The organism is Caulobacter sp. FV2ye17ST (assembly GCF_058680955.1).
This window is the reverse complement of sequence record NZ_CM178727.1, coordinates 4,193,133-4,249,435: the sequence shown is the minus strand read 5'-3', so window position 1 is coordinate 4,249,435 and position 56,303 is coordinate 4,193,133. Positions and strand designations below refer to the sequence as shown.

Annotated in this window: 52 protein-coding genes and 1 pseudogene (2 of these 53 cut by a window edge); 30 read left to right on the top strand and 23 right to left on the bottom strand. The window is 68.2% G+C overall.

The window, feature by feature from the left end; all coding sequences use genetic code 11:
• Positions 1-3,502 carry the 3' portion of a glutamate synthase large subunit gene (gene gltB / locus ACW17V_RS20500; protein ID WP_492106861.1) on the top strand. 1,013 nt of this gene lie to the left of the window's left edge, so 3,502 of the gene's 4,515 nt are visible here — the last part of the coding sequence; its start codon lies off the left edge, out of view; its stop codon occupies positions 3,500-3,502.
• Between the two features lie 1,053 nt (positions 3,503-4,555).
• A complete protein-coding gene (locus ACW17V_RS20495; RefSeq protein WP_492106860.1) occupies positions 4,556-5,509 on the top strand; it encodes an IS110 family RNA-guided transposase in 954 nt (317 codons plus the stop codon).
• A gap of 124 nt (positions 5,510-5,633) precedes the next feature.
• Here ACW17V_RS20495 and ACW17V_RS20490 read toward each other — a convergent pair whose 3' ends face one another.
• Complete coding sequence (locus ACW17V_RS20490) at positions 5,634-6,806, bottom strand: SGNH/GDSL hydrolase family protein (protein WP_492106859.1); 1,173 nt, start codon at positions 6,804-6,806, stop codon at positions 5,634-5,636.
• A gap of 216 nt (positions 6,807-7,022) precedes the next feature.
• Entirely contained in the window at positions 7,023-8,189 is a 1,167-nt protein-coding gene (locus ACW17V_RS20485) for a citrate synthase family protein (protein ID WP_492106858.1), read from the bottom strand.
• A 76-nt stretch (positions 8,190-8,265) separates the two neighbouring features.
• Between ACW17V_RS20485 and ACW17V_RS20480 the strand changes: the two genes are divergently transcribed.
• From ACW17V_RS20480 to ACW17V_RS20455, 6 genes are all read left to right on the top strand, one after another.
• Entirely contained in the window at positions 8,266-9,363 is a 1,098-nt protein-coding gene (locus tag ACW17V_RS20480) for a citrate synthase/methylcitrate synthase (RefSeq protein WP_492106857.1), read from the top strand.
• Positions 9,364-9,436: 73 nt separating this feature from the next.
• The gene (locus ACW17V_RS20475; protein ID WP_492106856.1) at positions 9,437-10,366 is read left to right on the top strand and encodes a cation diffusion facilitator family transporter; all 930 of its coding nucleotides are present in this window, start codon (positions 9,437-9,439) and stop codon (positions 10,364-10,366) included.
• A 37-nt stretch (positions 10,367-10,403) separates the two neighbouring features.
• Positions 10,404-11,861, top strand: a complete 1,458-nt coding sequence (gene rfaE1, locus ACW17V_RS20470) for a D-glycero-beta-D-manno-heptose-7-phosphate kinase (protein ID WP_492106855.1) — start codon at positions 10,404-10,406, stop codon at positions 11,859-11,861.
• Positions 11,862-11,981: 120 nt separating this feature from the next.
• Positions 11,982-12,668, top strand: coding sequence for an FtsZ-binding protein FzlA (fzlA, locus tag ACW17V_RS20465; protein WP_492055966.1), 687 nt, complete (start codon positions 11,982-11,984; stop codon positions 12,666-12,668).
• Entirely contained in the window at positions 12,649-13,785 is a 1,137-nt protein-coding gene (queG, locus tag ACW17V_RS20460; RefSeq protein ID WP_492106854.1) for a tRNA epoxyqueuosine(34) reductase QueG, read from the top strand. The genes fzlA and queG overlap by 20 nt, the downstream gene beginning before the upstream one ends.
• Before the next feature lie 53 nt (positions 13,786-13,838).
• A complete protein-coding gene (locus ACW17V_RS20455; protein ID WP_492106853.1) occupies positions 13,839-14,870 on the top strand; it encodes an alpha/beta fold hydrolase in 1,032 nt (343 codons plus the stop codon).
• Positions 14,871-14,880: 10 nt separating this feature from the next.
• Here the strand turns inward: ACW17V_RS20455 and ACW17V_RS20450 are convergent, their stop codons facing one another.
• The gene (locus ACW17V_RS20450) at positions 14,881-15,753 is read right to left on the bottom strand and encodes a UTP--glucose-1-phosphate uridylyltransferase (RefSeq protein ID WP_492106852.1); all 873 of its coding nucleotides are present in this window, start codon (positions 15,751-15,753) and stop codon (positions 14,881-14,883) included.
• Positions 15,754-15,916: 163 nt separating this feature from the next.
• Between ACW17V_RS20450 and bamJ the strand changes: the two genes are divergently transcribed.
• Entirely contained in the window at positions 15,917-16,414 is a 498-nt protein-coding gene (gene bamJ, locus ACW17V_RS20445; protein ID WP_492106851.1) for a BamJ family beta-barrel-assembly machinery protein, read from the top strand.
• Here bamJ and ACW17V_RS20440 read toward each other — a convergent pair.
• From ACW17V_RS20440 to rfbC, 3 genes are all read right to left on the bottom strand, one after another.
• Complete coding sequence (locus ACW17V_RS20440; protein ID WP_492106850.1) at positions 16,411-17,613, bottom strand: threonine ammonia-lyase; 1,203 nt, start codon at positions 17,611-17,613, stop codon at positions 16,411-16,413. The genes bamJ and ACW17V_RS20440 overlap by 4 nt on opposite strands.
• A gap of 85 nt (positions 17,614-17,698) precedes the next feature.
• Positions 17,699-18,595: an alpha/beta fold hydrolase gene (locus ACW17V_RS20435; RefSeq protein ID WP_492106849.1), complete on the bottom strand. Its 897-nt coding sequence runs from the start codon at positions 18,593-18,595 to the stop codon at positions 17,699-17,701.
• A 147-nt stretch (positions 18,596-18,742) separates the two neighbouring features.
• Entirely contained in the window at positions 18,743-19,306 is a 564-nt protein-coding gene (rfbC, locus tag ACW17V_RS20430) for a dTDP-4-dehydrorhamnose 3,5-epimerase (RefSeq protein ID WP_492106848.1), read from the bottom strand.
• 33 nt (positions 19,307-19,339) lie between these two features.
• Here rfbC and ACW17V_RS20425 point away from each other — a divergent pair, with 33 nt between their 5' ends.
• Positions 19,340-20,359: a glycosyltransferase family 2 protein gene (locus ACW17V_RS20425; RefSeq protein ID WP_492106847.1), complete on the top strand. Its 1,020-nt coding sequence runs from the start codon at positions 19,340-19,342 to the stop codon at positions 20,357-20,359.
• 153 nt (positions 20,360-20,512) lie between these two features.
• Here the strand turns inward: ACW17V_RS20425 and argE are convergent, their stop codons facing one another.
• The gene (argE, locus tag ACW17V_RS20420; RefSeq protein WP_492106846.1) at positions 20,513-21,688 is read right to left on the bottom strand and encodes an acetylornithine deacetylase; all 1,176 of its coding nucleotides are present in this window, start codon (positions 21,686-21,688) and stop codon (positions 20,513-20,515) included.
• Between the two features lie 189 nt (positions 21,689-21,877).
• Here argE and purU point away from each other — a divergent pair, with 189 nt between their 5' ends.
• From purU to ACW17V_RS20385, 7 genes are all read left to right on the top strand, one after another.
• The gene (gene purU / locus ACW17V_RS20415; protein ID WP_492106845.1) at positions 21,878-22,720 is read left to right on the top strand and encodes a formyltetrahydrofolate deformylase; all 843 of its coding nucleotides are present in this window, start codon (positions 21,878-21,880) and stop codon (positions 22,718-22,720) included.
• An 81-nt stretch (positions 22,721-22,801) separates the two neighbouring features.
• Positions 22,802-23,866 carry a dTDP-glucose 4,6-dehydratase gene (gene rfbB, locus ACW17V_RS20410; protein ID WP_492106844.1) on the top strand — a complete coding sequence of 355 codons (1,065 nt, stop codon included), beginning with the start codon at positions 22,802-22,804 and terminating at the stop codon, positions 23,864-23,866.
• Positions 23,866-24,765 (top strand): dTDP-4-dehydrorhamnose reductase, encoded by a 900-nt coding sequence (gene rfbD, locus ACW17V_RS20405; protein WP_492106843.1) that lies wholly within the window; start codon positions 23,866-23,868, stop codon positions 24,763-24,765. The genes rfbB and rfbD (ACW17V_RS20405) overlap by 1 nt, the downstream gene beginning before the upstream one ends.
• A gap of 32 nt (positions 24,766-24,797) precedes the next feature.
• On the top strand, positions 24,798-25,667 hold the full coding sequence (gene rfbA / locus ACW17V_RS20400) for a glucose-1-phosphate thymidylyltransferase RfbA (RefSeq protein ID WP_492106842.1): 870 nt from the start codon (positions 24,798-24,800) through the stop codon (positions 25,665-25,667).
• 251 nt (positions 25,668-25,918) lie between these two features.
• Positions 25,919-26,716, top strand: a complete 798-nt coding sequence (locus tag ACW17V_RS20395) for an ABC transporter permease (protein WP_492106841.1) — start codon at positions 25,919-25,921, stop codon at positions 26,714-26,716.
• Between the two features lie 5 nt (positions 26,717-26,721).
• Entirely contained in the window at positions 26,722-27,468 is a 747-nt protein-coding gene (locus ACW17V_RS20390; protein WP_492106840.1) for an ABC transporter ATP-binding protein, read from the top strand.
• Entirely contained in the window at positions 27,465-29,912 is a 2,448-nt protein-coding gene (locus tag ACW17V_RS20385; RefSeq protein WP_492106839.1) for a glycoside hydrolase family 99-like domain-containing protein, read from the top strand. Before ACW17V_RS20390 ends, ACW17V_RS20385 begins: the two co-directional genes overlap by 4 nt.
• A 45-nt stretch (positions 29,913-29,957) precedes the next feature.
• Here ACW17V_RS20385 and tkt read toward each other — a convergent pair whose 3' ends face one another.
• A complete protein-coding gene (tkt, locus tag ACW17V_RS20380; protein ID WP_492106838.1) occupies positions 29,958-31,919 on the bottom strand; it encodes a transketolase in 1,962 nt (653 codons plus the stop codon).
• Positions 31,920-32,085: 166 nt separating this feature from the next.
• On the opposite strand from tkt, the gene ACW17V_RS20375 reads away from it, so the two are divergent.
• Positions 32,086-34,116 carry an NAD(+) synthase gene (locus ACW17V_RS20375; RefSeq protein ID WP_492106837.1) on the top strand — a complete coding sequence of 677 codons (2,031 nt, stop codon included), beginning with the start codon at positions 32,086-32,088 and terminating at the stop codon, positions 34,114-34,116.
• An 89-nt stretch (positions 34,117-34,205) separates the two neighbouring features.
• Positions 34,206-35,498 (top strand): mannose-1-phosphate guanylyltransferase/mannose-6-phosphate isomerase, encoded by a 1,293-nt coding sequence (locus ACW17V_RS20370; protein ID WP_492108845.1) that lies wholly within the window; start codon positions 34,206-34,208, stop codon positions 35,496-35,498.
• Here the strand turns inward: ACW17V_RS20370 and ACW17V_RS20365 are convergent.
• A complete protein-coding gene (locus tag ACW17V_RS20365; RefSeq protein ID WP_492106836.1) occupies positions 35,482-36,654 on the bottom strand; it encodes an AGE family epimerase/isomerase in 1,173 nt (390 codons plus the stop codon). The two genes, ACW17V_RS20370 and ACW17V_RS20365, sit on opposite strands and share 17 nt — an antisense overlap.
• Before the next feature lie 100 nt (positions 36,655-36,754).
• Between ACW17V_RS20365 and ACW17V_RS20360 the strand changes: the two genes are divergently transcribed.
• From ACW17V_RS20360 to ACW17V_RS20345, 4 genes are all read left to right on the top strand, one after another.
• Positions 36,755-37,291, top strand: a complete 537-nt coding sequence (locus ACW17V_RS20360; protein WP_492106835.1) for a D-glycero-alpha-D-manno-heptose-1,7-bisphosphate 7-phosphatase — start codon at positions 36,755-36,757, stop codon at positions 37,289-37,291.
• 2 nt (positions 37,292-37,293) lie between these two features.
• On the top strand, positions 37,294-38,169 hold the full coding sequence (rfbD, locus tag ACW17V_RS20355; protein ID WP_492108844.1) for a dTDP-4-dehydrorhamnose reductase: 876 nt from the start codon (positions 37,294-37,296) through the stop codon (positions 38,167-38,169).
• 77 nt (positions 38,170-38,246) lie between these two features.
• Entirely contained in the window at positions 38,247-38,900 is a 654-nt protein-coding gene (fsa, locus tag ACW17V_RS20350) for a fructose-6-phosphate aldolase (RefSeq protein WP_492106834.1), read from the top strand.
• 137 nt (positions 38,901-39,037) lie between these two features.
• Positions 39,038-39,271: a hypothetical protein gene (locus ACW17V_RS20345; protein WP_492106833.1), complete on the top strand. Its 234-nt coding sequence runs from the start codon at positions 39,038-39,040 to the stop codon at positions 39,269-39,271.
• Positions 39,272-39,369: 98 nt separating this feature from the next.
• On the opposite strand, the gene ACW17V_RS20340 is transcribed toward ACW17V_RS20345, so the two are convergent.
• The 3 genes from ACW17V_RS20340 to ACW17V_RS20330 form a co-directional block, all read right to left on the bottom strand.
• A complete protein-coding gene (locus ACW17V_RS20340; protein WP_492106832.1) occupies positions 39,370-39,600 on the bottom strand; it encodes a zinc ribbon domain-containing protein in 231 nt (76 codons plus the stop codon).
• A complete protein-coding gene (locus ACW17V_RS20335; protein ID WP_492106831.1) occupies positions 39,597-40,031 on the bottom strand; it encodes a MarR family winged helix-turn-helix transcriptional regulator in 435 nt (144 codons plus the stop codon). The genes ACW17V_RS20340 and ACW17V_RS20335 overlap by 4 nt, the downstream gene beginning before the upstream one ends.
• 72 nt (positions 40,032-40,103) lie before the next feature.
• Entirely contained in the window at positions 40,104-41,087 is a 984-nt protein-coding gene (locus ACW17V_RS20330; RefSeq protein ID WP_492106830.1) for a mechanosensitive ion channel family protein, read from the bottom strand.
• Positions 41,088-41,243: 156 nt separating this feature from the next.
• Here ACW17V_RS20330 and ACW17V_RS20325 point away from each other — a divergent pair, with 156 nt between their 5' ends.
• Together ACW17V_RS20325 and ACW17V_RS20320 are read left to right on the top strand one after the other, a co-directional pair.
• A complete protein-coding gene (locus ACW17V_RS20325; protein WP_492106829.1) occupies positions 41,244-42,404 on the top strand; it encodes a DegT/DnrJ/EryC1/StrS family aminotransferase in 1,161 nt (386 codons plus the stop codon).
• A 141-nt stretch (positions 42,405-42,545) separates the two neighbouring features.
• Positions 42,546-43,745: a multidrug effflux MFS transporter gene (locus ACW17V_RS20320; RefSeq protein WP_492108843.1), complete on the top strand. Its 1,200-nt coding sequence runs from the start codon at positions 42,546-42,548 to the stop codon at positions 43,743-43,745.
• 7 nt (positions 43,746-43,752) lie between these two features.
• Here ACW17V_RS20320 and ACW17V_RS20315 read toward each other — a convergent pair whose 3' ends face one another.
• The 3 genes from ACW17V_RS20315 to ACW17V_RS20305 all read right to left on the bottom strand — a co-directional run bounded on the left by ACW17V_RS20315 (position 43,753) and on the right by ACW17V_RS20305 (position 47,929).
• On the bottom strand, positions 43,753-45,495 hold the full coding sequence (locus ACW17V_RS20315; RefSeq protein ID WP_492106828.1) for an ATP-binding protein: 1,743 nt from the start codon (positions 45,493-45,495) through the stop codon (positions 43,753-43,755).
• A gap of 61 nt (positions 45,496-45,556) precedes the next feature.
• Positions 45,557-47,167, bottom strand: coding sequence for a cisplatin damage response ATP-dependent DNA ligase (locus tag ACW17V_RS20310; RefSeq protein WP_492106827.1), 1,611 nt, complete (start codon positions 47,165-47,167; stop codon positions 45,557-45,559).
• Between the two features lie 39 nt (positions 47,168-47,206).
• Positions 47,207-47,929, bottom strand: a complete 723-nt coding sequence (locus ACW17V_RS20305; protein WP_492106826.1) for a hypothetical protein — start codon at positions 47,927-47,929, stop codon at positions 47,207-47,209.
• A 91-nt stretch (positions 47,930-48,020) separates the two neighbouring features.
• Here ACW17V_RS20305 and ACW17V_RS20300 point away from each other — a divergent pair, with 91 nt between their 5' ends.
• Positions 48,021-48,446, top strand: a complete 426-nt coding sequence (locus ACW17V_RS20300) for a PaaI family thioesterase (RefSeq protein WP_492106825.1) — start codon at positions 48,021-48,023, stop codon at positions 48,444-48,446.
• A gap of 11 nt (positions 48,447-48,457) precedes the next feature.
• On the opposite strand, the gene ACW17V_RS20295 is transcribed toward ACW17V_RS20300, so the two are convergent.
• Together ACW17V_RS20295 and ACW17V_RS20290 are read right to left on the bottom strand one after the other, a co-directional pair.
• Positions 48,458-48,982: a hypothetical protein gene (locus tag ACW17V_RS20295; RefSeq protein WP_492106824.1), complete on the bottom strand. Its 525-nt coding sequence runs from the start codon at positions 48,980-48,982 to the stop codon at positions 48,458-48,460.
• A gap of 132 nt (positions 48,983-49,114) precedes the next feature.
• Positions 49,115-50,142: pseudogene (locus ACW17V_RS20290) on the bottom strand (ligase-associated DNA damage response exonuclease).
• A 25-nt stretch (positions 50,143-50,167) separates the two neighbouring features.
• Here ACW17V_RS20290 and ACW17V_RS20285 point away from each other — a divergent pair.
• The 3 genes from ACW17V_RS20285 to ACW17V_RS20275 are packed head-to-tail and all read left to right on the top strand — an operon-like array spanning position 50,168 to position 51,269.
• On the top strand, positions 50,168-50,656 hold the full coding sequence (locus tag ACW17V_RS20285) for a PaaI family thioesterase (protein WP_492106823.1): 489 nt from the start codon (positions 50,168-50,170) through the stop codon (positions 50,654-50,656).
• Positions 50,653-51,072, top strand: coding sequence for a PaaI family thioesterase (locus ACW17V_RS20280; RefSeq protein WP_492106822.1), 420 nt, complete (start codon positions 50,653-50,655; stop codon positions 51,070-51,072). Before ACW17V_RS20285 ends, ACW17V_RS20280 begins: the two co-directional genes overlap by 4 nt.
• Before the next feature lie 8 nt (positions 51,073-51,080).
• The gene (locus tag ACW17V_RS20275; RefSeq protein ID WP_492106821.1) at positions 51,081-51,269 is read left to right on the top strand and encodes a DUF2256 domain-containing protein; all 189 of its coding nucleotides are present in this window, start codon (positions 51,081-51,083) and stop codon (positions 51,267-51,269) included.
• A 267-nt stretch (positions 51,270-51,536) separates the two neighbouring features.
• Here the strand turns inward: ACW17V_RS20275 and ACW17V_RS20270 are convergent, their stop codons facing one another.
• Positions 51,537-52,445 carry a histone deacetylase family protein gene (locus ACW17V_RS20270; protein WP_492106820.1) on the bottom strand — a complete coding sequence of 303 codons (909 nt, stop codon included), beginning with the start codon at positions 52,443-52,445 and terminating at the stop codon, positions 51,537-51,539.
• A gap of 79 nt (positions 52,446-52,524) precedes the next feature.
• Between ACW17V_RS20270 and ACW17V_RS20265 the strand changes: the two genes are divergently transcribed.
• Positions 52,525-53,379 (top strand): acyl-CoA thioesterase, encoded by an 855-nt coding sequence (locus ACW17V_RS20265; RefSeq protein ID WP_492106819.1) that lies wholly within the window; start codon positions 52,525-52,527, stop codon positions 53,377-53,379.
• A 5-nt stretch (positions 53,380-53,384) separates the two neighbouring features.
• Here ACW17V_RS20265 and ACW17V_RS20260 read toward each other — a convergent pair whose 3' ends face one another.
• The 5 genes from ACW17V_RS20260 to ffh form a co-directional block, all read right to left on the bottom strand.
• Positions 53,385-54,149, bottom strand: a complete 765-nt coding sequence (locus tag ACW17V_RS20260; protein WP_492106818.1) for an ORF6N domain-containing protein — start codon at positions 54,147-54,149, stop codon at positions 53,385-53,387.
• A gap of 116 nt (positions 54,150-54,265) precedes the next feature.
• Entirely contained in the window at positions 54,266-54,847 is a 582-nt protein-coding gene (locus tag ACW17V_RS20255) for an NUDIX hydrolase (RefSeq protein WP_492106817.1), read from the bottom strand.
• A 28-nt stretch (positions 54,848-54,875) separates the two neighbouring features.
• Positions 54,876-55,457: a ribosome maturation factor RimM gene (gene rimM, locus ACW17V_RS20250; protein ID WP_492106816.1), complete on the bottom strand. Its 582-nt coding sequence runs from the start codon at positions 55,455-55,457 to the stop codon at positions 54,876-54,878.
• A 54-nt stretch (positions 55,458-55,511) separates the two neighbouring features.
• Positions 55,512-56,084 (bottom strand): 30S ribosomal protein S16, encoded by a 573-nt coding sequence (rpsP, locus tag ACW17V_RS20245; protein WP_492106815.1) that lies wholly within the window; start codon positions 56,082-56,084, stop codon positions 55,512-55,514.
• 24 nt (positions 56,085-56,108) lie between these two features.
• Positions 56,109-56,303, bottom strand: the end of a protein-coding gene (ffh, locus tag ACW17V_RS20240) for a signal recognition particle protein (RefSeq protein ID WP_492106814.1). The gene runs 1,329 nt beyond the window's last position; 195 of the gene's 1,524 nt are visible here — the last part of the coding sequence; its start codon lies beyond the right edge, outside the window — the gene reads right to left on this strand; its stop codon occupies positions 56,109-56,111.

Here is a 56,303-nt window from a genome sequence, read left to right as displayed (position 1 = left end):
CTCCCACCAGGCCCTCTACAGCTACTGCAACGCCGTGATGGAGCCCTGGGACGGTCCGGCCGCCCTGTGCGCCACCGACGGCCGCTGGGTCGTGGCCGGCAAGGACCGCTCGGGCCTGCGTCCGCTGCGCGTGGCCTATACCGACGACGGCCTGGTGATCATGGGCTCGGAAGCCGGCATGTGCGGCGTCGCCGAGAGCCGCATCACCCGCAAGCTGGCCATCGCGCCGGGCCGGATGATCGCCATCGACCTGCTCGAAGGCCGCCTCTATGGCGAGGACGAAATCATCGACGAACTGGCCGGCCGCCATCCCTATACCGAGTGGCTGGGCAACATGGTCGATCTCGAAAAGGAGATCGCGCCCGGTCCCGAGCCGCGCAGCTATGGCCGCGAGGAACTGACCCGTCGCCAGGCCGCCGCCGGCTTCAGCCTTGAAGACCTGGAAATGGTCCTGGCGCCCATGGTGGAAGACGGCAAGGAGGCCGTCGGCTCGATGGGCGACGACAGCCCGCTGGCTGTGCTCTCGGAAAAGTACCGTCCGCTCAGCCACTTCTTCCGCCAGAACTTCAGCCAGGTGACCAACCCGCCGATCGATCCTCTGCGGGAAACCAACGTCATGAGCCTGAAGACCCGGTTCAAGAACCTGGGCAACATTCTGGCTCAGGATGCCGCGCAAGCGGATGTGTATGTGCTGCAGAGCCCCGTTCTGACCACCGGCATGTATGTGCGCATCCATGAGCTGCTGGGCGAGAAGAACGTCGCGGTCATCGACTGCACCATGCCGCTTCCCGCTCCGGAAGCCCGGCCTGGCGACGCCCTGCGCGCTAACCTGGACCGTATCAGGGCCGAGGCCGAGGACGCCGTGCTGCGCGGCTGCGGGGCCATCGTGCTGACCGACGAGGCCAGCCAGCAGGACCGTGTCGCCCTGCCGATGATCCTGGCCACCGGCGGCGTCCACGCCCACCTGGTCGGCAAGGGCCTGCGCTCCTACGTCTCGATCATCGTCCGCTCGGCCGAGTGCCTCGACACCCACTATTTCGCGGTGCTGGTCGGCGTGGGCGCCACGGCGGTCAACGCCTATCTGGCCCAGGAAACCTTCCAGGATCGCCTTGAGCGCGGCCTCATCGGCGACAAGACGCTGCGCGACGTGTGCCTGAACTTCAAGGGCGCCATCGAGGCGGGCCTGCTGAAGATCATCTCCAAGATGGGCATCAGCGTCATCTCGTCCTATCGCGGCGGCTACAACTTCGAAGCCGTTGGCCTGTCGCGCGCCCTGGCCGCCGAGTTCTTCCCCGGCATGCCCTCGCGCATCTCGGGCATCGGCCTGGCCGGCATCGAGAGCAAGGCGGTCGAGCTGCACCGCAAGGCCTGGGACAGCGCCGCCGTCACCCTGCCGGTCGGCGGCCTCTACAAGCTGCGCAAGTCGGGCGAGGCCCACGCCTTCGAGGCGCGGCTGATCCACACCCTGCAGAGCGCCTGCGACACCGGCGATTACGAGCTCTATCGCCGCTGGTCCAACGGCCTGCGCACGCAAAAGCCGATCCAGCTGCGCGACCTGCTCGACTGGCGTTCGGACCGCAACCCGATCTCCACCGATGACGTCGAAAGCGTCAACGAGATCCGCAAGCGCTTCGTGACGCCCGGCATGAGCCTCGGCGCCCTGGGCCCTGAAGCCCACGGCATGCTGAACATCGCCATGAACCGCATCGGGGCCAAGTCGGTCTCCGGCGAGGGCGGCGAGGACAGCGCCCGCTACAAGCCGCTGCCCAACGGCGACAACCCCAACAGCGCCATCAAGCAGGTGGCCTCGGGGCGGTTCGGGGTCACCGCCGAATATCTGAACCAGTGCGTCGAGCTGGAGATCAAGGTCGCCCAGGGCGCCAAGCCCGGCGAGGGCGGCCAGCTGCCCGGCTTCAAGGTCACAGAAATGATCGCCCGGCTGCGCCACGCAACCCCCGGCGTCATGCTGATCAGCCCGCCTCCGCACCACGACATCTATTCGATCGAGGACCTGGCCCAGCTGATCTATGACCTCAAGCAGATCAACCCGGTCGCCCGGGTGACGGTCAAGCTGGTGGCCATGACCGGCATCGGGGCCATCGCGGCCGGCGTCGCGAAAGCGAAAGCGGACGTGATCCTGGTCGCCGGCGGCGTCGGCGGCACGGGCGCCTCGCCCCAGACCTCGGTGAAATATGCCGGCGGTCCGTGGGAGATGGGCCTGTCGGAAGCCAACCAGGTTCTGACCCTCAACAACCTGCGCCACTCCGTCGTGCTGCGGGCCGACGGCGGCATGCGCACCGGTCGCGACATCGTCATCGCCGCCATGCTGGGCGCCGAGGAGTTCGGCATCGGCACCGCCTCGCTGGTGGCCATGGGCTGCATCATGGTGCGCCAGTGCCATTCCAACACCTGCCCGGTCGGCGTCTGCACCCAGGACGAGGCCCTGCGCGCCAAGTTCACCGGCACGCCGGAAAAGGTCATCAACCTGTTCAGCTTCATCGCTGAAGAGGTCCGCGAGATCCTGGCCGGACTGGGCTTCAAGTCCCTGCAGGACATCGTCGGCCGCACCGACCTGCTGGCCCAGGTCAGCCGCGGCGGCGAGCACCTCGACGACCTTGATCTCAACCCCCTGCTTGTTCGCGCAGATCCGGGCAACAACAAGCCCTACAACACCGTGGTCGGCCGCAACGAAGTGCCCGACACCCTCGACGCCCAGATCGTCCGCGACGCCGCGCCCCTGCTGGAACGCGGCGAGAAGATGCAGCTGACCTATACCGTCCGCAGCACCGCACGCTCGATCGGCGCCCGCACCTCCAGCCACATCGTGCGCAAGTTCGGCATGAAGGGCCTGCCCGCCGGCCACCTGACCGTCCAGCTCAAGGGTTCGGCCGGCCAGAGCCTGGGGGCCTTCGCGGTCCAGGGCCTGCGCATCGAACTGACCGGCGAGGCCAACGACTATGTCGGCAAGGGCCTGTCGGGCGCGACCATTGTGATCAAGCCCTCCCGCACCCTGGCGGCCCCAGAAAGCAACGCCCTGCTGGGCAACACCGTGCTGTTCGGCGCCACCTCGGGCCGACTGTTCGCGGCGGGCCAGGCGGGCGAGCGCTTCGCGGTCCGCAACTCTGGCGCCACCACGGTGGTCGAGGGCTGCGGCGCCAATGGCTGCGAATACATGACCGGCGGCCAGGTGGTGATCCTGGGCCCGACGGGCGGCAACTTCGGGGCCGGCATGACCGGCGGCATGGCCTTTGTTCTGGACCAGCACGGCCGGTTCGAGAAGTCGGTCAACCCCGAGAGCATCGTCGTCCAGCGCCTGGCCTCGCCCTATTGGGAAGGCGTGCTGCGGTCCCTGGTGGCCGAACATGCCCGCGAGACGGACTCGGCCTTCGCCGGCAGCCTGCTGCGCGACTGGGACCGGGTGCGGGACCTGTTCTGGCAGGTCTGCCCCAAGGAAATGGTCAGCCGCCTGCCGCAGCCGCTGGCGGAAGAGGTCGCGGCCTAGGCGTTTCCGGGCGCGGAGGACTGGCCCCCTCCTGACCGCTATCGCGGTCGTCCTCCCCCGTAGGGGGAAGACGGCTGCGCAGCAGCTCGTAGGGGGCAAGTCTGGCGGACACGGCTTCGCGACCTCGCGCGGAAACCGCCGAGTGGGTGGGAGGGTCGCGGAGCGTCCGGGCCTCGCCCGGAGGATGGGATAGCAAATACCGTTTCGACGAAGACGAACGCTCCGCGTGATCGTTATCCCTCTGGCCGGGGCGCGCGGGTCTTGTTCAACCCTATGCCACCGCCCGGATTTGATCCTCCTCGCGACGGATCTAGCCTTGGGCTGCGGCCACGCCGATTCCGGAGGAACCCGGAGCGAACCTTCGGACGGGCGGGGGTTTTGGCCTTCCCCCGATAGGCGGGTTTACGTCACCCGCCCTCTCTTTAAACCGGCCGCCCGGGCCTTGGCCCGAACGGTGGTCCCGCTCGATCACCCCTGACAGCCGTCGCTGGTCGCCGGCCGGACGCCCTTCCCGTGCTGTCAGGTGAGATTGATTATGCGGGCGGTTTCGACGCGTCTGATGGGCGCGATCGCTTTATTTTTAAGCCAATGATTTTGTTGGCGTTTATACTCGACAGTGCGGGGATTGCGCGCAGTTTATCCCCCTACTTGCCCCCTACGGGTCGCTTCGCGACCGTCTTCCCCCGGAGGGGGAGGACGACCGCGATAGCGGTCCGGAGGGGGCCTGCGGCGTCGGCCGGGGAAACACCGCCCGCCTTCGCGCCGAAGGGAGCCATCCTTAAATCTCACGGCGAGACGATCGCCGGTCTGACCAGGTTGGTCAAGGACGGCCCTGCGGGCCGCCGCGTCGCGGCGACGCGAGAGCGTCGTCCTCGTATGATGGACAAGCGGTCGGATCGTGAGGTTTGATCGCCGTGTGGCCGGTAGCCCGTCGTTCGTCCCTGCGACCAGATCCCGTGTCAAGCTTGGGCGTCGGTCATGCGTGTTGTGACACTCCGAACAGCTGACTGAGGCGGCCTCTCGGCCGACCCCGCATGCACGAGGCAGGAGCCCATGACTTCTCAACCCACCTATGCCGGCGTCGACATCTCCAAGCACCACATAGACGCGGCGATCGCCCCCTCGGGCGATCGCCTCAATATTTCTTCGGGCGACCTGGACAAGCTCGTCGCCTGGATGGCGCGCAGGAAGCCCAGGCTGGTGGTGGTCGAGGCCACCGGCGGCTACGAGCGCGACGCCGTCGCCGCCCTCGCAGGCGCCGGGCTGGCCGTGGCGGTGGTCAATCCCCGCCAAGTCCGCGACTTCGCCAGGGCCAGCGGCCGCCTGGCCAAGACCGACCGCATCGACGCCGATGTTCTGGCCGCCTTCGGCCTGGCCATCCAACCCGAGCCGCGACCATTGCGGGACGAAGACGCCAGCGTGCTCAGAGACTTGGTCGTGCGCCGACGCCAGCTGCTGGCCATGCGCAAGGTCGAGAAGAACCGGCTGGAGATGCATCTCAGCCCAGCCGTCCGCGCCGGCGTGGAGCGCCACCTGGCCTTCATCGATGGCGAGATCAAAGGCGCTGACGATGACCTCGACCGCCTGATCCGCCAGAGCCCTGCCTGGCGCGCAGACGATGAGCTGCTCCGCTCCGTCCCCGGCGTCGGCCCCGTACTGGCTCGAACGCTCATCGCCGAGATGCCGGAGCTGGGCCAGCTCAACAGCCGACAGATCGCCGCCCTGGTCGGCGTCGCGCCCTTCAACCGGGACTCCGGCAAGATGCGCGGAACCCGCTCCGTTTGGGGCGGCCGACCCGGTGTCCGGTCCGTCCTCTACATGGCCACCCTCAGCGCCATCCGCTGCAATCCTGTTCTCAAGGTCGCCTACCAGCACCTCCGCACGGCCGGAAAGCCGCCCAAGGTCGCCATCGTCGCCTGCATGCGAAGGCTCATCGTCACCCTAAACGCCATCCGCAAATCCAGATCAGCCTGGAGCTCAGACTTGACCGCCATCACAGCTGCTTGACCAACCTGGTCAGACCGGCACGCTGCAGCCTCCAAGAGATTTAAGGATGAGCGGGACGCTGTGCGTCCACACATGGGGCGGAAGACAATATCTGCTTCCGACTCATACTGGACCATTGGCCTGTTCAGCGGCCGTTCCACAGTTCCGGTCGGGCCTCGATGTAGCCGATCAGGAACTCCGCGATCGCCTGATTGTCCTTCAGGCTGCCGTGCTGACCGCAGCCGGTGCGCTCAAGCTGTTCGCGGTAAGGCGGGACGAACAGAATCATCCGCACGCCCTCGCGGTCGGCCGCTTGGCGCATCGCCGCCTTCATGTCAGCGAAGGTCTTGCGATATTCAGTTGGATTAACGTCGGTCTCCTCGGGCCAATCGACCAAGATGGCGGCATCGGGCGACCGGCGATGGATCTCCGCCAGCAGGTCGCCGAAGGCCTTGGTCCAGTCGGGGACCAGGCCGCTCAAGTCCTTCCAGCGCTCATCCGGCCGCAACTCGATCATGAAGTCCGTCAGCGCGGCGATCTCGACGATCTGCGGCTGCCACGACGGATCGGCATAGGGAGCGGTCAGGTCCGAGAAGGTGAAGGGATATAGCGCGAGTAGGCCGGGATCACCGCGAATCTCGGTGACATTGCGGATCAGGCCGCGCCCTGAGCTGGCGTTGATCTGGTAGTCCGCGCCGAAATGCTTGGCGACCAGGGCCGTATAGGCCTGCTGGGTGTCGGTCGTGGCGTGCTCGTCTTCGAACGTGCAGGTCGGCGTGGTCGAGCGGTCGCCAAAACCGGTCATGCCCGAGGGTCCGATGAACTCGATCTGCCGCGCCCTAGCCTGCGTCGGCAGCGGCCGGGCGTCGCGCGGGGCGTAGAAGCCGGCGAAGGTCCCGCGAACCTTGAAACTTTCCGAGACCTTCTCCAGCCTGACGCGGTGCGGCCCGCGAGCCAAGCCGCCGACGACGATGTCCGCCTGGCCAGGCCGGGTGATGGCGATCGGCGGATCGTTGTCCACACGCAGGCGGTATTCGTGCCAACCGTCGTCGAACCGCAACACCAGGCGATCGCCGACGAAGGCCGTCTCGAAATAGACTCCCGGCCACTCATGGGTGTAGGCGGTCGCGCCGGCGGGCAGCGGCGGCGGCAGGGCCGCGCTGGACGTCCGGCCGACCACCCGTGTCGGCAGGGTGAGCATCTCGGCCGTGACGCTTTGACGCGTCGTGTCCCGCGTCACGGTCGCAGCGGCGAAGCACGCCCCCTGGACCGCCAGGGCGATGATCAGCGCCGGAAGGCACGAGCGTCTCCAGCTCAAGGTGTCGTCTCCGTCTCGCGACGCCCCATAGTTGAGCTTCGTGCGAAAATGGAAACCCCTTAATGAGGACCAGCCGGATTTCTTTGGCGTCCTACCTATCAGCGGATTTAGCCAGTCACGAGAGGGAGGCTCGAGCTTCCGCGGACGAAGGCGTACTAGTGGGGTCTTCCCGCGCCGGCGGCCTGCATCCCACCGCCGCCGCCTTCACGCCTGTCCTCAACCACCGCCAGCGTTCGCAGCCAACGCCTCGCCCACATACCGCGCCCTCGGCCGGATCAGCCGCCCGGTCTGGATCTGCTCGATCGCATGGGCCAGCCACCCGGCCGTGCGCGCCACGGCGAACAGGATGAACGGCGCGTCGGTCGGCAGGGCTAGCGCTCGCGCCAGACCCACCAGGGCGAAATCGATATTGGGCAGCTGGCCCGTCGCGGCCTCTGTCTCGCGCCGCAGATCCGCCAGCAGCGCCGGCGGCTCGAACGCCGCCAGCAAGGCCCGCGCCCGGGGATCCCCGTCCGGATAGAGCGGATGCCCGAAGCCCGGCATCGACGATCCCTGCGCCAGGCGGGCGCTCACGGCCCTGGCGGGTCCCGCCCGATCGGCCTCGGCGACGAAGGCCTCAACCCGCGCCGCCATGCCGCCGTGCAGCGGTCCAGACAGGGCGCTGAGCCCGGCCAGGGCGGCGGCCGACAGCGACGCTCCGGTCGAGGCCGCGACCCGGGCCGCGAAGGTCGAGGCGTTCAGTTCGTGGTCGGCCAGCAGCACCAGCGCCGTTCGCAGCAGGTCGGCCCCCGCCCCGTCGACGCCCCAGGCGCGGGCCAGACGCTGATGCGCCGGACCTTCGGTCACCTCGCCCGCCGCCGCGTCGACCACCGCGTCGAGCAGGCTGGCGGCCTCCATGGCCAGGGCCAGCGGCGCCCGTCCGCGCGCCGGGGTCTCCGCCCCCGCCCGCAGCGCCAGGACGTTGAAGAGGCGGGCCCGCGCGGTCTCGCCGGCCACGACATCCCCGGCCCGCGCCGCCTTCAGCGCCGCGCCATGGCCGCCGCGCAGCAGCCGCGCCGTCTGTTCCAGGGTGTGGTCTTGCGCCAGCGCCGCCGCGTCGCGGCCGCGATACCAGAGCCGGCCGCCCGCCACCGTGGTGATCGCCGAGGCCAGCACCGGCTCGCCCCAGGCAATCGCTTCGGCCGCGACATCGGCGGCGCGACGGCCCCGCGCCTTGCGGGCGTGCAGGGCGGCGACATCGGAGGCGCGATAGAGGCTGCGGCGCGGGTCTTCCGGATGGGCGGCGGCCTCGATCCGGCCCCGGCTGACATAGGCGTAGAGGGTCTGGGGCCGGATCCCCAGCCGGTCCAGCACCTGTTCCGCGTCCAGCCAGTCATTCGCCATATAGATTGATTATATTGATCAAGATTGACGATCAAGCATGACGGGCGCGAATTGCCGGCCGAAAGGAGACCTCACCATGTCCGAAGGTCTTGCCCATGGGCTTGAAGGCGTGATCGCCGCCCACACCGTTCTGTCCGACGTCGACGGGGCCCACGGCCGCCTGGTCATTCGCGGCTATGCCGTCGAGGATCTGGCCGGCCACACCACCTTCGAACAGGCCGCCCACCTGCTGTTCGACGGCTTCTTCGACGACATGCCGGCCGATCTCGCGCCCGCCCTCAGCGCCGCGCGGGTCAAGATGTTCGCCGAGGTCGGGGCGCTGGATGAGGCCCTGGCCAAACGCGATCCGGTCGAGGCCATGCGCGCCCTGCTGGCCCGCCTGCCCGACGGCGATGATCTGGCCACCGCCCTCCTGCTGCTGGCCGCTCCGGCCGTCTTCACCCCCGCCGTGCTGCGCGTCGCCGCTGGCCAGACCCCCGTCGCGCCCGACCCGGCCCTCTCGCACGCCGCCGACATCCTGCGGATGACCCGGGGCGAACCGGCCAGCGACGCCGAGACCCGGGCCCTGGACGCCTATCTGGTCACAGTCTGCGACCATGGCCTGAACGCCTCGACCTTCGCCGCCCGGGTGATCGCCTCAACCCGGGCGGGCCTGACCTCGGCGGTGCTGGGCGGGATCTCGGCCCTGAAGGGCCCGCTGCACGGCGGCGCGCCGGGGCCGGTGATCGACATGCTGGACGCCATTGGAACCCCGGAAAATGCTCGCCCTTGGCTTGAAAAAGCCCTGGCGCGCGGCGACCGGCTGATGGGCTTCGGTCACCGCATCTATCGCGTCCGCGACCCCCGCGCCGACGCCCTGAAGGCCGCCGTCCGCAAGCTGTCGGACGCCTCCAGGGCCCTGCCCGGCCGCGTCGCCTTCGCCGAGGCCGTCGAGCAGGCGGCGCTGCAGATCCTGCGCGAGCGCAAGCCCGACCGGCCGCTGGACACCAATGTCGAGTTCTACACCGCCCTGCTGCTGGAGGCCCTGGGTCTGCCGCCGGCCAGCTTCACCTGCGTCTTCGCCATGGGCCGCACGGCCGGATGGATCGCCCACGCCCGCGAACAGCTGGCGGGCGGCAAGCTGATCCGGCCGCAGTCGGTCTATGTGGGGCCCGGCGTGCGGCAGGCCGCCTGACGCCGCAAGCGAGAACGACTCGCGCGAGTCGTTCTCGCTGGGGTGGGGCCGCGCCGCTTGTTAAGGAAGCGGCATGACCCTCTCCGCCCTGTCGCCTGAAACCCAGGCCCTGACCCGTCGCGTCACCGCCCTGTCGGTGGCGGTGGCGGCCATCCTGATTGTGGTCAAGACCGTCGCCTGGCTGGCCAGCGGCTCGGTGGCGATGCTGGCCTCGCTGTCGGACTCGGGGCTGGACCTGGTCGCCTCGCTGATCACCTTCTTCGCCGTGCGCTACGCGGCCGCGCCGCCGGACGCCGAGCACCGCTTCGGCCACGGCAAGGCCGAGGCCTTTTCCAGCCTGATGCAGGGCGGCCTGGTCTTCGCCTCCGGCGCCCTGATCGGCCAGGAAGCCATTCGGGCCATGTTCAATCCGCGTCCGGTCGAGCAGGGCCTGTTGGCCATGGCGGTGATGGTGGTCTCGATCGTGTTGACCCTGGCCCTGATCATCGCCCAGTCGAAGGTGCTGAAGGCGACCGGCTCGATCGCGGTCTCGGGCGACCGGGCCCACTATGCGGCCGATCTGGGCTCCAACGCCGTCGCCCTGGTCGGGATCGGCGCGGCCGCGTTCCTCGGCATCGGCTGGATCGACGCCGTCGCCGGCCTGATCGTGGCCCTGTGGCTGATCTGGGGCGCGATCGGCGTGTTCCGCGAGGCCGCCAGCCAGCTGATGGACCGCGAACTGCCCGACGAGGACCGCAAGCGCATCGTCGCCCTGGCCACCGAGGATCCGCGCCTGCTGGGCGTGCACCAGCTGCGCACCCGCGCCTCGGGCCCCTATGTGCACATCCAGATGCACGCCGATCTGGAGGCCGGGATCTCGCTGGCCGAGGCCCACACCATCATGGTCAATGCCGAGAACCGGCTGCTGGAGGCCTTTCCGGCCGCCGACATCATCATCCATCCCGACCCTCGCGGTAAGGCCGAGAGCCACGGCGGGCTGTTCGCGGAAGCCCATCACGGCTAGTAAGCGCGGGATCCTGTTCGAGACGAGCCGCCCCCGCATGGACGACACCCTGGCCCAACTGCCCCACGCCTTCGCCGGCAAGACCGTGCTGGTGCTGGGCGACGTGATGCTGGACCGCTTCATCTATGGCGCCGTCGACCGCATCTCGCCGGAAGCGCCGGTGCCGGTGATCGCCGTCGAGCGCGAAACGGCCATGCTGGGCGGGGCGGGCAATGTGGCCCGCAATGTCGCGGCCCTGGGCGGGCGGGCCGTGCTGATCGGCCTGATCGGCGCCGATGACGCCGGCCGGGCGCTGACCGCCATGCTGGGCGACGAGGCCGGGGTCGAGGCCCATCTGGTCACCGACGCGGGGCGTCGCACGACCGAAAAGGTCCGCTACATCTCCGGCTCGCACCAGATGCTGCGGGTCGACCGCGAGGATCGCGGCCCCGCTGAACCCGCCGCCCTGCTGGCCGCCTTCAGCCAGCGCCTGGCCGCCGCCGACGTGGTGGTGCTGTCGGACTACGCCAAGGGCGTGCTGACCGACGCCGTGACCCGCGCCGCCATCGACGCCGCCCGCGCCGCCGGCAAGCCGGTGATCGTCGATCCCAAGAGCCGCAACTTGGCCCGCTATGACGGCGCGACCCTGGTCAAGCCCAACCGCAAGGAAGCGGCCGAAGCCACAGGCGTCATCGACGACAGCGACGAAGCCTCCGAAGACGCCGGCGCGGCGATCCTGGCCATGGCCCCCGGCCTGGACGCGGCCCTGATCACCCGGGGCGGGGCGGGCATGACCCTCAGCGCGCGCGGCCAGCCGCCCGTGCATCTGCCCGCCACCGCCGTGGAAGTGTTCGACGTTTCCGGCGCCGGCGACACCGTGGCCGCGACCCTGGCCCTGGCCGTCGCGGCGGGCGCCTCCCTGGCCGACGCCGCCCGCCTGGCCAATCTCGCCGCCGGCCTGGTGGTGGCCAAGCTGGGCACCGACGTGGTCACCGCCGCCGAACTGACCGCCCTGGCCCGCTCCGAAGCGGGCGCCCCGGCCGAGGTCAAGATCGCCGATCTGCCCCACGCCCTGGAGATCGTCGCCGGCTGGCGGGCCCGCGGCCAGACCGTGGGCTTCACCAATGGCTGTTTCGACCTGCTGCACCCCGGACACGTGTCACTGCTGGACCAGTCCCGGGCCGCCTGTGACCGGCTGATCGTGGGCCTCAACACCGACGCCTCGGTCTCCAAGCTGAAAGGCCCGACCCGGCCGGTTCAGAAGGAGCACGCCCGCGCCGTGGTCCTGGCTTCTCTGTCGTCGGTGGATCTGGTGGTGTTGTTCGACGAGGACACGCCGCTGAACCTGATCCAGGCCTTCCGCCCCGACGTGCTGGTCAAGGGCGCCGACTATACGGTCGAGACCGTGGTCGGCTCCGACGTGGTGCTGGGCTATGGCGGCAGGGTGCTGCTGGCCGACCTCAAGGCCGGACAGAGCACCACCGCCCTGATCGGCCGAATGAACGCCAAAACCTAAGCTTCACCGATCGAAAACGTCGCATAAACGCCTGCATTGCTTGAGTTAACGGCGTTCAGCAACAGGTTGTTAAGCAAACCGGCGCATCGCTCTTTTGATGCAGCCTGAGCGCAAATGGGCATGAGCGTCGATCGCACCCTTCATCATTTCCCCCTGGACCCCGCCTCGCGACAGGTGCGTCTGGCCTTGGGTGAAAAGCGTCTGGCCTTCGCCGAGGTCCAGGTTCGCTATTGGGAAGGCGCGCCCGACTTCCTGGCCCTGAACCCCTCGGGCGTGACCCCGGTGCTGGTCGAGATCCGCAGCGAGCGCAAGACGGTGGTCTGCGAGACCCGGGCCATCCTGGAACATATCGAGGAGCAGGATCCCGAGCCGGCCCTGCTGGGCCGCGACGCCAGCGAACGCGCCGAGGCTCGCCGCCTGCTGCAGTGGTTCGACCGCAAGTTCGACAACGAGGTCAACGGCTTCCTGCTGCACGAGAAGATGGAAAAGCGCCTGCTGCGGCTGGGTGCGCCCGATCTGTCGGCCCTGCGCCGCGGTCGCGACGCCCTGCGGGCCCATATGGGCTATGTCGACGGCCTGCTGCAGACCCGCGACTGGCTGGCCGGCCGCCGCATGAGCCTGGCCGATTTCGCCGCCGCCGCCCACCTGTCGGTGATCGACTATTTCGGCGATGTGCCCTGGCAGGACTTCCCGACCGCCAAGACCTGGTACATGAAGCTCAAATCGAGGCCCTGCTTCAGGCCCATCCTGGCCGATCGCTGGCCCGGCCTCGCGCCGGCCGCGCATTATGACGACCTCGACTTCTAGTCATCCGAACCAGCTTTTGAAGGACGAGATCCGCGCCGAGGCCCTGCGGTTGGGCTTTCACGCCTGCGGCTTCGCCGACGCGGCCGCCGCCTGGCCCAATGGCCAGTGGCTGGCAGACTTCGTGGCCGAGGGCTTCCACGGCGACATGGGCTGGATGGAAGAGACGCTGGAGCGCCGCAGCCACCCCACCGCCATGTGGACCGACGCCCGCTCAGCCGTGGTGCTGGGCATGAACTATGGCCCCGACCACGATCCGCTGACCGCCCTGGAGCATCGGGATCGCGCGGCGATCTCGGTCTACGCCCAAGGCGACGACTATCACGACGTGGTCAAGAAGCGGCTGAAACTGCTGGCCGGCTGGATGCACCGGCGGTTCAGCGAAGAGGTGAAGGTCTTTGTCGACACCGCGCCGCTGATGGAAAAGCCCCTGGCCCAGCGGGCCGGGCTGGGCTGGCAGGGCAAGCACACCAATCTGGTCTCGCGACCGTTCGGCTCGTGGCTGTTCCTGGGCTCGGTGCTGACGACGCTGGACCTGCCACCCGACGCGGCCGAGGTCGACCATTGTGGCTCGTGCAGGGCGTGCCTGGACATCTGCCCGACCAATGCGTTCCCCGAACCCCATCGTCTGGATGCGCGGCGCTGCATCTCCTACCTGACGATCGAGCTGGCCGGCCCGATCCCGGTCGAGTTCCGGCCCGCCATGGGCAACCGCATCTATGGCTGCGACGACTGCCTGGCGGTCTGCCCGTGGAACAAGTTCGCCCAGGTTTCCAGCGAGGCGAAGTTCCATGCGCGGGAGACGCTGAAAGGGCCGTCGCTGGCGGCGCTGGCGGCGCTGGACGATCCGGCGTTCCGGGCGCTGTTTTCCAAGAGTCCGGTCAAGCGCATCGGGCGGGACCGGTTCGTGCGCAACGTGCTCTACGCGATCGGCAACAGCGGCGATGCGGCAATGATGACCGTGGTCGAGCCGCTGTTGAGCGATCCGGCGCCGGTGGTGCGCGGCGCGGCGGTCTGGGCGGCGCGGCGCCTGGCGCCGGACAGGGCGGCGGCGCTGCGCCCGGTCGCGATCGAAACCGATCAGGACGTCCTGGCCGAGTGGGATCGCCAAGCCTCCTGAAGCGCCGATCGGCGGAGGCTGGAGTCCGGCGCCTGGGCCTGCTACGGCAGCTCATGCTCCATTCCGCCAAGCTTGCCTTCGCCGCGTTCCTGCTCGCGACAACCTTCGCCGCCAGCGCCCACGCCAGGCCCGCCTGCGCGCCCGTGAACGAAGAAAGCTTCGTGAAGATCGGCGGGATCGAGCAATGGGTGACCATCAAGGGCGCCTGCCGCGACAATCCGGTGGTGCTGGTCCTGCATGGCGGCCCTGGCAACCCGATGACCCCCTATGCCGACGCCTTGTACGGCGCGTGGGAGAAGGACTTCACGATGGTCCAGTGGGACCAGCGCGGAGCCGGCAAGACCTTTGGCCGCAATCACGACGAGTCAGCCCTGACCGTCGAGGGCATGGCGCAGGACGGCGTCGAGGTCGCCGCCTATCTGACCGCGCGCCTGAACCAGAAAAAGGTCGTGCTGATGGGCGGCTCGTGGAGCTCCGTGCTGGGCGTCCACATGGTCAGGGCGCGACCCGAGCTGTTCCACGCCTACATCACCACCGGCCAGCTGGTCAGAAATCCCGACAACCTGATCTCCAGTCACCAGAAGGTTCTGACCCTGGCCCGCGCGGCGGGTGACACGGCGACGGTGGCTGCCATCGAAGCCCTGGGGCCGCCGCCCTGGACCAATCCTCGCGCCTTTGGGATCCTGCGTCGCGCGACGCGGGTCTATGAGGCCAAGACCGCCACGCCGGCGCCCAAGGCTTGGTGGGCGCCCGCCGCGCCCTACGCCACCGACAAGGCCTTGGCCGACTACGAAGGCGGGGAGGATTTCTCCTACATCCAGTTCGTGGGCATGAAGGGCGACGGCATGCTGTCGCGCATCGACCTGCCCGCCCTGGGCCTGGATTTCGCGATCCCGATCTTCTTCGTCCAGGGCGCGGCGGATCTGGTCACCACGCCCGAAGTCGCCCGGCGCTACTACGACTCGATCACGGCGCCGAAGAAGGCCTGGCGCCTGGTGACCGACGCCGGCCACGACCCCAATGAGAGCCTGCTGGCCGCGCAGCACGATATCCTGATGACGCAGGTTCTGCCGCTGACGCGGTAGGCCTTAGGCCTTAGGCCTTCAGCAAGTCCTCGATGGCCTTGCGCGCCGCAGAACCCAGTTCGGGATGCGCCAGGGCCATGGCCACATTGGCCCGCAGCAGGCCGATCTTGTCGCCGCAGTCGTAGGTGATGCCCTCGTATTCGAGGGCGTGGAACTGCTGGGTTCCCATCAGCTTCAGCATCGAGTCCGTCAGCTGGATCTCGTTGCCGGCGCCCTTCTCCTGCGAGGCCAGCAGATCGAAGATCTCGGGCTGCAGGATGTAGCGGCCGCTGATGAACAGGTTGGAGGGCTCGGTGCCCTTCGGCGGCTTTTCGACCATGCCGGTCATGCGGTTCAAGCGGCCGTCCTGACCGTCCAGCGCCACGATGCCGTACTGGTGGGCCTGGCCCGCCGGGCAGGGCTCGACCACCACGATATTGCCGCCGACCTGATCATAGGCCTCGATGGCCTGGGCGAGAGCCGAGGTCTGGGCGTGCATGACCATGTCGGGCAGCAGAACCGCGAACGGCTCGTCGCCGACGATGTCGCGGGCGCACCACACGGCGTGGCCCAGGCCCAGCGGGGCCATCTGGCGCACGAAGCTCATCTCGCCGGGCCTGGGCAGCTCGGCCAGCAGCTCGTCCAGCATCTCGGTCTTGCCCTTGGCCGCCAGGGCGGCCTCCAGCTCGACCTGATGGTCGAAATAGTCCTCGATCGCGCCCTTGTTGCGGCCGGTAACGAAGACGAAGTGCTCGATGCCGGCCGCGCGGGCCTCGGCCACCACATAGGACAGGATCGGCCGGTCCACGACGTTCAGCAGTTCCTTCGGGGTCGTCTTGGTGCCCGGCAGCACGCGGGTGCCGAAGCCGGCGACGGGAAGAACAGCCTTGCGGACGGGTTTCATGAGCGCCTCATGGTTTTCGCTTCGGGTGGTTCTAGGGGGCGAAATCGCGAAAGGCCACCACCGTTCCGTGAAATCACGGCTGGCGTCGGGGTTCCGACGCGCGGAAGATTGATCTTCGCGCGGGGCCTGCTAGCTGAACCGCCAATTGTCTTCGGAGGCTTCCATGCATCGTCGCGCCCTGCTCACCCTTCTGACCGCCGGCGCCGCCGTCTCGCTCGCCGGCTGCGGCAGCAAGAAGGCCGCCGAGAACCTCGCCGTCGCCGACGCCTTCATGGCCAAGAACGCCAAGGAACCGGGTGTGGTCACCCTGCCCGAGGGCCTGCAGTACAAGGTGGTTCGCACCGGCCCCAATGGCGGCATGCACCCGACCCGCGCCGACGAGGTGAAGGTCAATTACGAGGGCAAGCTGATCGACGGCACGATCTTCGACAGCAGCTACGAGCGCGGCGTGCCGGCCTCGTTCCCGCTGGACGGCCTGGTGCCGGCCTGGGTCATCGCCCTGCAGCGCATGAAGGCCGGCGACGAGTGGATCCTCTATGTGCCGCCGGCCCTGGGCTATGGCGCCCAGGACAAGGGCCCGATCCCCGGCAACAGCGTGATGATCTTCCGGATCGAACTGATCGACGTGCTGCGCGCGCCGACGGGAACGCCGAAGGGCTAGACCGAGCGCGGCGGGTAGCCCTTCTCGCGCAGGGCGTCGATGATCTCCTGGGTGTGCTGGGCGTCGCGGGTTTCGATGGTGATGTCGAACTCCGCGCCCTTGGCCGGCACGTCCAGGGCCAGGCGGTTGTGGTTGACCTCGATGATGTTGGCGCCCATCACGCCGATCACATTGGCCACGGTCGACAGCAGACCCGGGCGGTCGTCGCCGACGATGCGCAGGGACACCAGCCGCTGGGCGCGGACCAGTTCGCGGGTCAGCACCGAGGCCAGCAGGCGGGTGTCGATATTGCCGCCGCACAGGATCAGGCCGCACTTCTTGCCCCGGAAGCGTTCCGGATAGGCCAGCAGCGCCGCCAGCGAGGCCGCGCCCGCGCCCTCGGCGATGGTCTTCTCGACATTGCAGTACAGCGCCACAGCCTGCTCGATATGCGGCTCTTCCAGCAGCAGCACGTCGTCGATCAGGGGGCGGGCGACGCCATAGGTCAGCTCGCCCACGGTCTTGACCGCCACGCCTTCGGCAATCGTCTGGCCGCCGCAATGGGCGGTCATGCCGCGCATCTTGGCGGTGAAGGACGGATACATGGCCGGCTCGCAGCCGATGATCCGGATGTCGGGCTTGAGCGCCTTGGCCGCCGTGGCCACGCCGCTGATCAGGCCGCCGCCGCCGATGGGCACGGGCAGGATCTCCAGATCGGGGGCGTCTTCCAGCATCTCCAGGGCGATGGTGCCCTGGCCGGCCATGATGTCGTAATCGTCGAACGGGTGGACGAAGGTCAGGCCCTGCTCCTCGCGCAGCTTCAGCGCGTGGGCGTTGGCGTCGTCATAGCTTTCGCCCTCGATGATCACCGTCGCGCCGAAATCGCGGGTGTGCTGCACCTTCACGAACGGCGTGGTCTTGGGCATGACGATGGTCACCGGCACGCCCAGCCGGGCGCCGTGATAGGCCAGGCCCTGGGCATGGTTGCCGGCGCTGGCGGCGATGACGCCCTTGGCCTTCTGGGCGTCGGAGAGCAGCATCAGCTTGTTGAGCGCGCCGCGCTCCTTGTAGGCGGCCGTGAACTGCAGGTTCTCGAACTTCACCCACACTTCTGCGCCGGTAATCTTCGACAGGGTCTTGGAATAGCGGCACGGCGTGCGCTCGATATGGCCCTTGAGGCGGCCGGCGGCGGCCTGGATGGCGGCGAGGTCGAGAGTCATGGGCTACCTGTCTGGACGCGGAACAACAGAGGCGTCCGGGCGCGTCTAGCACATTCGATCCGGGCTCCGCACGCCTTGCCGCGCCTCAGGGAGCCCGGTCGAGCAGATCGGCGATCGCCGTCCAGGCTTGCGGTTCGGTGAGCATTGGCGCGTGACCGACGCCGGGAACCTCGACCACCGCCATGTCGGGCGCGGCGGCGCACATTCGTTCCACGATCGGCGGGTCGACAAGGTCGGAAATGCCGCCGCGCACCAGCAGCACCGGGCGGTCCTTGGTCAGGGCGCGGAACAGCGGATACATGTCCGGGGCCAGGGCCGAGGCGCCATCCTTGTTGGCGGCGGCGGCCGCCTTGATCGGGGCGGAAATGTCCGGATCGCAGGCCAGCACGTAGCCGCCGTCCTTCTCGTCAAAGAACCGGCGGGCGAAACGCTCCCAGTCGGCGTCGCCATAGGCCGGAAAGGCCGCCTGGTTGATGCGGCGGGCATAGTCGACAGCCTCGGGCCAGGTCTCGAAGCGGCTGGCGCCGCCGGCATAGGCCGCGATGCGGGCCAGACCCACGGGTGACAGCTCGGGGCCGACATCGTTCAGCACCACGGCCGCGATGGCTTCCGGCTTGAACGACGCCAGCACCAGGGTGATCAGGCCGCCCATGCTGGTGCCGACAAAGACCGCGCGCTCGATCCCGGTGGCGGCCAGCAGGGCCACGACGTCGCCGGCATAGGTCCCGGGATGATAGTTCAGCGGCTGCGGGTCCCAGGCCGACAGGCCCCGGCCGCGCACATCCACCGCCAGGACCCGGCGGCCCGCTGCGGCGATCAGGGGGGCCAGATCCTCGAAGTCGCGGGCGTTGCGGGTCAGGCCATGGATGCAGATCACCGGCAGGCCGGTGGACTCGCCCCCAATAACGCCCATTGGGGCGTAGTCGCGAGCGTGCAGCGGCAGGCCTTCGCCGGAGGTCCAGAAGAGGTCGGTGAAGGTCACCCTTTTCTCCGCTCTCCCCGGCGAAAGCCGGGGTCCAGATCGAACCCGCCAGCGATGCGGGATTGGCGAAAGCCGATGGCGCGAACACCCAAACCCGTCCGGATGAATCTGGGCCCCGGCCTTCGCCGGGGAGAGCGGGCTTTTGAGTTAGCCCCCGTAAACGAACGGCGAGTCGATCTCGGCGAGCAGCGGCGCGGCTTCGTCGCGCGCATTGGCCCCGATCTGCGCGTTGGGGATCGTCCAGTCGATGCCGATGGCCGGGTCGCTCCAGCGCACGCCGCCTTCGGCCGCCGGCGTATAGTAGTCGGTGCACTTGTAGAGCACCTCGCAATCGTCGGTCAGGGTGCAGTAGCCGTGGGCGAAGCCCTGCGGCACCAGCAACTGCTGGCGGTTCTCGGCCGACAACTCGGCCCCAACCCACTGGCCATAGGTCGGCGAGCCTTTGCGGATATCCACGGCCACATCGAAGATCGCGCCGACCACGCAGCGCAGCAGCTTGTCCTGGGCGTGGGGCGGCTTCTGATAGTGCAGGCCGCGCTGGATGCCGCGCGTGGTCGAGCGCACATGGTTGTCCTGCACGAACGGCCGGGTGAACCCGGCCTCCTCCAGCGCCGACTGGCGGAAGGTCTCGGAAAACCAGCCGCGCTCGTCGCCATGGCGGGCGGGCGTGATAAGCAGGACCTCGGGAATCGCCAGGGGGGTGATTTTCATGACCGGAACTTTCTTGGGACAAGCTCGCCACCGATGCCGTCTGGAACCGCCGATGACAAGAGCGCGCCACGCATCAGCGTGATCATCGTCTCCTATGAGAGCGGTCCGACCCTGGAACGCTGCCTGGCGGGGCTGAAGGCCCAGACCTTCACCGATTTCGAGATCCTGCTGGTCGACAACGCCTCGACCGACGGCGCGCCCCAGGCCGCCGTCGCGGCGGACCCGGCGATCCGCTTCCTGGAGCCCGGCGCGAACCTGGGCTTCGCGGCCGGCAACAATCTGGCGGTGAAACAGGCGAAAGGCCGCTGGCTGGCCCTGCTCAATCCCGACGCCTATCCCGAGCCCGGCTGGCTGGCCGCCCTGATGGACGGCGCGGCACGACATCCGGGCGTTCAGAGCTTCGCCTCGCTGCAGACCTCGGCCGACGATCCGGCCGTGCTGGACGGGGCCGGCGACAACATGACCTCGGCCGGCATCCCTTTCCGGGGCGGCTATGGGCGCCGGCTGCCGGCCAACCTGCAGGAGGGCGAGGTGTTCTCGTCATGTGGCGCGGCCATGCTGATCGACAGGGCGCTGTTCGAAGACCTCGGCGGCTTTGACGAGCGGTTCTTCTGCTACTGCGAGGATGTCGACCTGGGCTATCGCCTGCGGCTGACCGGGCGGACCACCCTGCTTCTGCCACAGGCCCGCGTGGCCCATGTGGGTTCGGCCAGCACGGGCGTGCGCTCGGACTTCGCCATCTTCCACGGCTCGCGCAACCGGGTCTGGACCTTCCTCAAGAACACCCCGCCGCTGCTCTTGTGGCTGACCACGCCGCTGCACGTGGCGGTGACGGCGGCGCTGCTGCTTCTGCACCTGCGCCGGGGCGACGCCGGGCCGGCGATGCGGGGGATTAGGGCGGCGCTGAAGAAAGCCGATTTCGAGGCGGTGCTGGCCGATCGCAAGGCGGTTCAGGCCCGTCGCAAGGCCAGTTCCGGCGCGATCCTGCGGGTGATGTCGATCGACCCGGCGGCGTTCATCGGGCGGCGGTTCGTGATTAGGAAGCCGCGCTAACCCCACACCCCGCTCTTCCCGGCGAAGGCCGGGACCCAGATTCACCCTGAGCGGTTGGGGATGATGCGCCTTCTGACCCTGCCAAGACCTGGCGCGCCCTGGGTTCGATTCGGATCCCGGCCTTCGCCGGGAAGAGCGGATTTTTGTTAGAGGCTAGAGGGAAAGGTCCTCGATCAACCGCGCCATGAACGCCGCCCCGCGTTGCATCTGGCTGATCTCGACGAACTCGTCGGGCTGATGGGCCTGGTCGATCGAACCCGGCCCGCAGATCACCGTGGAAAACCCCGCCCCCTGGAACTGCCCGGCCTCGGCGGCATAGGGCACGACACGCCCCGGGCCGTTGTCGCCGGCCATGCGGCGGGCGAAGGCTTCGGCGACGCCGTCGACTTCCGGCGCGAACGAGGGCGTCAACGAGCGGCGCTCGACCCTGACGCCGGCCTCGGGCGCGCGGGCTTTCAGCTGGGCGTCCATCGCGGCGGTCTTGGCGAAGAAATCGGCCAGGATCGCCATCGGATCCATCCCTGGCGGAGTGCGCAGGTCGAAGATGAACACGCATTCGCGGGCCAGGATATTGACCGCCGTGCCGCCATTGACCTGACCGATGGTCAGGGTCGCGCCCTTGGGTGTGAACGGTGAGGCGGGATCGGCTTCGCGCTCGAGTTTTTCCGAGAGTTCTACCAGCCCGGCCATCAGCCTGATCGCCGCCATATTGGCCGAGACGCCAAGGTGGGTCAGGCTGGAATGGGCCTCGCGGCCGGACACCGTGACGCGGAAACTGGCAATGCCCTTGTGGCCGCTGACGGCGACCATGTCGGTGGGCTCGCCGACCACGACGAGCGCCGGCTTGGGCAGATCGCGGGCGATGACCTCGATCATGTCGGGCGCGCCCAGACAGCCAACCTCCTCGTCATAGGAGAAGGCCAGGTGGACGGGCCGGCTGAGCGTGGCGGCCGCCAGGTCCGGCGCGGCGGCCAGGGCCAGGGCCAGGAAGCCCTTCATGTCGCAGGTCCCGCGCCCGTAGAGCCGTCCGCCCTTTTCCGTCAGCACGAACGGATCGGTCGACCAGGGCTGGCCGTCGACCGGCACCACGTCGGTATGGCCCGACAATACCACCCCGCCCTCGACCGCCGGGCCGATGGTGGCCAGGAGATTGGACTTGGTCCCGTCGGCATTGGGCACGCGCCGCGAAGGCACGTTCAGCTGGGCGAGGTAGCCCTCGACCCATTCGATGAGCTCAAGATTGGACAGCCGCGAGGTGGTGTCGAACGACACCAGCTTGGCCAGAAGATCGATGGCGCGGTCGGACAGCGCTTCGGAAGAGGATGCCATGGGGCGAGCCTAGCCCTGTCTCCCCGCTGCTGCCTAGCCGGACACGACCAGATCGCGGCCACCCGTCCGCCCGGAGGCATGCCCGTGCGCAAACCCGGCGATTTTCCTCGCGCCGCGAGCGATTTCGGCCTCGCGCGGCGGGGCTGGCCGCTTTTCTTCGGCGCGACAAGCCTCTAGAGGGAGCGGACCATGATCCTGACCCTCTCCTGTCCCGACCAGCGCGGCATCGTCGCCAAGGTGTCCGCCTTCCTGTTCGAGCGCGGCTGCAACATCCTCGACGCCCAGCAGTTCGACGACCAGGAGACCGGTCAGTTCTTCATGCGCGTGGTGTTCGACGCCGACGACGCCGACCATGTCGCCCTGCGCGCCGACTTCACCGTGGTGGCGACTGCCCTGTCGATGAAGTGGACCCTGCGCGACCGCACCGACCGCTATCGGGTGATGATCCTGGCCAGCAAGTTCGACCACTGCCTGGCCGACCTGGTCTATCGCTGGAAGATCGGCGAGCTGCCGATGGAGATCGCCGGGATCGTGGCCAACCACCCGGCCGAGACCTACGCCAATGTCGACCTGACGGGCCTGCCCTTCCATCACCTGCCGGTGACCAAGGAGACCAAGTTCGAGCAGGAAGCCGCGCTGTGGAAGCTGATCCAGGAGACGAAGACCGACATCGTCGTGCTGGCCCGCTACATGCAGGTGCTGTCGGACGGGCTGTCGGCCAAGCTGGCCGGGCGCTGCATCAACATCCACCACTCGTTCCTGCCGGGCTTCAAGGGCGCCAAGCCCTATCACCAGGCCCACGCGCGCGGCGTGAAGGTGATCGGGGCCTCGGCTCACTACGTCACCGGCGACCTGGACGAAGGCCCGATCATCGAGCAGGACGTCGAGCGCATCAGTCACCGCGACACGCCCGAGGACCTGATCCGCAAGGGCCGCGACATCGAGCGGCGCGTCCTGGCCCGCGCCCTGCGCTATCGCCTGGAAGACCGGGTGCTGCTGAACGGCCGCAAGACGGTGGTGTTCACCGACTGACCCCGCCGTTTGACGCCGCGGGTTGCGCGCGCGGGGATTTCTGAGCTACGGGGCGGGCTTAAGTCGTTTCCGGAACCCGGCATGTCTCGCAATCTTCGTATCATGGTCACCGGCGGCTGCGGCTTCATCGGCTCGGCGGTCTGCCGCTATCTGGCCAGCCTGGGCGACGCGGCGATCCTGAATTTCGACGCCATGACCTATGCGGCGTCCGAGACCAGCCTGGCCGACCTGCGCGGCCACAACAGCTATACGTTCGTGAAGGGCGATGTGGCCGACGCCTCGGCCGTCGCAGAAGCCATCGCCGAATTCAAGCCCACCCACATCATGCACTTGGCGGCGGAATCGCATGTCGACCGCTCGATCACCGGCCCCGGCGCCTTCATCCAGACCAATGTCGTCGGCACCTATGTGATGCTGCAGGCGGCGCTGGACTACTGGCGCACCCTGGACAGCGAAGCGGCGCAAGCCTTCCGCTTTCACCACATCTCGACCGACGAGGTTTTCGGCAGCCTGGGCGCCGAGGGGCTGTTCTCCGAGACCACGCCCTATGACCCGCGCTCGCCCTATTCGGCGTCGAAGGCCTCGTCCGACCACATGGTCCGAGCCTGGCATCACACCTATGGCCTGCCGGTCGTGGTCTCCAACTGCTCCAACAATTATGGGCCGTATCACTTCCCCGAGAAGCTGATCCCGCTGGTCACGCTGAACGCCCTCGAGGGCAAGCCGCTGCCGGTCTATGGCAAGGGCGACAACATCCGCGACTGGCTCTATGTCGACGACCACGCCAAGGCGCTGGTGCTGATCGCCACGAAGGGCCGGGTCGGCGAGAGCTACAATGTCGGCGGCCGCAACGAGCGCACCAATCTGCAGGTGGTCGAAGCGATCTGCGACATCCTCGACGACCTGCGCCCGCAGCCGGGCCTGAAGCGCCGCGACCTGATCACCTTTGTCACCGACCGTCCGGGCCACGACGCCCGCTACGCTATCGACGCCACCAAGCTGGAAACCGAGCTGGGCTGGAAGGCCGAAGAAAACTTCGACACCGGCCTGCGCAAGACCGTCGAATGGTACCTGGCCCGCGAGGACTGGTGGCGGCCGCTGCGCGAACGCTATGACGGCCAGCGTCTGGGCCTGAAGACCGCCTGATGGCTTCCCTCAACAAGGATGGTCCCCGGATTGCCCTGTTCGGCGCCAACGGCCAGCTGGGGCAGGATCTGACGGCCATCGCCGCGACGCGCGGCCTGAGCCTGATCGCCCTGCAGCGCCCACAGTTCGACGCGACCGACCTGGCGGGCCTGGATGCGGCGCTCGCCGATCTGGATTTCGACGTCGCCATCAACAGCGTCGCCGTCACCCGCGTGGACGACTGCGAGAAGGACCCGGCCCCGGCCGTGGCCATCAACGCCGATTTCGCCCAGGCCCTGGCCAGGACCTGCGCGCGCAAGAAGGCCCGCCTCGTCCAGGTCTCGACCGACTATGTGTTCGGCGGCCAGGCCTCGCGCGAGCCCCTGGACGAGGACGCGGCGCCGGCCCCGATCAATGTCTATGGCGAGACCAAGCTGCAGGGCGAAACCCTGGCGCGCCAGGCCCATGACGACGTCATCGTCGCCCGCGTGGCCTCGCTGTTCGGTGTGGCCGGGGCCAGCGGCAAGGGCGGCAATTTCGTCGAGACCATGATCCGCTTCGGTCGCGAGCGCGGGGCCCTGAAGGTGGTCGCCGACCAGGTGATGTCGCCGACCAGTTCCTGGGACGCCGCCGAGGCGATCCTCGACCTGATCAAGGTGGAAGCGCCGGCCGGCGTCTATCACGTGGTCAATTCCGGGGCGGCCAGCTGGCATGATTTCGCCGCCGCCATCATCGACCGCGCGGGGGTCGAGGCGACCGTCTCGCCGATCCCGACATCCGAGTTTCCGACCCCGGCCCGCCGTCCGCCCTACAGCGTTCTGGCCAACGCCCGGGTCGAAAAGGCGCTGGGACGATCGATGCCGGCGTGGCAAGACGCTCTGGACAGATATCTGATGGCCAAAGGTCACCGAGAGACGTGACCGGTCGCGCGGGGCAGTAGAGGTACTATTCCATGAAGGGCATCATCCTGGCCGGTGGATCGGGCACGCGCCTGCACCCGGTGACCAAGGGCGTCAGCAAGCAGCTGCTGCCGGTCTACGACAAGCCGATGATCTATTACCCGATCTCGATCCTGATGATGGCGGGCATCCGCGACATCATGATCATCAGCACGCCCCGCGACCTGCCGCTGTTCCAGGGCCTGCTGGGTGACGGCTCCGACTGGGGCGTCAACTTCGTCTATGCCGAACAGCCCGAGCCCACGGGCCTGGCCGACGCCTATCGCATCGGTGCGCAGTTCGTCGGCAATGGTCCCTCGACCCTGATCCTCGGCGACAACCTGTTCTATGGCGCCGGCATGGGCCGGATGCTGGAGGGCGCGGCGACCCGCGCCCAGAACGGCGCCTCTGTCTTCGCCTATCTGGTCAAGGATCCCGAGCGCTACGGCGTCGTCGAGTTCGACGAGGACAACCGGGCGGTCAGCATCGAGGAAAAGCCGGTCCAGCCGCGCTCGAACTGGGCGGTGACCGGCCTCTACATGTACGACAACAAGGTCGTCGACTATGCCCGCGACCTGAAGCCCTCGCCGCGCGGCGAGCTGGAAATCACCGACATCAACCGCCTCTATCTGGAGAGCGGCGCCCTGTCGGTCGAGCGCATGGGCCGGGGCTTTGCCTGGCTCGACACCGGCACCCACGACAGCCTGCTGGAAGCCTCGGAATTCGTGCGCGCCATCGAGCATCGCCAGGGCCTGAAAATCGGCTGCTGCGAGGAGGTCGCCTACCAGAACCGCTGGATCAACACCGACCAGCTTCTGGGCCTGGCGCACGACCTGCAGAAGTCGCCCTACGGCGCCTATCTGCGCTCCCTGGCCGAGGGCTGAGCGACCTTTCGCAGGCCCCGGACAGCCGCACGCGAACGCGCGATTGGCCGTTGTCCGGAGCCCCCGAACGGGCCTAAACACCCAGAAGAATCAGCGGGGTCGGGCCGCCGGATGAGCTGTTCCCCAAGCTTCCAAGGCCTGTTAAGAAGGCGCCCGCTCCGATGGAGCGAGAAGTCGGGTCGCTTCGCCCGCCGCCACCCTGTTTGCGAGAGTTTCCGGATTTGTTTGCCGTCAACAGGAATGGCTTCTGAATGAGCCTCTTCGGAAGTTTCAAGGCCGCCGCGCTGGACCTGTACCGCGGCGTGCTCCTGACGCCTCTGTGGTGGCGGGTCAGCGTAGAGCAGACCGTGACCCGCTACCGCCGCAGCCTGCTGGGTCCGGTCTGGATGGCCAGCACCACCCTGGCCACCGCCTTTTCGCTGGCGATCGTGTTCGGCTCGATCTTCGGCGGCGACGCCAGGGACAACCTGTCCTTCATCATGATCGGCGTGGTGGGCTGGTCGATCACCGGCGGCATCCTGCCCGAGATCGCCAACACCTTCGTCAACGCCGCGGGCGTGATGCAGGTGCGCAGCCTGCCGCTGAGCTTTCACGCCTTCCAGCAGATGAGCAAGATCTTCATCAACTTCCTCCACCAGATCGTCGGGCTCTGGCTGGTGCTGATGCTGATGAAGCTGGCCGTGGTTCCGCACTGGACCCTGCTGGTCAACCTGCCGATCGCCCTGCTGACCGGCCTGTTCGTCAGCATTCCGCTGGGCATGATCTCGGTGCGTTTTCGCGATATCAACTATATGGTCGGCTTTGTCGCCCAGAGCCTGTTCATGCTCACCCCCGTGTTCTGGCGCCGATCACAGGTTCCCGAGACCATGCGCTGGATCGTTGACCTCAATCCGTTCGCCCACCTGCTGGAGATCGTCCGGCAGCCCCTGCTGGGCAATGCCGCGCCGATCCATGACATTCACGCGTCGCTGGCCTTCCTTGGCGTCGCCGCGCTGCTTACGGTGATCAGTCTCACCCTTGTTCGCACCCGCGTCGTGTTCTGGCTGTAGGCGACATGAACAGTTCCATCGAACTCACCGACGTCACGCTCGACTACAACCTCTACAGCGTGCGCGCCCAATCGCTGCGCAACACCGTGCTGAACATGGCCGTCGGCGGCCGCCTGATCCAGGCCGGCAAGGACGTCACCTTCGTGCGGGCGCTGTCGAACGTCAGCCTCAAGCTCGAGGAAGGTGACCGCCTGGCCGTGATCGGCCACAACGGTTCGGGCAAGACCTCGCTGCTGAAGATCCTGGCCGGCATCTATTCGCCGACCTCGGGCAAGGTGGACGTCCGCGGACGGATCAGCTCGATGATCTCGATCACCGTGGGCCTCGACATCGAGGCCTCGGGTCTGGAAAACATCCGCAACCTGGCCATGATGCAGATGATGTCGGACCGCGAGATCAAGAAGCGCCTGCCCTCGATCGTCGAGTTCTCCGGCCTGGGCGCCTTCGTGCACATGCCGCTCAAGACCTATTCGGCCGGCATGGTCGCGCGCCTGACCTTCTCGGTCGCCACCCAGGTGGACGCCGAGATCCTGATCATGGACGAGTGGATCAGCGCGGGCGACGCCGAGTTCCAGAAGAAGGCCGCCGACCGCCTGAACGGCATGGTCGACTCGGCCAAGATCGTCGTTCTGGCCACCCATGACTATCAACTGGCCGCCAAGGTCTGCAACAAGGTCATGACCATGGAATCCGGCGTGCCGACCTTCCTGGGCACCACGGAAGAATGGCTCGAGAGAAGCAACGCCGCGTGAGCGAGCGGCTTCCCGCGCCCCGGAAGGCCGTCGAGCCGACCGGATCGCCCGGCCAGTTCAGGGCCCACGCCGCCGATGCGGAGATGCTGTTTCGCCTGACCCGGGCCGAGCAGCCGCTGTTTGACGACGTGGCGTCGGTTCGCGTCAGCGTGAAACTCCGCGCGATCGAGGGCGAGATCCAGACGCCCGGCGTGCTGATCGACTGGGGCGACGGCCTGGCGCTGGCGACGCCCGTGGCGTTGAAGCGGCTTGGCGATGACACCTATGTCGTCGTGGCCCACACCAATGCCGGCGCCCTGCGCCAGATCGTTCTCCAGCCGTCAGCCACGCCCTGCCTGTTCGAGCTGAGCGCGTTCCGGGTCGATCCCGCAGCCGAGCCGGCGGCCGGCGCCCCGCGACTGTCGGCGCCCCGCCGGCTGCTGCGCGCCGCGCTTCGCCGGCTTTCGCCGCGCGCCGCGCGCGCGATCCGGATCAGCCTGCGAACCCTCACCGATCCCGGGAGCACGATCCGTCTGGCCCGCCAGACGATGAGAAATCGCCGCCAGGACCCCTGGCGCGAGTCCTATCAGCACGCCTTCAATGTGGCGCGGCACGCCTTCAGCCCCCACTTCGCCGCCCCGGCCCTGGGTCCGCCGCCCCGCGCCCACGACGCGCCCCGGGTGCTGGCCTTCTACCTGCCGCAGTACCATCCGTTCCCCGAGAACGATCAGTGGTGGGGCAAGGGCTTCACCGAGTGGACCAACGTCAGCAAGGCCACGCCGCAGTTCGTCGGCCACTACCAGCCGCGCCTGCCCGGCGAGCTGGGCTTCTACGACCTGCGGGTTCCGGAAGTGCTGCAGGCCCAGGCGGCGATGGCGCGCAACGCCGGCGTCGACGCCTTCTGCTTCCACTACTACTGGTTCGGCGGAAAACGCCTGCTGGAGCGTCCGCTCGACGCCTTCGTCGCCGATCCGGAGATCGACCTGCCGTTCGCCCTGTGCTGGGCCAACGAGAACTGGACCCGGCGCTGGGACGGCGACGAGCAGGACGTCCTGATGGCCCAGGACCATTCGCCGGAAGACGACCTGGCCCTGCTCGACGACCTGGCCCGCTACATGGCCTCGCCGCGCTATGTGCGGGTGGGCGAGCGCCCGCTGCTGATCGTCTATCGCCCCGACACCCTGCCCGACGCCTCGGCCACGCTGGAACGCTGGCGCAACCGCGCCCGCGAGCGGGGGATCGGCGAGCTGTTCGTCCTGTGCACCAACGCCTTCGGCTTCTCGGCCTGGCGCGACGCCGGCTTCGACGGCCTGGTCGAGTTCCCGCCCCACGCCCTGCGGAAGGGCGAGATCACCGACACGGTCGAGCGCCTGAACCTGGATTTCGCCGGTCGGGTCTATGACTACGACACCGTCGTCGAGGAGCGGATCGAGGCGCTGGAGCGTCGCGAAGACGCCCGGGTCTATCCCGGCGTCATGCCGTCGTGGGACAACGAGGCGCGCAAGCCGGGCTTCGGCAACATCTTCCACAATGTCACGCCGCAGCGCTTCCACGACTGGGCCGGCGCCGCGCTGGACTGCACGACGCGCCTGGCCCCGCCCGACGAGCGGCTGGTGTTCGTCAACGCCTGGAACGAATGGGGCGAGGGGACCTATCTGGAACCCGACCGCTGGCTGGGCCACGCATCGGCCCAGGCCCTGCGCAACGCCGTGGCCATCCGCGCCCCGACACCCGCGCGCGACCATCCCGCCGTGGCCGCCTCGCGCCAAGGCCCCCGCACGCATGACGCGGTCATGCTGTTCCACATCTTCTATGCCGACCTGATCGACGACCTGGCCCAGCGCCTGGCGCCGTTGCGGGACAGCATGGACGCCATCATCACCTTCCCCGAGCAGTGGCCAGCTTCGGCGGTCGACGCCCTGGCCAGGGCCGTGCCGGGCGCTGTCCTGGTCCCTCTGCCCAATCATGGACGCGACGTGGTTCCGTTCCTGACAGCCCTGAAGATCGCCCGGGCGCGGGGCCATACGGTGTTCTGCAAGGCCCATACGAAGAAGTCGCCGCACCGCTCGGACGGCGCTGCCTGGCGGGACCGGCTGCTGGACGGCCTGATGTCGCCGGAACGCGCGCGGACGGCGCTGGCGGCATTCGCCGAAGATGAACGGCTGGGTCTGCTGGCGCCGGAGAACGCCCGGATGCTCTACAGCGACCTGGGGGTCATGACCCACAACGCCGAGGGCGTGGACCAGCTCTCCCGCGCGCTGAACTTCCGCTACGGCCCCGACACGGCTTTCCCGGCCGGCACCATGTTCTGGGGTCGCATCGCGGCGTTCGAGGCGCTGAACGGCCACGACCTGACCTTCGAGCCGGAACTGGGACGGGTGGACGGCACCCTGGCCCACGCCTTCGAGCGCATCGTCGGCTGCCTGGTCGAAACGGCCGGCTTCCGGGTGCAGTGGAGCCTGTAGGCTCGAAAGTTGGAAAGGGGCGCGCCAGGCGCGCCCCCATCGGGATCAGGCGGCCGCGGCCGCGACGGCCTCGGCGGTGATGCCGAACTCCTTGTAGAGCCGCTCGAACGGGGCGCTGGCGCCGAAGCCGGTCATGCCGATGAAGGCGCCGTCCTCGCCGATGAAGCGCTCCCAGCCCTGGCGGATGCCCGCCTCGACCGCGACACGCTTGGCCGCCGTGCCGATGACGGCCTGGCGATAGGCGGCCGGTTGCTTTTCGAACAGCTCCCAGCAGGGAACCGAGACTACGCGGGTCGGCTTGCCCTGGCCCTGCAGGATGTCACGCGCGGCGACGGCGACGCCGACCTCGGTGCCGGTGGCGAAGATCGTCACCGCCGCCTCGCCGCCCTCGGCCGCCAGCAGTTCATAGGCGCCCTTGGCCGAGAGGTTCTCGGCGCCAGAGGCGCGCACGCCGGGGGTCTTCTGGCGCGACAGGGCCATGACCGACGGGGTTGCGGTCTGCTCCAGGGCGATCTTCCAGCATTCGGCGGCTTCCACCGCGTCGGCCGGGCGGAAGACCAGCAGGTTGGGGATCGCACGCAGCGAGGCCACATGCTCGACCGGCTGGTGGGTCGGGCCGTCCTCGCCCAGGCCGATGGAGTCGTGGGTCATCACGTGGATGACCTTGGCCCCCATCAGGGCGCCCAGGCGGATCGCCGCGCGGCTGTAGTCGGCAAACGCCAGGAAGGTGCCCGAATAGGGGATGACCCCGCCGTGCAGGGCCATGCCGTTCATCGCCGCCGCCATGCCGAACTCGCGCACGCCGTAGTGGACATAGCGGCCGGCATAGTCGGGCGTGTCGAACGCCGTCATGCCCTTGACGAAGGTGTTGTTGGAGCCGGTCAGGTCGGCCGAGCCGCCGATCATTTCCGGGATCGCCGGGATCAGGTGGTCCAGGGCCGCGCCTGAGTGCACGCGGGTGGCGTTGGCGGGCTTGGTCTCCGCCATCTTGGCGATGTGGGCGTCGACGGCTTCAAAAGCCTTGGCCGGCAGGGCGCCCGAGATGGCGCGGTTGAACTTGGCGGCGTGGGCCGAGGCCTTCAGGCCCGCTTCCCAGGCCTTGCGGACGCGGGCGCCGCGACGGCCGACGCTCTTCCAGGCCTTGGCGATGTCGTCCGGCACCGTGAACGGCGCGGCGTCCCAGCCCATGGCGACGCGCGAGGCGGCGATCTCGTTGTCGAACAGGGTGTAGCCGTGGCTGTGGGGGTCGCCTTCTTTCGGACCCGCGCCCTTCGAGATCAGCGTCTTGCACGCGATCATGGTCGGGCGGTCCTGCTTGGTGGCCCAGCGCAGGGCGGCGGCGATCTTGCCGTGGTCGTGGCCGTCGACGACCTTGACCGCCCAGCCGGCGGCCTTGAAGCGCATCACCTGGTCGCCGGTCTCGGAGATGGTGGCGACGCCGTCGATGGTGGTGTTGTTGTCGTCGAACAGCACGGTCAACTTGGACAGCTTCAGGCGGCCGGCGATGCTGATGGCCTCATGGCTGACGCCTTCCATCAGGCAGCCGTCGCCGGCGATCACCCAGGTGCGGTGATCGACGATGTCCTTGCCAAAGCGCGAGGCCAGATGGGCCTCGGCCATGGCCATGCCGACGGCGGTGGCCAGGCCCTGGCCCAGCGGGCCGGTGGTGGTCTCGACGCCGGGGGTGTGGTGCACTTCGGGGTGGCCGGGGGTCAGCGAGCCCCACTGACGGAAATTCTCGATCTCCTTCATCGTCATGGCCTTGAAGCCGGTCAGGTGAAGCAAGGAATAGATCAGCATCGAGCCGTGGCCGGCCGACAGCACGAAGCGGTCGCGGTCGGCCCAGTCGGGCTTGCTGGCGTCAAACTTGAGGAACTTGCTCCACAGCACGGTCGCCACATCGGCCATGCCCATCGGCATGCCCTGGTGTCCGGACTTGGCCTTGTGGACCGCATCCATGGAAAGGACGCGGATCGCGTCGGCCATTTTGATGGGCGAAACGGGCATGGGCGTTGTCTTTGTTCGTTATGTTTTGCAGGGCTGCGCGGGCGCGAGGTCGCACGATGACCCTTTCGGGTCAAGGTTTGCGGGCGCTGGTCATCACGCTCCGGACACGTTATAGCTGGACGCAGACTTATGCTCAGTTTCAGCATAACCTCGAAAGGTCGCTCGCTTGACGAACCTCCCGTTCTTCTCGCCCTACCGCCACGGCTTCGTTCGCGTCGCCACGGCGGTGCCGAAGGTCAAGCTGGTCGATCCGGCCGCCAACGCCGCCAGCGTGCTCGATCTGGTCGGCCAGGCTGACGCGGCCGGCGTGGCGGTGCTGGTGTTCCCGGAACTGGGCCTGACCGGCTATTCGATCGACGATCTGCTGCAGCAGGACGCCCTGCTGGACGCGGTGGAAGCCGCGATCGAGACCCTGGCCCGGGCCAGCGCCACCCTGGCCCCGCTGTTCGTGGTCGGCGCGCCGCTGCGCGTGGACGGCCGCCTCTACAACACCGCCGTCGCCATCCAGGGCGGCGCGGTGCGGGGGGTGATCCCCAAGAGCTTCCTGCCCAACTATCGCGAATTCTATGAGCGCCGCTGGTTCACGCCGGGCGCCGGGGTGATCGGCAAGACCGTGACCCTGGCGGGCGAGACCGTGCCGTTCGGAACCGACATTCTCCTCCGGTCGGGCGGCCCATCGCCGTTCACGGTCGGCGTTGAAATCTGCGAGGACGTCTGGATCCCCACCCCGCCCAGCACCGCCCAGGCCATGGCCGGGGCCGAGATCCTGCTGAACCTGTCGGCCAGCAACATCACCATCGGCAAGTCCGAGACCCGCCGCCTGCTGTGCGCCAGCCAGTCGGCGCGGGCCATCGCGGCCTATGTCTATTCGGCCGCCGGGGCGGGCGAAAGCTCGACCGATGTGGCCTGGGACGGCCACGCCGACATCCACGAGATGGGCGCCCTGCTGGCCGAAACGCCGCGCTTTTCGACCACCGCCGTGATGGCCATGGCCGACGTCGATGTCGATCGCATCCGCCAGGAGCGCATGCGGGTGGTCAGCTTCGGCGACGCCGCCACCCTGGCCCCGAGCGCGTTCCGGATCGCGCCGTTCGACTTCACGCCGCCCGCCGGCGACCTGGCCCTGGCCCGCAACGTCGAGCGCTTCCCGTTCACACCGTCCGATCCGGCGAAACTGCGCGAGAACTGCTACGAGGCCTACAATATCCAGGTCCAGGGCCTGGCCCGACGGGTCGAGGCCTCGGGCCTGAAAAAGCTGGTGATCGGCATTTCCGGGGGTCTTGATTCCACACACGCCCTGATCGTCGCCGCGAAGGCCATGGACCAGCTGGGCCTGCCGCGCGCCAACATCCTGGCCTACACCCTGCCCGGCTTCGCCACCTCGGACCGCACGAAGTCCAACGCCTGGAAGCTGATGAAGGCGATGGGCGTCAGCGCCGACGAGATCGACATCCGCCCGGCCGCCGAACAGATGCTGAAGGACCTGGATCACCCCTACAGCCGGGGCGAGCCGGTCTATGACGTCACCTTCGAGAACATCCAGGCGGGCCTGCGCACCGACTATCTGTTCCGCCTGGCCAACCACAACGGCGCGCTGGTGGTGGGCACCGGCGACCTGTCGGAACTGGCCCTGGGCTGGTGCACCTATGGGGTCGGCGACCAGATGAGCCACTACAACCCCAATTCGGGCGTCGCCAAGACCCTGATCCAGCACCTGATCCGCTTCGTCGCCGCCTCGGGCGATGTCGACGCCGCGACCGGCGACCTGCTGGAGGACATTCTCAATACCGAGATCTCGCCGGAGCTGGTGCCGGGCGAGCAGGTTCAGGCCACCGAGAGCTTCGTCGGCCCCTACGCCCTGCAGGACTTCAATCTCTATTACCTGACCCGCTACGGCATGAGCCCGTCGAAGATCGCCTTCCTGGCCTGGACCGCCTGGCATGACGCGGGCCTCGGCGGCTGGCCGGTCGGCGTCCCGGACGCCCAGCGCAAGGCCTACGACCTGCCGGAGATCAAGCGCTGGCTGGAGCTGTTCCTGCGCCGATTCTTCGCCAACCAGTTCAAGCGCTCGGCCATGCCCAACGGCCCGAAGATTTCCTCCGGCGGCGCGCTCTCGCCCCGTGGCGACTGGCGGATGCCGTCCGACGCGACGGCGGATATCTGGCTGGCGGAACTGCACGCCAATACGGCGGTCTAGCGGAGCGACGCCAAGCGTCGTTTTCCAGACATGACGCGGAGACCCGTGTTAGTGGCTTGGCCGGGGTCGGGAGAAGCGTGAGGACGACGTTGGGCGCGATATATCCAGTGATCCTGTGCGGCGGGTCTGGCACCCGTCTTTGGCCTGCTTCACGCGCGGACCAGCCCAAGCAGTTCCTGAAACTGATTGGCGACACGTCCAGTTTCCAGGACACCGTGTTGCGTGTGAAGGACCTTCCCGGCCGCGCCGAGATCGTCATCGTCACCGGCGAGGCAATGGTGGGTTTCGTGCAGGATCAGACCGCCGAGATTGGCGTGTCGGTCACTGTACTGGTCGAGCCGGAGGCGCGGGACTCAGCCCCCGCCGTCGCGGCGGCCGCCGCCTATGTTCAGCAGCGCGATCCCGACGGCGTGGCGCTGATGCTTGCGGCAGACCATCACATTGTCGAACCCGAAATCTTTGCCCAGGCCGCAATCACCGCCGCCAGGGCCGCTGACGAGGGCCTGATCGTCACCTTCGGCGTCAAGCCCACCGGGCCCGCGACAGGCTTTGGCTATATTCGGCCGGGAACGCCGCTGCTGGACGGCTCCGTGAGCGCCGTGGCCGCTTTCGTCGAAAAGCCGGATCGGACGACGGCGGAGACCTATGTCGCGGAGGGATATTACTGGAACAGCGGCAACTTCGCCTTCAAGGCGGCCGTGCTTCTGGGTGAACTGGACGTCTTCGAGCCTACCGTTTCCGCAGCCGCCCGCGCCTGTATGGCGAGCCTTCAGATGGACGGCGGGACGGCCCGTCTGGACCGTGCCGCCTTCGCAGGCGCCGCCAAGATATCGCTCGACTATGCGGTTATGGAGCGCACCAAGAAAGCCGCTGTGGCGCCCGCCGCCTTCTCGTGGTCGGACCTCGGCGCGTGGGATGCGATCTGGGACGTCTCGACCACCGACCCTTCAGGTAACGCGGCCGTCGGCGACGTCACCCTGATCGACAGCCGAAACGTTCTGGTGCGATCGACGGGGCCCTTTGTCGGTGCAATCGGCGTCGAGGACCTAGTGATCATCGCCGAGCCGGACGCCGTTCTAGTCTGTCGCCGCGATGCGAGCCAGGCGGTCAAGACGCTTGTCGATGGCCTCAAACGCGACGGCCGCTCGATCGCCAGCGGTCATGCCCGGGACGAGCGCCCTCGCAGAATCCTGGCCACAGCGGCCGATTGGGAAGTGTCCATCTGGACCCTAGCTCCGGGCGAGAAAGCCGCCCTGCCCCTAGGCTCTGTTCAGGTACTGGCCGGCGAGACTTCCCTAGGCGTGAGCCTTAACGTCATTGACACGGCAACGACCGTCACGGCCCAAACCGCCGCAACCCTGCTGGTCACCCAGCGGCTTTAGCCTTAACCGCCCGGTCCATCTCCGCGATGGCGCAGACGATGTGGTAGAACGAGGAGGCCGGCGCGGCTTCCTCGACAAAGGCGCCGTCAGGCTTGAGCTTGTCGCGCCACAGGCCCGGCACGGGCGTACGCAGGTACTGCAGCAGCCCCTCGGCCCCCTCGGCCGCCACGCCCCACCACCGGTCATCGCCGGTGACCTCGGCGGCCAGCACGCCGGCCTTGATGCGCTCGGTCTGCGGCCACAGGCGGGCGCCGGCGTCGTGGGCGCTCATGTCGTCGAGCATGGCGTTCATGCCGACGCCGCGCTCGGGATCGACGCCCTTCGTCTCGGCCAGGTCGATCATCCGCAGGGCGGCGGCGATGGCGTCGGGACGCCCGGCCAGCTTGCCCCAGCGCAGCAGCAACCACGCCCACTCGTACTGGTGGCCCGGCTCCCAGATCCGGCCGGCCACGCCCGGGGCGGGGTTCCACTGGTCGTCGAAGAACTCGCGCAGCGCGCCGGTCTCGGCGGAGATGAACTTGCTCAGGGCCAGCTGCGCGATCTCGTCGGCCAGGGCCCGCCATTTCGGATCGGCGTCGATGGCGTTCCAGGCCAGGCAGGCCTCGAACAGGTGCATGTGCGGGTTGGAGTGCAGGGGCGGATCGGTCGGGGTCGACTCGTTGAAGCCGCCCAGCGGGTTCTTCAGCGTGGCATAGAGGGTCTGGCGCACCGAGACAGCGACGTCGCGCAGGTCGCTGCGGCCCGTCACCGCGCAGGCATTGGCCAGGGCGAACATCGCGAACGCCTGGTCATAGAGGGCCGAGGTGTCGTCCAGGCTGACCCCGCCTGGGCCGACCAGGGCGCGGAACAGGCCGTTGGGCTTGCGATAGACGTCGAGATAATAGCGCAGGCCGTGATCGACGGCCTCGCGCCACGGGCCGGTCCAGCCCAGATCCTTGGCGGCGGCGAAGGCGTAGATCTGGCGCGGCAGCACCCGACCCCGGCGCGGGGAATCCTTGGCCTCCCCCGATTGTTCGATGGTCTCGAAGAAGCCGCCGCCCTGATGATCGGCGCCGACGGTCCACCACAGCGGAAAGGCGGTCGACAGCGCCCAGCCCTTGAGCCGGTCGCGCAGACGCGCGGCGTCAGTCAGGGCGCTGTTGGGGGCGTCGGACATCGCGAACTCTCCAGGTGCGGGTGTTTTCTAGTCGCGTTCTTACATCGCCGCCAAGACGATGGCTTGGCGCCCGGCGACGACAGGCGATAAAGCTCGACTTATGGACATCCCACCGCCCCTTCGCGCCGTCTTCCTCGACCGGGATGGCGTGCTCAATATCGATCACGGCTATATCGCCGATCCGGCCCGGCTGGAGTGGATTGATGGTGCGCGCGAGGCCGTGGCGGCCATGACCCGGGCAGGCCTGACGGTGATGGTGGTCACCAACCAGTCGGGCATCGGCCGGGGCTATTTCGCCGAAGAGGCCATGCACGCCTTCCATGCCGAGATGCAGGCGCAGCTGGCGCCGCTGGGCGGCCGGATCGACGCCTTCTATTTCGCGCCCCACCACGAAGATGCGGCGATCGAGACCTATCGCGTCGTCGACCATCCAGACCGCAAGCCCAATCCCGGCATGGTGCTGCGGGGCCTGGCCGATTTCGGCCTGGCGCCCGCCGAGGCGGTGATCATCGGCGACCGGTCCAGCGACGTCGAGGCCGGACGGCGCGCCGGGGTGGCGGGCCATCTGTTCCGGGGCGGCGACCTGCACGCCTTCCTGATCGAAGTGCTGGGCGACCGGGTTCCTGGCCTGAAATGACGCTGAAGGTCCTGCAGTTCGGCGCCACGGGTCAGGTCGGCCAGGCGCTGATCGCCGCGGCGGCGGGCAGGATCGCCCTGAAGACCCTCTCGCGGGCCGATGTCGACCTGACCGATCCCGCGGCCATCCGCGCCGCGATCCGGACGGCCGATTGCGACCTGGTCTGGAACGCCGCCGCCTTCACGATGGTGGACAGGGCCGAGAGCGAGCCCAAGGCCGCTTTCGCGGTCAACGCGGCCGCGCCCGGGACCATGGCCGCCGCCTGCGCCGAGCGCGACCTGCCCTTCATTCACCTGTCGACCGACAGCGTCTTCGATGGCCGGACGACCCGGCCCTATGTCGAAACCGACCCCGCCGAGCCCATCAGCGTCTACGGCCGCTCGAAACTGGCGGGCGAGCAGTCCGTGCTGGCCCACCCGCGCACGGCGGTGCTGCGGATCTCCTGGGTGTTCTCGCCCTATGGCCGCAACTACGTCGCGTTCATGCTGGAACTGGGCCGCACGCGCGAGGTGCTGCAGGTGGTCGCCGACCAGTATGGCAGCCCCACCGACGGCGAGGCCCTGGCCGGGTTCATGGTCGCCAGCGCCGGGCGCTGGGCGGGCGCGAAGGCTGGCAATCCCGCCTTTGGCCTGTTCCACTTCGCCAATGCCGGCGAGACCAGTCGTTTCGAATTCGCGAAAGCCGCCATCGCCCGCGACCCGCTGACCCGCGCCCGCCTGGAGCCGACCACCCAGGCCGCCTTCGCCGAGGCCGCCGCCCGGCCGCCACGCTCGCCGCTGGACAGCGGCAAGCTGGCCGCGACCTTCGGTTTCACCCCCCAGCCCTGGAAGCCGGCCGTCGAGCGGGTGGCCGACCAGCTGGTTCGCAACGGCTTGTGAACTCGCCCCTGCTGGCGCGCGGCGTCCCGGCGCGATAAACCGGCCCGAACCTCACAAAAAATCAGCGCAAGAGTCCCATGCAGATCTTCCTCGACAGCACCGACACCAAGGTCATCGCCGACCTGGCCTCCACCGGCCTCGTGGACGGCGTGACCACCAACCCGACCCTGATCGCCAAGGCGGGCCGTCCGATGCTGGAAGTGATCGCCGAGATCTGCGACCTGGTGCCCGGCCCGATCAGCGCCGAAGTGGCCGCCACCACCGCCGACGCCATGATCGCCGAAGGCACGAAGCTGGCCGGCATCGCCCCCAATGTGGTGGTCAAGATCCCGCTGACCCGCGACGGCCTGATCGCCTGCGCCGCCTTCGCCAGCGAGGGCATCTCGACCAATGTCACCCTGTGCTTCTCGCCGACCCAGGCCCTGCTGGCCGCCAAGGCCGGCGCGACCTTCGTCTCGCCGTTCATCGGCCGCCTGGACGACTATGGCTTCGACGGCATGGACCTGATCCGCGACATCCGCACCATCTATGACAATTTCGGCTATGAGACCGAGATCCTGGCCGCCTCGGTGCGCAATGTCGCCCACGTCAAGGACGCCGCCATCGTCGGCGCCGACGTCGTCACCATCCCGCCCGCCGTGTTCAGCGACCTCTTCAAGCATCCGTTGACGGACAAGGGCCTGGAACAGTTCATGAAGGACTGGGCCGGCACGGGCCAATCCATTCTCTAGGCATTTCAAGGCCCTGGGCGGCGAAAGCCGCCGCCCGGGCGCCTCCTGGGTGATCAAAGTTCATTTCGCAACAGCGAAGCTGGTTCGCAAACGCGAACTCGTGCGTTAGGGTGAGCTGACCCACAGGGGAGACCACCATGGTCCCGACTGACGCCACCGCCGAGTTCCGCCTCGCCGACACCGCCGAGGCCGACACCTTCTCCCAGTTCGTGCAGGGCTTCCTGTCGGCCAACGGTTTTCCGTTCGTGATCATTCACGACGCGCCCGAGCTGGCAGGCCGCCTGCGCAAGGTGGTGTTCGAGGACGCCAAGACCAGCGCCAAGTTCGCCAGCGAGTGGCTGCGCCTGCGCGGAACCCTGGGCCAGGCCTAGAGCATTTTCCGATCCGACTGGATCGGTGAAATGCTCTAGTCTTTTGTTTTAACGCATTTTCTGACGACGAACCGGCGTCCACTTCGTCGGAAAATGCTCTAGAGCCGCGCAACCACCCTGGGGTGGTCCTTCCAGGCCGGCATGCGGGCCATATAGGCGATCGTCTCGCGCTCGGCCTCGGCGCGCGGGCTGCCGCGCCGCTCCTGCCATTGCACCATGCGCTCGAAGCGGGTGTCGAAGTCCTGCAGGGTCCCGTCCTCGGTGACGCAGTGCTGGCAATACTGGCCATTGTCGATCGGCATGCCGCAGCTTTCGCAGTTGTGGCTCATGATCGGGCTCCTTTCAGCTGGGTGACAAAGGTCTGGAAAAGGTCGAGCAGGGCCTCGCGCTGCGCCGGCGTCAGTCGCTCGGCGGCCGTGGCCAGCAGGTCGTGGTCGAGCACCTCGCGCGCCTGCGTCAGGGCCGCCTGGCCGGCGTCGGTCAGCCAGATCAGGCTGCGGCGAGCGTCGAGCGGATCGCGGTCGCGGGTCAGCAGGCCCTTGTCGACCAGGTGATCGACCATCTCGCTGAGCGTGCTGGGCGCGCGGTCGATGTGGCGCGACAGCTCGCCGGAGGTCAGGGGCCCGGCCGCCGCCAGATGGTCGAGCAGGGCCACCGTCTCGGGCGACAGCCGCTCGCGCCGGTCGCGCACGCGGCGCACCGCGGTGACATAGACCGCGCGAAACAGGCTCTCGAAATCCGTGGCGAAGGCTTGGGTCATGGCGCGACGCTATGACCGCGATATTGCTTCGTAAATCCCGAACGACCTGAGCGAATCGAGAGGCGCGCCGCCTCAGGATCCGGTCGGCGGGGTCGACTTGCCCGCCGCGGATTTACGCCGGCGCATCGGAGCCTTCAGTCTGAACAGGTGATGCTCCCCCTCGCCCGGCATGGCCGGCGAGGGATCCACGGCCTTGGTCGGGCGCGGCGGCGGCAGGTCATCGCGCGCCGGGTCTTCGGACAACAGATGGGCGGTCAGCATCAGGTCGGTCTTGACCGAGGCGAAATCCTCCTTGGCCGTCCAGGCCCGGATCGCGGCCTGGGCGAAGGCTTCCGACAGGTCGGTGACCTCGATCTGCACGGCCGGCTCCTTGCGGATGCGCGCGTCGTTCTCGGCCCGCTCGCGCAGGCGCTTGAGCACCGCCACCAGATCGGTCTTCAGCGGAACCTTGAACAGCACGTCCACGCGGCGCGTGCGGTGCGCCGAATAGTTCAGGATCACGTCGCCGAACACCTTGCTGTTGGGGATCATCACCTTGACGTTGTCGAAGGTGGCGATCTCGGTGAACAGAAGGTCCAGCGACTTGACCGTGCCGACGCGCGTCACGGTCTCGATCACGTCCCCGACCCGGTAGGGCCGAAACAGCAGGATCATCACCCCGGCGGCCACGTTCGACAGGGCCCCCTGCAGGGCCAGGCCGATGGCCAGGGACGCCGCGCCGAGAACGGCGATGATCGAGGTCGCCTGCACGCCCAGCTGCTGCAGAACCGCCACCAGGCCGACCACCACGATGGCGTATCTGACCAGCGAAGCGCCGAAGGTTTCCAGGGTCTGGTCGGGATTGTTGCGATGAACCCGCCCCAGGGTCCGCCGCACGACGCCGGCGGCCCAGCCGGCGATCCAGAAAGTCAGGCCCAGGATCAGGGCGGCGACCACCAGATTGACCGCCACCTTGCCCAGCCAGTCGAGGACATGGGCCAGCATGGTCTCGTCGGCCTTCACATTGGCGAGGTCAGGCAGCTTGCCGGCGGGCGGAATCAGGGTCGGCTTGGTCATGGACCTCTCGATGGCGCCCCCGCGCGAACGGGTCAACGAAGAGGGGTCGCGAGGCGTTCCGGCCGCCGCCCGCGAGGCTCTGCTTCGCCCTTGCGAAACAGTCGGTTACATCAATTGGCTCGAATTTGCCTCGATCCGTCTCTAAGAGCCGCGCCCATGAGCATGCCCTTCATCGACCTCGCCGCGCAGCAACGCCGGATCCGCGACAAGATCGACGCCGCCATCGCCAGCGTCCTCGACAGCGGCGCCTATGTGATGGGCCCGCAGGTTCGCGCGTTCGAAAGCCAGCTGGCCACCTTCGGCGAGGCCAGGCTGGCCCTGTCCTGCGCCAACGGCACCGACGCCATCGCCCTGCCGCTGATGGCCTGGGGCATCGGCAAGGGCGACGCGGTGTTCTGCCCGTCCTTCACCTTCGCCGCGACGCCGGAAGTGGTGCCGTGGGTCGATGCGACGCCGGTGTTCGTCGACGTGCTGGAAGGCACCTTCAACCTCGACCCCGCCAGGCTGGAAGCCGCGATCGCCGGCGTGAAGGCGCAAGGCAAGCTGACCCCCCGCGTGGTCATCGCGGTGGATCTGTTCGGCCAGCCGGCCGACTATCCGGCCATCAAGGCCATCTGCGACCGCGAAGGCCTGAAGCTGATCGCCGACAGCGCCCAGGGCTTTGGCTGCACGCTCAATGGCCACCATCCGCTGCATTGGGCGGACGTCGCCACCACCAGCTTCTTCCCGGCCAAGCCGCTGGGCTGCTACGGCGACGGCGGGGCGGTGCTGACCAACGACCAGGAACTCTGGGACCTGATGGACAGCTATCGCGTCCACGGCAAGGCCGTGGCCCCCGACCTGGTGGGCCGCACCTTCGAGCACGACACCAAGTACCTGAACACCCGCATCGGCATGAACTCGCGGCTGGACACCATCCAGGCGGCGATCCTGATCGAGAAGCTGGCGATCTTCGCCGAAGAGATCCAGCTGCGTCAGACCGTGGCCGACCGCTATGCGGCGGGCCTTGAAGGCGCGGTCCTGGCGGTTCCCAGGGTGATCGACGGCGGCGTCTCGGTCTGGGCCCAGTACGTCATCGAACACGAGAACCGCGACGGCCTGGCCGCGCATCTGAAGACGCAGGGCATCCCCACGGCCGTCTACTATCCGGTGCCCATGCACATCCAGGCGCCCTATGCGGACTTCCCGCGCGGCGCCGGCGGCCTGCCGGTGACCGAGGCCAAGGCCGAAACGGTGCTGGCCCTGCCGATGCATCCGTATCTGGGCGAGGCGGATCAGCAGACGATCATCGACGCGATCCGCGCCTTCAACGGCTAGGCGCGAGGGCGGCGGCGGCTAGCCGACCGTCACATCGGGGGGCTATAGGACGGGCGTAGCGTCGCGCCTTCAGGTCGGACGTCGTCCAGACCGAGGTTTCCCATGTCGCACGCAGAGCCGAACCCCCCGCCGCATCCCGGCATGGGCTTCAAGCAGTTCGTCGCCCTGATCGCGGCGATGATGGCGACCAACGCCCTGGCCATCGACTCGATGCTGCCGGCCCTGCCGCAGATCGGCAACGCCCTGGGCGTGGCCAGCGCCAACCAGCATCAGTGGATCATCACTGCCTATCTGCTGGGCTTTGGCGCGGCGCAGCTGTTCTACGGCTCTCTGGCCGACCGTTTCGGGCGCAAGCCGGTGCTGATGGTGGGCCTGGCCCTCTATGTGCTGTTCGCCGGGCTGTGTGCCTTTTCCACCTCGTTCGAGATGCTGCTGATCGCCCGGGCCCTGTGCGGCGTGGGCGCGGCCGCCACCCGGGTGCTGTCGGTGTCGATCGTTCGCGACTGCTACAGCGGCCGGCAGATGGCCAAGGTGATGTCGCTGTCGTTCATCGTCTTCCTGGCCGTGCCGATCATCGCGCCTTCAGTGGGTCAAGCCATCGTGCTGGTCGCGCCGTGGCCGTGGATCTTCCTGGTCCTGGCGATCTTCGGCCTGCTGGTCATCGCCTGGGCGGCGATCAAGCTGCCCGAGACCCTGCATCCGCAGGACCGTGTTCCGCTGGAGATCACGCCAGTGCTGGCGGCCTTCAAGGCCTGCCTGACCAACCGCGTCGCCGTCGGCTACACCCTGGCCGCCACCCTGGTGCTGGGTGGCCTGTTCGGCTTTCTGAACTCGGCCCAGCAGGTGTTTGTCGACGTGCTGGGGGCGGGCAAGCTGTTCACGATCATCTTCGCCGGCATCGCGGGGGGCATCGCCATCGCCTCGCTGGTCAATTCCAGGATCGTCGGCAAGCTGGGCATGCGGCGGGTCTCGCATGTGGCCCTGTGCGGCTATATCGCCTTCGCCGCCGTCCACGCCCTGATCGCCCTCAGCGGCCATGAGAGCCTGTGGGTGTTCGCCGTCATGCAGGCGGGGATGATGTTCTGCTTTGGCCTGACGATGTCGAACTTCGGCGCCCTGGCCATGGAGCCCCTGGGCCATCTGGCCGGCACCGCGGCCTCGGTGCAGGGCTTCATCACCACCATCGGCGGCGCCCTGTTCGGCTTCTGGATCGGCCAGCTGTTCGACGGCACCGTCGTGCCCCTGACCCTGGGCTTCACCGGCTTTGGCCTGGCGGGCCTGGTCGCCGTGATCATCACCGAGAAGGGCCGGCTGTTCCACGCCGGGTCTTCAGAGGCGTAAGGCGGTCTCAGGCGGCGATGGCGCGGTCCAGGGCGTCATAGAGCGCGCGGATGTCCAGCGGCTTGGCGAGCCAGTCGGTCATGCCGGCGTCGCGGCAGGCCTGGACCTCCTCGACCGCCACCCCGGCGCTGAAGCCGATCACCGGCGTGTCGCGATTGACGCCTTCGCCGGCCCGCAGCCGCCGCGTCGCCTCGCGCCCGTCCAGGCCCGGCATGTTGACGTCCATCAGCACGATGTCGAAATGTTCGGCGGCCAGGCGCTGCAGGGCCACAAGGCCGTCCGGCGCCGTCGACAGGGCCACGCCCAGCGGCTCCAGCACCAGGGCCAGGGTGCGACGGTTCACCTCGTGATCATCGACGGCCAGGATCTTCAGGGTCGAGACGGCCGGGGTCGCGCCCGGCAAGGTCGACACGCCGGCAGCCGGCGCCGAATGGCCCTCGGCGAGGGTCAGGCTGAGACGGAAGACCGCCCCGCCGGGCTGGCCCGCCCGCGCTTCCAGCTCGCCGCCCATCAGCCGCGCTAGCTGCCGGCTGACCGTCAGGCCCAGCCCGGTGCCGCCATAGGTGCGGGCGGTTTCCTGCGAGGCCTGGGCATAGGGCGTGAACAGCCGGGCCATGGCGTCGGGCGCGATGCCGGGACCATTGTCCTGCACCTCAATGACGACCTGCAGCATCCCGTCGCCGGCGGGTTCAACCGCCAGCCGCAGCTCGATCACCCCGTCCCCGGTGAACTTCACGGCGTTGGACAACAGGTTGTTGAGGATCTGGCGCAGGCGGAAGGGATCGCCGCGCACCCAGACCGGGGGCTGCTCGCCCGGCGGCTCGCGCAGGCTAAGCCCCTTGGCGGCGGCCTGGGCGTTCCAGAACCGGGTGGCGTCGCGCAGCGCGCCCAGCAGGTCGAAGTCGCGGGTCTCGAGACTCATGGCCCGGGCCTCGATCTTGGCCTGGTCCAGCATGTCGGTCAGCAGGCCGGTCATCAGATGGCCGGCGTCGACGATCAGGTCGGCCGTGGCGGCGGTCTGGGCCGGGTGCGAGCCCCGGCGGATCAGATGGGCGCCGGCCAGGATCGCCGACAGCGGCGTGCGCAGCTCGTGGCTGACGATGGCGGCCATGGCCACGCGATCGGCCACCGCGTGTTCGGCCTGAATGCGACGGGCGTCGGCATCCTCGCGCGCGGCGATCACCGCCTTGCGGGCCCGGTGCAGCCGCAGCCACGTGCCGTGCACCGCCATCATGAAGAACACCACCGACACCGACAGGATCGCCACCTGCCCGTGCGAGGCCCGCCACCACCAGATCGGCATCGTCGCCAGGCTGATCGCATAGGGCGTGGCCCCCAGATAGAACAGCGGCCGGCTGTCGACGCCCGAGGCGACATTGTTCAGCGCGCCGCCGGCCAGCACCATCAGGGCCAGGGCCATCAGGGGCGGCTGGTCGCTGAGCCAGAAGATCGTCACCGCCCCGGCGTGAACCGTGGCCATCGCCACCATGGAGGCGAGCATCAGCAGGATATGGGCCTCAACATGCCGGGTGGGCGTCCGCCCCCGGGCGAACGGCCGCACAGCGAAGAATTCCAAGACCTGCACACCCACGCTGGCCAGCACCCAGGCGGGGATCAGGTCGTCCCGCGCGATCAGATGCAGGGCCCAGCTCATCAGGACCGTCAGGCCCAGCCGGGAGAAGACCTGCCGATAGCGCTCATCGGCATTGGCCGGCAGATGCGGCAGCAAGGACGACAGGAATTTCGACATGCGCGGTCTCCTGCCTCCGTGCCTAAGCAAACATGGCAAACGAGAGGTGAACGCCGACCGCTTAATCCAGCATTCGCTCCAGGGTTTCGAGGATGTCGGCTTCACGCGCGGGCTTGTCCCAGCGGATGCGGCTGATCCGGGGAAAGCGCATGGCCACGCCCGACTTGTGCCGGGTCGAGCGCTGCAGCCCCTCGAACGCCACCTCGAACACCAGGCCAAAGTCGAGGTCGGCCCGAACCGACCGCACGGGCCCGAACCGCTCGACGGTGTTGTCGCGCACGAACCGGTCGATCTGTTTCAGCTCCTCGTCGGTGAAGCCGAAATAGGCCTTGCCCACCGGGGTCAGGGCCCGCTCGCCCCGCTCATCCTCGCGCCAGACGCCGAAGGTGTAGTCGGAATAGAAGCTGGAGCGCTTGCCGTGGCCGCGCTGGGCGTACATCAGCACCGCGTCGATCAGCCGGGGATCGCGCTTCCACTTGAACCACGGCCCCTTGGGTCGACCGGGCTCGTAGACGCTGTCGCGGCGCTTCAGCATCAGGCCCTCCGAGAGCCGCGCGTCGCCTTCCGGCGGCTCGCCGCGCAGGGTCGCCAGTCCCTCCCAGGTTTCGAACGGCTGCAGCGGTGAGAGGTCGATGCGCGGATTGCCGATCTTCGCCACGAAGGCCTCCAGCCGCGCCCGCCGCTCCACGAAGGGCAGGGCCCGCACGTCGGTCTCGCCGTCCAGCAACAGGTCATAGGCGCGAATGCCGGCCGGATAGGCCGCCAGCTGTCTGGCGTCGACCGTCTTGCGGTTCAGCCGCTGCTGCAGGTCGCCGAACGACGCCAGCGCCCCGTCGCGGATCACCAGCAGCTCGCCGTCCAGCGCCCCGTCGAAGTCCAGCGCCGCCAGCACGTCGGGAAAGGTCGCCGAGATGTCATCCCCGGTGCGGGTGTAGAGCCGCCGCTCGCCCCGCTCGCTGACGGCCTGCACGCGGATGCCGTCCCACTTCCATTCGGCGACATAGTCGGCCGGGTCGAGCCTTGCGAAATCCACGGCCTCGTCGATGGCCTGGGCCAGCATCACCGGTCGGAAGCGCCCCCGCGCGTCGGGCGAGGGCCGCTCCGACCGTCCCTCCAGCCAGGCGAACAGGTCGCCATAGGGCGGCTCCAGCGCGTGCCAGACCTCCTCAATCTCGCCGATCTCGACCTTGCCCAGATTGGCGCAGGCCTGCTTGGCCAGCCGCGCCGAAATGCCGACCCGCAGGCCGCCGGTCATCAGCTTCAGCAGCGCCCAGCGGCCGTCGGGATCCAAAGCGTCCAGCCAGTCTTCGATCAGCCGCTGGACCTCGCCGCGCGAGGCGGTGCGCAGGGCCTCGACCACTTCGGAGAGCTCCGGCTCGCGATTGGCGCCTGGACGCGCGGGCCAGACCAGCGCCACGGTCTCGGCCAGATCGCCGACATAGTCGTAGGACCAGGCGAACAGCTGGGCGTCCATCCGCGCCTCGACCGCCTTGCGGATGAAGGCCGGCTTGGCAGCGGAAAACGACAGGGCGCCGGTCAGGGCCGCCAGGGCGAAGCCCCGGTCAGGGTCGGGCTGGCCGCGCAGGAAGTCCTCGATCAGGGTCAGCTTGGCGTTGCGCGAGCTGGTCAGGGACAGCCGGTCCAGCAGGTGGGCGAAGGCGCGCATGGACATCGAACGCCTTCCCGTCCCTTCCGGTTCAGACTTCAAGCTTCAGGTTGGGCGGGTTTCGTCGAGCTGGCCCAGGATCATGATCTTCTGCCAGATCTTGCGGCCCAGGTCCGAGGTCAGGGTCTCGATGTCGTTGACGGCGGCGACGATGACCGGATCATCGCTCTCGCCGGCATAGAGGGCGGCCAGCTTGGCGGTCAGGGCCAGCATCTCGGCGCAATAGTCCAGATAGCGGGCCAGCTGGAAGCGGTTCATCTCGCGCACCGGCGAGGAGGCCGTGCGCGGTCCCAGCACCAGGGTCGGGTCCTTGGTCAGCTGGTGCATGTCGATGACGTGGGCGAAGGAGCGCAGCTCGTGCAGCGCCTTCTGGACCCGGCCGCGCTTCCAGCGGGTTTCCAGCGAGACCAGGAACCAGGCCGCGGCGCCCGACAGCAGGATCAGATTGACCGCCGGCTCCAGTCCCTGGGCCAGCTTCAGGGCGTCGGCGCCGCGCAGGGTGGCCAGCCAATCGAGCCGGGCGACCAGGGCCAGCTCGGCCAGGATCGCGACCAGCACCACGGCCAAAACCAGAAAACGCAGTCCCAGATAGGGTCGCGACAGCCGCCTGGCCCTCTGGGCGGTGGTGCGGGCGGTGAGGGTCAGCTGCTCGCAGACCTGGGCCAGGCCGGCCTCGGGAAAACGCTCGGAGACCCGGAGACGCAGGTTATCCAGCGTCTCGACCACCTTGGCCGCATCCAGCTTCCGCGCCCCATTGTCCCTGGCCATCGGCGTCCCCCGTCTCACGGTGACGCTAGCACGATGATGGCGCTTGCCGCCAATTCAAACACATGTTTGAATTGCGGAACGGAGACCGGGCATGACCTTCCAGCCGCCAGAACCCTTCACGCTTCACACGCGCCACAGCCCGCTGACCACGCCGTGGGAGCCGCTCTATGCTGACATCCGGCAGGACCGCTGGGTGCTGGGGATCGAGATCCGCGAGCCCCACACCAATTCGCGCGGTGCCCCGCACGGCGGCCTGATCGCCGCCCTGGCCGACAACGCCATGGGCCTGTCGTGCGGCGTGATGCTGAAGGCCCTGAACATCCCGTCCAGCGGCCTGGTCACGGTTTCCCTGAGCCTGGACTATCTGGGCGCGGCCAAGCTGGGCCAGTGGCTGGAGTTCGACACCGACTTCATCAAGCCCGGCAAGAGCCTGTGCTACGCCGACGCCACGGTGCGGGCCGACGGCAAGCCGGTGGCCCGGGCCCATGCGACGTTCAAGGTGGCGGGGGCGGCGTAAGGCCCCTGCGGCTAGCCGCCGGCGCTGGGGCAGGTCGTGCGTTCAAGAGCGTAGCTGGCGAAGGCCGCTTCAGGCGCCGAGCCGCTCTTGGCCACGATGGTCCAGGCCAGACGATCCGACGTCCGCCGCCAGCGATTGACGAAGGCGGCGTCGGGATAGGCGTAGGCGACCTCGAACCCGTCCGGGGCGGCCGATCCGGCGCCCGAGGCGGTGAAGTCGCCGCCGAAACTGTCGATCCAGAACCCCGAGATCGCCGTCGCCTCGCCGTCTTTCGGCGGCGCGCCGTGGCCGCCGAAGACCAGATGGGCGGCGTAGCGGTCCTTCGGGTCGGACTTGGCCTGGCTCTGCGCCTCGACCAGGAACATGGCGCCTTCCGTGATCGGCCGCGCGGCCAGGGTGATCACAACGGGCTTGTCCATCACGACGCCTTCGCCACGCCAGCATCCCTCGAGCGCGCGCACCTGGGCGGGAACGGCGGCCGGCGCGGGGTCCTGGGCCAGCGCCGGCGCGCCGACGGACAACAGCAGACAGGACAACGAAAAACAGGCCTTCATTCCAACCCCGGACTCAAGCTTCCCCTGGGACCTTGGTGGCAGGGCCCGCGACCTATTTCCACCCCCATGGCGCAACTTTGCTGACTCCGGGCAAGCGCCCCCAAAGTCCTTCCCCTACTCCCCCTCTTCCTCGTCATACCCGACCAGCCGCAACGCCCGGGCCGGCAGGCCCTCCAGTTCGCACCAGCGCAGCAGGGCCTCTTCCCGGCCATGGGTGATCCACACCTCGCCGGGATGCAGCTCCGACAGGGTGGCGGTGAGCTCGTCCCAGTCAGCGTGGTCCGACAGGATCAGCGGCAGCTCGACGCCCCGCTGCCGCGCCCGGGCCCGGACGCGCATCCAGCCGGAGGCGAAGCAGTCGACCGGATCGGCGAAGCGGCGCGACCAGCGGTCGGCGATGGCCGAGGGCGGGGCGATGACGATCTGGCCGGCGAAGTCCTTCTTGGCCTGGCCGGTGGTGGCGGGCAGCAACGGCCCCAGGTCGACGCCGTGATCTTCGTACAGGGCGTTCAGCCGCTCCAGCGCGCCATGCACATAGATCGGCTGGTCCCAGCCGCCCTCGCGCAGCAGCCGGATCACCCGCTGGGCCTTGCCCAGGGCATAGGCCCCGACCAGATGGGTGCGCTCGGGAAACTGGGCGACGCTGGCCAGCAGGTTGCGGATCTCGCCGGCGTCGTCGGGGTGGCGGAAGACCGGCAGGCCGAAGGTGGCCTCGGTGATGAACACGTCGCAGGGCACGGGCTCGAACCGCGCGCAGGTTGGATCGCGGCGGCGCTTGTAGTCGCCGGAGACCACCATGGTCAGGCCCTTCCAGCGCACCACCGCCTGGGCCGAGCCCAGCACATGGCCGGCCGGGACCAGGGTGACCTCGACATCATTGTGGGTGAACGGCTGCCCATAGGGCGCGACCTGGCGGCGCATTGCGAAATCCTCGCCATAGCGCACGGCCATGATGGCCAGGGTTTCGGGCGTGGCGGCCACATCGACATGGCCGGCGCGGGCGTGGTCGGCATGACCATGGGTGATCACCGCCCGGTCCACGGAACGGACCGGGTCGATATAGAAGTCCCCCGGCGGGCAGTAGAGGCCATCGGGTCGGGGACAGAGAAGGTCTTCGGGCTTGATCACGCTGGATATGACAACGCGCGCGCTGCTAATCCTATCCCCATGAGCGATGACAACGAACAATCCCGCATGATCGCCACGGCGATGAACGAGGGCAGCCCGCAGGCGCGGGCCCTGGGCTTCACCACCCTGAAGATCGGCGACGCGGTGGCGATCTTGAAAGTGCCCTACCGTCCCGAGATCGTCGGCGACCCCGAGACCGGCGTGATCGCCGGCGGAGTGATGACCACCCTGCTGGACCACGCCAGCGGCCAAGCGGTGCACGCGGCGCTGGAGACCTGGACCTCGATCGCCACCCTGGACCTGCGCATCGACTATATGCGCCCGGCCCAGCCCGGCCGCGACGTGATGGCCCGGGCCCACTGCTACAAGGTGACCCGCTCGGTCGCCTTCGTCCGCGCCGTGGCCTACGAGGATGACCCGGAGGACCCCGTGGCCACCGCCCAGGCCACCTTCATGCTCGACAGCAGCGCCGGCAAGAAGGCCGGGGCCAATCTGAAGCCCTCCAAGGCAAAGGGAGAGGCCGCATGAGCGACGCCGATAACCGCCTGGTCGCCGTTCTGGGCTCGATCCCCTATGCCCGGTTCCTGGGCGTGACCGCCGAACTGGCGGGCGACGAGATGACCGCCATCCTGCCGTTCGCCGATCACATCGTCGGCAATCCGATGCTGCCCGCTATCCATGGCGGGGTGCTGGGCGCCTTCATGGAGATGACGGCCGTGGCCCAGCTGTCGGTGATCTCGCCGATGAAGCGCCAGCCGCGCACGGTCGACGTCTCGATCGAATATCTGCGCTCGGGCCGGCCGGTGACCACCTATGCCCGGGCCACGATCAAGAAGCTGGGCCGGCGGGTCGCCAATGTCCATGTCGAGGCGTGGCAGGAAACCCGCGCCGCGCCGATCGCCACCCTGCGCGGCATCTTCCTGGTCGCGCCATCGGAAGAGTAGGGGACGGAATGGCCGAGGGCCGGGCCTCGCGCGGCGGACGCGGCGGCGGCAAGGCCGTGCGCAAGGGCGATCTGCCCTCCAAGCCATGCCTGTCCTGCGGTCGGCCGTTCACCTGGCGAAAGAAGTGGGAAGCGGTCTGGGACGAAGTGAAATATTGCTCTGATCGGTGCCGATCACATAAAATTACACCAATGTAATGCTAATTGATGGCCGGAAGTTTCTTAAAAAGCCTTCATGACGCAAAGGTAACGGGTATTCACCAAAGGGCGGGCCTATATCCCTGTTCACCGGACGCGAACAACCGCGGCGGACAACAAAGGGATCAAGACCATGACCATCAACACCAACGCTTTCGCCGGCTTCGCCACCCTGGTTCTCGCGGTTCTGCCGCTGGCCGTCATCGTCGGTTCGCTCGCCTCGAGCTTCTAAGTGATCGCCGCGTAGCTCCACCGGGTTCGACGCCCTCAGGCCTTCAAGGCCTCTCGGGCAGCCCGGTGGAGAATGGCGTGACGATGCGCCAATCGATCGATGTCGGCGTCATAACCGCCGCCGATCACCCCCGCCACGGGGATCCGCCTTTCCAGACAGCAGCCCAGGACGAACGCCTCGCGCCGCGCGAGCCCCTCGTCGCTCAGGGACAGACGCCCCAGCTTGTCGTCCGCGTGCGGATCGACCCCGGCGTTGAAGAACACCAGATCCGGCTTCTCTCGCGCCAGCAGCGCCGGCAGGATCTCCGCCAGCCTCGCCATATAGCCCTCGTCGCCGGTGCCGTCGGCCAGGTCGATATCCAGATCGCTGACCGCCTTGCGGGCCGGAAAGTTCTTTTCGGCGTGCATCGAGAACGTGAAGACGCTGGGATCGTTCTCGAAGATCCGCGCCGTGCCGTCGCCCTGGTGGACGTCCAGATCCACCACCAGCGCCTTGCCGATCGCGCCCTCGGCCTGCAGGCGCCGCGCCGCCACGGCCACGTCGTTGAACACGCAGAACCCCGCCCCGCTTTCGGCCGCCGCATGATGGCTGCCGCCGGCGGTGTTGCAGGCCAGGCCGTGCTCCAGGGCCAGCCGCGCGGTCAGCAGCGTGCCTCCCGTCGCCGCCCGCGCCCGAACCGCCACCGACTCGCTGTTGGGCATGCCGATGCGGCGCACGATGTCGGCGGGCAGAGACTGCTCGATCACGCCGCGCACGTAGTCTTGCGTGTGGACCAGCAGGAGGGTTTCGACGTCGACCGGCTCCGGAAGATGAAATCCATCGGGTCCTGGCAGGCCCTCAAGCTCGAGCAGGGCGGCCAGCCGCGAGAACTTGTCCATCGGAAACCGGTGCCCCTCAGGCATCTCGGCCCGGAAGGCGGGGTGGTGCACGATCGGGGGCGGCATGCGTAAACGATGGCGATCAGGACGACATGACGCAAGGTCGCGTCTTGCCCCGGCGGCGCTTGGGGAATAACCCATCGCCATGCAGACGCCCGAAAACCTCGCCGACATCCTCGACCTCGAAGCCATCGAGGTGAACCTGTTTCGCGGAACCAGCCCCAATGACGGCTTTCCGCGCATCTTTGGCGGGCTGGTCATCGCCCAGGCCCTGCTGGCCGCCTACAGGACCGTGCCCGAGCGGATCTGCCATTCGCTGCACGCCTATTTCATCCGCCCCGGCGATGTGAACGCCCCGGTGCTCTATGAGGTGGAGCGGGCCCGCGACGGCGGCACCTTCACCACCCGCCGGGTGGCCGCGATCCAGCACGGCGAGCAGATCTTCAACCTGGCCTGCTCGTTCCAGACGCCCGAGGACGGCTTCGAGCACCAGTCGCCGATGCCCGCCGCCCCGGCTCCAGACGACGTCCAGACCGAAGGCGACTTCCTGCGCGGCCTGGGCGACCAGATCCATCCCAAGATGCTGCGCTTCCTGGACAAGCCGCGTCCGATCGACATCCGCTGGGTCGATCCGCAGAACCCGGTCAAGCCCGAGAAAAAGTCGGGCACCAAGGAAGTCTGGATGCGGGCCCGCGCGCCGATCGGCGACGACGTCAAGATGCAGCAGGCGGCCCTGGCCTATGCCTCGGACATGGCCTTCATGGAAAGCGCCCTTCGCCCGCACGGCCTGATCTGGACCACGCCCGGCCTGCAGTCGGCCAGCCTGGACCACGCCATGTGGTTCCACCGGCCGTTCAACTTCAACGACTGGACCCTGTTCGCCCAGGACAGCCCCAGCGCTTCCCAGGGTCGCGGCATGGTGCGCGGCCAGATGTTCAGCCAGGACGGAACCCTGCTGGCCTCGGTGGCCCAGGAATGCCTGATGCGGATCAAGAAGTAGGGCCTCTAACCGCCCAGCCGTTCCAGAACACCGACGAACCGGTCGATATCGCCCCCGGTCATCGCGCGCTCGGCTTCGATCACCAGCTGGAGTTTGCGCGCCAGGACGCGCAATTCGATTTCGCCGGCCTCGGCTTGGGTCTTGGCGGCGGTCGCCTTGCTGGCCTCGGCTTCCGCGAGAAGCTTGGTCGCCCGGGCTGCGAGTTCCTCATTTTCCAGACCGGCGCGCGATAGCCGATCCTTCAGATGGGCGATGGAGCGGTCCAGCAGGTCCTGGGCCTCCTCCCGAACGGAGGTTCCGTGATGCTGGTTCACCACCGAATCCAGCACCGCCGCCATAGCCTGGGTCAGTCTGGGGATCAGGCCGACGCCGGTACTCACGCCGCTGGTGATTTGCGGTGAGGCATCCTGTCTTCGACGCGCACTCACGAAGACCTCGACGACCATCTTCATCGCGGCGATGGCGGAATCGGACTTCAGAACAGTCGCGGCCATGACCACGCCGTGTTCAGTGAAGGCCCAGGGATGTTTGCGCCGGCCGCCCCAGGAACTTGATGTCGCATTTTGCGATATCAAGTTGGCGATCTCACCCGCTGTCAGTTGAAAGGCATAGCCCTCGAACCGTGCGGCGTTGCGGCGGACCTGTTCGTTGAGGCGCCGGGTCTCGACGCCGAACAGAGCAGCGATCGCGTCGTCGAGAACGACGCTCTGGCCCCGGATCTGATGAATATGGGCAAACGCCCTGTCAGCGGCCAGTAGATCGACAGGCATAGGGCTCGACATCGCATTGAGGGCATTGGCCTCTTTACACTCTCTTTGATTGATTTTGAGATCAATCCTCTTCGGCCGGCCGTCGTTATAGGTGGTCCAGGACCGCCCGATGCGGATCAGGAAGCAGGACGGTTCGCCAGACTGATTGACGCCACGCCGGCCCGAGCCAGGCCGCGCAGCAGCGATGCCACCTGCATGCCGACGGTCAGTTCGCCCGCCAGGGCCATGCGCAGCGCGTCGGCGGCCGGGACCCAGAGCCGCTCGATCCGTTCGGTCGGGTCGTCCTTGGGCTCGGCGACCTTCACCACCTGTCGCGCCAGAACGATGTGGGTGCGGTTGGAATGGGTGCCGGCATTGGCCCGCGTTTCGCCGACCAGGGTCAGAACCCCGGCGCATCCGGTCTCTTCCAGCAACTCGCGAGCGGCGGCGGCGCAGGGATCCGTGTCGGTCGGCTCCATGCCGCCGGCCGGCAGTTCGATCGACATCCCGCCCAGGCCATGCCGGTACTGCCTGACGAGCAGCACGTTGTCGGCGGCGTCGAGGGCGATGATCTCGACCCAGTCGGGATAGTCCAGCACGTAGTAGGGGGCGACCAACGCGCCTTCGTCCGTGACGCAATCATCAGCGCGAACGGCGATCCAGCGATCCTTGTGAACATAGCGCGAGGCGGTGACCCGCCACTTTCCGTCGGTCGCCATGTCCTCGAACTCCTGGGATTGGCCGTCGTCAGTCGTAGTGGCGCTCGGCGCCGTCGCTGTCATCGGCCTCTTGCGCCGGACCTTCCGGTTCTCCCACCAGGGCGGGCGGATCGGCGAGGATCAAACGCTCCTGGATCTTCACCTCGGGCACGGCCGCCCGGGTAAAGGGCAGATACCAGGTTTGCCCTCCCAAGGCAGGAAGGATCTCGAGCAGGTCGCCGGCCCCGAAGTTCTGAACGCTCTTCACCGACCCCAGCAGGGCGGCGCCCTCCACATGGCGCACGGGCAGGCCGACCAGGTCGGTCAGATAGAATTCGTCTTCGTCGGGCTCGGGCAGGGAGTCCCGGGGGACATAGAGGCGCAGGCCGCGCAGGGCGTCGGCGGCCTCCTTGGTCTCGATCCCCTTGCAGCGGGTGACGAGGCCTTCCTTGGCCACGCGGGCCGAGATGATGGTCAGGGCCGGAGAGCCGTCCTGGCGCAGCAGCGCCTTGAAGTCGGCCAGGCTCTTGGGGTCTTCGGTATAGGTCGTGATCTTCACCTCGCCGCGCACGCCAAAGCCGCCGGAAACGCGGCCGACAAGGATCAGGTTGGCGGGAGACGGGGTGCTCATGGAAAGAGACATCGCCGCCCCGATCCGAAGACCGGGGCGGCGGCGTCAAAGGCCTTAGCCTTCGGTCTTTTCAGCTTCAGCCGGGGCCTCTTCAGCAGCGGCTTCAGCGGCCGGAGCCTCTTCGGCGGCGGCTTCGACCGGCGCTTCTTCAGCGACCGGCTCCGGGGCGGGAGCAGCGGCGGCTTCAGCGGCGGCGGCGGCTTCGGCTTCAGCGGCGGCCTTGGCGTCTTCCTTGGCCTGGGCGGCGGCGGCGGCGGCGTCTTCAGCGGCCTTCACGTCGGCGGCCTTGCGGTCTTCGTCGCGCTGGGCGCGTTCGGCGATGCGTTCCTGGGCCTTCTTGCCCGGAGCGCCCTTTTCAGGGTTGTTGCCGTGGGTCCACGAACCGATGCCCTGGGCGGCCAGGAAGCGCGCGACGCGGTCGGTCGGCTGGGCGCCCTTGGCGATCCAGGCCTGGATCGACTCGACCTTCAGGGTGACGCGAGCGGCGTCGTCCTTCTTGAGGAGCGGGTTGTAGGTGCCGACCTTTTCGATGAAACGGCCATCGCGCGGCGAGTGGCTGTCAGCAACGACGATCGAGTAGTACGGGCGCTTCTTGGCGCCGCCACGGGCGAGACGGATCTTCAGCATATCGATAGTCCTTGAGTTCGAGTTCTATTTCTTGAACGGGTTGAAACCGGGCGGCAGACCGCCGCCCAGGCCGGAAAGGAGGTTCGGCTTGGCGTCGCCGCCACCGCCGAGACCGGGAAGACCCGGCAGGCCTCCCGCGGAATTCTGTTGATCGGGCGCGGCCTGCTTGCCGCCACCCATGGCCTTCAGGCGCGACATGTCGCCGCCGCCCATCATGCC

Bases quoted from the DNA above. Each gene is read 5' to 3' on its own strand.
- ACW17V_RS20495 (WP_492106860.1), top strand. From the start codon at position 4,556: ATGACTTCTCAACCCACCTATGCCGGCGTCGACATCTCCAAGCACCAC.
- ACW17V_RS20485 (WP_492106858.1), bottom strand. From the start codon at position 8,189: ATGGCGAATGACTGGCTGGACGCGGAACAGGTGCTGGACCGGCTGGGG.
- ACW17V_RS20480 (WP_492106857.1), top strand. From the start codon at position 8,266: ATGTCCGAAGGTCTTGCCCATGGGCTTGAAGGCGTGATCGCCGCCCAC.
- ACW17V_RS20475 (WP_492106856.1), top strand. From the start codon at position 9,437: ATGACCCTCTCCGCCCTGTCGCCTGAAACCCAGGCCCTGACCCGTCGC.
- rfaE1 (WP_492106855.1), top strand. From the start codon at position 10,404: ATGGACGACACCCTGGCCCAACTGCCCCACGCCTTCGCCGGCAAGACC.
- fzlA (WP_492055966.1), top strand. From the start codon at position 11,982: ATGAGCGTCGATCGCACCCTTCATCATTTCCCCCTGGACCCCGCCTCG.
- queG (WP_492106854.1), top strand. From the start codon at position 12,649: ATGACGACCTCGACTTCTAGTCATCCGAACCAGCTTTTGAAGGACGAG.
- ACW17V_RS20455 (WP_492106853.1), top strand. From the start codon at position 13,839: ATGCTCCATTCCGCCAAGCTTGCCTTCGCCGCGTTCCTGCTCGCGACA.
- ACW17V_RS20450 (WP_492106852.1), bottom strand. From the start codon at position 15,753: ATGAAACCCGTCCGCAAGGCTGTTCTTCCCGTCGCCGGCTTCGGCACC.
- bamJ (WP_492106851.1), top strand. From the start codon at position 15,917: ATGCATCGTCGCGCCCTGCTCACCCTTCTGACCGCCGGCGCCGCCGTC.
- ACW17V_RS20440 (WP_492106850.1), bottom strand. From the start codon at position 17,613: ATGACTCTCGACCTCGCCGCCATCCAGGCCGCCGCCGGCCGCCTCAAG.
- rfbC (WP_492106848.1), bottom strand. From the start codon at position 19,306: ATGAAAATCACCCCCCTGGCGATTCCCGAGGTCCTGCTTATCACGCCC.
- ACW17V_RS20425 (WP_492106847.1), top strand. From the start codon at position 19,340: ATGCCGTCTGGAACCGCCGATGACAAGAGCGCGCCACGCATCAGCGTG.
- argE (WP_492106846.1), bottom strand. From the start codon at position 21,688: ATGGCATCCTCTTCCGAAGCGCTGTCCGACCGCGCCATCGATCTTCTG.
- purU (WP_492106845.1), top strand. From the start codon at position 21,878: ATGATCCTGACCCTCTCCTGTCCCGACCAGCGCGGCATCGTCGCCAAG.
- rfbB (WP_492106844.1), top strand. From the start codon at position 22,802: ATGTCTCGCAATCTTCGTATCATGGTCACCGGCGGCTGCGGCTTCATC.
- rfbD (WP_492106843.1), top strand. From the start codon at position 23,866: ATGGCTTCCCTCAACAAGGATGGTCCCCGGATTGCCCTGTTCGGCGCC.
- rfbA (WP_492106842.1), top strand. From the start codon at position 24,798: ATGAAGGGCATCATCCTGGCCGGTGGATCGGGCACGCGCCTGCACCCG.
- ACW17V_RS20395 (WP_492106841.1), top strand. From the start codon at position 25,919: ATGAGCCTCTTCGGAAGTTTCAAGGCCGCCGCGCTGGACCTGTACCGC.
- ACW17V_RS20390 (WP_492106840.1), top strand. From the start codon at position 26,722: ATGAACAGTTCCATCGAACTCACCGACGTCACGCTCGACTACAACCTC.
- tkt (WP_492106838.1), bottom strand. From the start codon at position 31,919: ATGCCCGTTTCGCCCATCAAAATGGCCGACGCGATCCGCGTCCTTTCC.
- ACW17V_RS20365 (WP_492106836.1), bottom strand. From the start codon at position 36,654: ATGTCCGACGCCCCCAACAGCGCCCTGACTGACGCCGCGCGTCTGCGC.
- ACW17V_RS20360 (WP_492106835.1), top strand. From the start codon at position 36,755: ATGGACATCCCACCGCCCCTTCGCGCCGTCTTCCTCGACCGGGATGGC.
- fsa (WP_492106834.1), top strand. From the start codon at position 38,247: ATGCAGATCTTCCTCGACAGCACCGACACCAAGGTCATCGCCGACCTG.
- ACW17V_RS20345 (WP_492106833.1), top strand. From the start codon at position 39,038: ATGGTCCCGACTGACGCCACCGCCGAGTTCCGCCTCGCCGACACCGCC.
- ACW17V_RS20340 (WP_492106832.1), bottom strand. From the start codon at position 39,600: ATGAGCCACAACTGCGAAAGCTGCGGCATGCCGATCGACAATGGCCAG.
- ACW17V_RS20335 (WP_492106831.1), bottom strand. From the start codon at position 40,031: ATGACCCAAGCCTTCGCCACGGATTTCGAGAGCCTGTTTCGCGCGGTC.
- ACW17V_RS20330 (WP_492106830.1), bottom strand. From the start codon at position 41,087: ATGACCAAGCCGACCCTGATTCCGCCCGCCGGCAAGCTGCCTGACCTC.
- ACW17V_RS20325 (WP_492106829.1), top strand. From the start codon at position 41,244: ATGAGCATGCCCTTCATCGACCTCGCCGCGCAGCAACGCCGGATCCGC.
- ACW17V_RS20320 (WP_492108843.1), top strand. From the start codon at position 42,546: ATGGGCTTCAAGCAGTTCGTCGCCCTGATCGCGGCGATGATGGCGACC.
- ACW17V_RS20315 (WP_492106828.1), bottom strand. From the start codon at position 45,495: ATGTCGAAATTCCTGTCGTCCTTGCTGCCGCATCTGCCGGCCAATGCC.
- ACW17V_RS20310 (WP_492106827.1), bottom strand. From the start codon at position 47,167: ATGTCCATGCGCGCCTTCGCCCACCTGCTGGACCGGCTGTCCCTGACC.
- ACW17V_RS20305 (WP_492106826.1), bottom strand. From the start codon at position 47,929: ATGGCCAGGGACAATGGGGCGCGGAAGCTGGATGCGGCCAAGGTGGTC.
- ACW17V_RS20300 (WP_492106825.1), top strand. From the start codon at position 48,021: ATGACCTTCCAGCCGCCAGAACCCTTCACGCTTCACACGCGCCACAGC.
- ACW17V_RS20285 (WP_492106823.1), top strand. From the start codon at position 50,168: ATGAGCGATGACAACGAACAATCCCGCATGATCGCCACGGCGATGAAC.
- ACW17V_RS20280 (WP_492106822.1), top strand. From the start codon at position 50,653: ATGAGCGACGCCGATAACCGCCTGGTCGCCGTTCTGGGCTCGATCCCC.
- ACW17V_RS20275 (WP_492106821.1), top strand. From the start codon at position 51,081: ATGGCCGAGGGCCGGGCCTCGCGCGGCGGACGCGGCGGCGGCAAGGCC.
- ACW17V_RS20270 (WP_492106820.1), bottom strand. From the start codon at position 52,445: ATGCCGCCCCCGATCGTGCACCACCCCGCCTTCCGGGCCGAGATGCCT.
- ACW17V_RS20265 (WP_492106819.1), top strand. From the start codon at position 52,525: ATGCAGACGCCCGAAAACCTCGCCGACATCCTCGACCTCGAAGCCATC.
- ACW17V_RS20260 (WP_492106818.1), bottom strand. From the start codon at position 54,149: ATGCCTGTCGATCTACTGGCCGCTGACAGGGCGTTTGCCCATATTCAT.
- ACW17V_RS20255 (WP_492106817.1), bottom strand. From the start codon at position 54,847: ATGGCGACCGACGGAAAGTGGCGGGTCACCGCCTCGCGCTATGTTCAC.
- rimM (WP_492106816.1), bottom strand. From the start codon at position 55,457: ATGAGCACCCCGTCTCCCGCCAACCTGATCCTTGTCGGCCGCGTTTCC.
- rpsP (WP_492106815.1), bottom strand. From the start codon at position 56,084: ATGCTGAAGATCCGTCTCGCCCGTGGCGGCGCCAAGAAGCGCCCGTAC.